56 protein-coding genes and 2 pseudogenes (1 of these 58 only partly in view) are annotated in these 55,594 nt (G+C 60.4%); 29 read left to right on the top strand and 29 right to left on the bottom strand.

Features of this window, described 5'->3' with window-relative positions:
- Positions 1-1,448, top strand: partial view of a PAS domain-containing sensor histidine kinase gene (locus ACSQ3G_RS06330; RefSeq protein WP_436109419.1) — the 3' portion only. The gene continues 739 nt to the left of window position 1, outside the view; the window shows 1,448 of its 2,187 coding nt (coding positions 740-2,187); its start codon lies beyond the left edge, outside the window; the stop codon is at positions 1,446-1,448.
- Entirely contained in the window at positions 1,445-1,852 is a 408-nt protein-coding gene (locus tag ACSQ3G_RS06325) for a response regulator (RefSeq protein WP_436109418.1), read from the top strand. The genes ACSQ3G_RS06330 and ACSQ3G_RS06325 overlap by 4 nt, the downstream gene beginning before the upstream one ends.
- A 107-nt stretch (positions 1,853-1,959) precedes the next feature.
- Here the strand turns inward: ACSQ3G_RS06325 and ACSQ3G_RS06320 are convergent, their stop codons facing one another.
- On the bottom strand, positions 1,960-3,204 hold the full coding sequence (locus tag ACSQ3G_RS06320) for a glycosyltransferase (protein WP_436109417.1): 1,245 nt from the start codon (positions 3,202-3,204) through the stop codon (positions 1,960-1,962).
- A 16-nt stretch (positions 3,205-3,220) separates the two neighbouring features.
- On the opposite strand from ACSQ3G_RS06320, the gene ACSQ3G_RS06315 reads away from it, so the two are divergent.
- Positions 3,221-3,679: a hypothetical protein gene (locus ACSQ3G_RS06315; RefSeq protein WP_436109416.1), complete on the top strand. Its 459-nt coding sequence runs from the start codon at positions 3,221-3,223 to the stop codon at positions 3,677-3,679.
- A 9-nt stretch (positions 3,680-3,688) separates the two neighbouring features.
- Here the strand turns inward: ACSQ3G_RS06315 and ACSQ3G_RS06310 are convergent, their stop codons facing one another.
- Positions 3,689-4,633, bottom strand: coding sequence for a LysR family transcriptional regulator (locus ACSQ3G_RS06310; protein WP_436109415.1), 945 nt, complete (start codon positions 4,631-4,633; stop codon positions 3,689-3,691).
- A gap of 88 nt (positions 4,634-4,721) precedes the next feature.
- Between ACSQ3G_RS06310 and ACSQ3G_RS06305 the strand changes: the two genes are divergently transcribed.
- The 7 genes from ACSQ3G_RS06305 to ACSQ3G_RS06275 all read left to right on the top strand — a co-directional run bounded on the left by ACSQ3G_RS06305 (position 4,722) and on the right by ACSQ3G_RS06275 (position 8,791).
- Positions 4,722-5,294, top strand: coding sequence for a YybH family protein (locus ACSQ3G_RS06305; RefSeq protein ID WP_436109414.1), 573 nt, complete (start codon positions 4,722-4,724; stop codon positions 5,292-5,294).
- Between the two features lie 31 nt (positions 5,295-5,325).
- A complete protein-coding gene (locus ACSQ3G_RS06300) occupies positions 5,326-5,550 on the top strand; it encodes a YgjV family protein (protein WP_436109413.1) in 225 nt (74 codons plus the stop codon).
- A gap of 314 nt (positions 5,551-5,864) precedes the next feature.
- Positions 5,865-6,143 carry a hypothetical protein gene (locus tag ACSQ3G_RS06295; protein ID WP_436109412.1) on the top strand — a complete coding sequence of 93 codons (279 nt, stop codon included), beginning with the start codon at positions 5,865-5,867 and terminating at the stop codon, positions 6,141-6,143.
- Positions 6,144-7,089: 946 nt separating this feature from the next.
- Positions 7,090-7,437, top strand: coding sequence for a hypothetical protein (locus tag ACSQ3G_RS06290; protein WP_436109411.1), 348 nt, complete (start codon positions 7,090-7,092; stop codon positions 7,435-7,437).
- Positions 7,410-7,637: a hypothetical protein gene (locus ACSQ3G_RS06285; protein ID WP_436109410.1), complete on the top strand. Its 228-nt coding sequence runs from the start codon at positions 7,410-7,412 to the stop codon at positions 7,635-7,637. Before ACSQ3G_RS06290 ends, ACSQ3G_RS06285 begins: the two co-directional genes overlap by 28 nt.
- Positions 7,634-8,110, top strand: coding sequence for a hypothetical protein (locus tag ACSQ3G_RS06280; RefSeq protein ID WP_436109409.1), 477 nt, complete (start codon positions 7,634-7,636; stop codon positions 8,108-8,110). The genes ACSQ3G_RS06285 and ACSQ3G_RS06280 overlap by 4 nt, the downstream gene beginning before the upstream one ends.
- 6 nt (positions 8,111-8,116) lie before the next feature.
- Entirely contained in the window at positions 8,117-8,791 is a 675-nt protein-coding gene (locus ACSQ3G_RS06275; RefSeq protein WP_436109408.1) for an SOS response-associated peptidase, read from the top strand.
- Positions 8,792-9,551: 760 nt separating this feature from the next.
- On the opposite strand, the gene ACSQ3G_RS06270 is transcribed toward ACSQ3G_RS06275, so the two are convergent.
- The gene (locus ACSQ3G_RS06270; protein ID WP_436109407.1) at positions 9,552-9,806 is read right to left on the bottom strand and encodes a Y4lK-related protein; all 255 of its coding nucleotides are present in this window, start codon (positions 9,804-9,806) and stop codon (positions 9,552-9,554) included.
- Positions 9,807-9,935: 129 nt separating this feature from the next.
- Here ACSQ3G_RS06270 and ACSQ3G_RS06265 point away from each other — a divergent pair, with 129 nt between their 5' ends.
- The 4 genes from ACSQ3G_RS06265 (at position 9,936) to ACSQ3G_RS06250 (ending at position 14,046) form a co-directional block, all read left to right on the top strand.
- Entirely contained in the window at positions 9,936-10,154 is a 219-nt protein-coding gene (locus ACSQ3G_RS06265) for a hypothetical protein (protein ID WP_105441258.1), read from the top strand.
- Complete coding sequence (locus tag ACSQ3G_RS06260) at positions 10,151-10,348, top strand: hypothetical protein (protein ID WP_436109406.1); 198 nt, start codon at positions 10,151-10,153, stop codon at positions 10,346-10,348. The genes ACSQ3G_RS06265 and ACSQ3G_RS06260 overlap by 4 nt, the downstream gene beginning before the upstream one ends.
- A gap of 291 nt (positions 10,349-10,639) precedes the next feature.
- Positions 10,640-12,613, top strand: coding sequence for a DNA cytosine methyltransferase (locus tag ACSQ3G_RS06255; RefSeq protein WP_436109405.1), 1,974 nt, complete (start codon positions 10,640-10,642; stop codon positions 12,611-12,613).
- Positions 12,614-12,687: 74 nt separating this feature from the next.
- Positions 12,688-14,046 carry a hypothetical protein gene (locus tag ACSQ3G_RS06250; protein ID WP_436109404.1) on the top strand — a complete coding sequence of 453 codons (1,359 nt, stop codon included), beginning with the start codon at positions 12,688-12,690 and terminating at the stop codon, positions 14,044-14,046.
- Between the two features lie 100 nt (positions 14,047-14,146).
- Here the strand turns inward: ACSQ3G_RS06250 and ACSQ3G_RS06245 are convergent.
- From ACSQ3G_RS06245 to ACSQ3G_RS06235, 3 genes and pseudogenes are all read right to left on the bottom strand, one after another.
- A pseudogene (locus ACSQ3G_RS06245) lies at positions 14,147-14,482 on the bottom strand (L-idonate 5-dehydrogenase); the annotation flags it as partial.
- 112 nt (positions 14,483-14,594) lie between these two features.
- Positions 14,595-15,455, bottom strand: a complete 861-nt coding sequence (locus ACSQ3G_RS06240) for a DUF1236 domain-containing protein (RefSeq protein WP_436109403.1) — start codon at positions 15,453-15,455, stop codon at positions 14,595-14,597.
- 73 nt (positions 15,456-15,528) lie between these two features.
- Complete coding sequence (locus ACSQ3G_RS06235) at positions 15,529-15,822, bottom strand: DUF1236 domain-containing protein (RefSeq protein WP_436109402.1); 294 nt, start codon at positions 15,820-15,822, stop codon at positions 15,529-15,531.
- 262 nt (positions 15,823-16,084) lie between these two features.
- On the opposite strand from ACSQ3G_RS06235, the gene ACSQ3G_RS06230 reads away from it, so the two are divergent.
- The 3 genes from ACSQ3G_RS06230 (at position 16,085) to ACSQ3G_RS06220 (ending at position 18,492) form a co-directional block, all read left to right on the top strand.
- On the top strand, positions 16,085-16,480 hold the full coding sequence (locus ACSQ3G_RS06230; protein WP_436109401.1) for a DUF1236 domain-containing protein: 396 nt from the start codon (positions 16,085-16,087) through the stop codon (positions 16,478-16,480).
- Between the two features lie 738 nt (positions 16,481-17,218).
- Entirely contained in the window at positions 17,219-17,389 is a 171-nt protein-coding gene (locus ACSQ3G_RS06225; protein WP_436109400.1) for a hypothetical protein, read from the top strand.
- A gap of 470 nt (positions 17,390-17,859) precedes the next feature.
- The gene (locus tag ACSQ3G_RS06220) at positions 17,860-18,492 is read left to right on the top strand and encodes a hypothetical protein (protein ID WP_436109399.1); all 633 of its coding nucleotides are present in this window, start codon (positions 17,860-17,862) and stop codon (positions 18,490-18,492) included.
- A 518-nt stretch (positions 18,493-19,010) separates the two neighbouring features.
- On the opposite strand, the gene ACSQ3G_RS06215 is transcribed toward ACSQ3G_RS06220, so the two are convergent.
- A complete protein-coding gene (locus tag ACSQ3G_RS06215; protein ID WP_436109398.1) occupies positions 19,011-19,409 on the bottom strand; it encodes a GFA family protein in 399 nt (132 codons plus the stop codon).
- A 269-nt stretch (positions 19,410-19,678) separates the two neighbouring features.
- Here ACSQ3G_RS06215 and ACSQ3G_RS06210 point away from each other — a divergent pair, with 269 nt between their 5' ends.
- Complete coding sequence (locus tag ACSQ3G_RS06210; protein ID WP_436109397.1) at positions 19,679-20,092, top strand: MerR family transcriptional regulator; 414 nt, start codon at positions 19,679-19,681, stop codon at positions 20,090-20,092.
- A gap of 283 nt (positions 20,093-20,375) precedes the next feature.
- Here ACSQ3G_RS06210 and istB read toward each other — a convergent pair whose 3' ends face one another.
- Together istB and istA are read right to left on the bottom strand one after the other, a co-directional pair.
- Positions 20,376-21,110: an IS21-like element helper ATPase IstB gene (gene istB / locus ACSQ3G_RS06205; RefSeq protein ID WP_142843351.1), complete on the bottom strand. Its 735-nt coding sequence runs from the start codon at positions 21,108-21,110 to the stop codon at positions 20,376-20,378.
- Positions 21,040-22,609, bottom strand: a pseudogene (gene istA, locus ACSQ3G_RS06200) (IS21 family transposase). Before istA ends, istB begins: the two are co-directional and overlap by 71 nt.
- A gap of 206 nt (positions 22,610-22,815) precedes the next feature.
- On the opposite strand from istA, the gene ACSQ3G_RS06195 reads away from it, so the two are divergent.
- On the top strand, positions 22,816-23,514 hold the full coding sequence (locus tag ACSQ3G_RS06195; RefSeq protein ID WP_436109396.1) for a helix-turn-helix domain-containing protein: 699 nt from the start codon (positions 22,816-22,818) through the stop codon (positions 23,512-23,514).
- A 251-nt stretch (positions 23,515-23,765) separates the two neighbouring features.
- Here the strand turns inward: ACSQ3G_RS06195 and ACSQ3G_RS06190 are convergent, their stop codons facing one another.
- Both ACSQ3G_RS06190 and ACSQ3G_RS06185 read right to left on the bottom strand, forming a co-directional pair.
- Positions 23,766-26,150: an nSTAND3 domain-containing NTPase gene (locus ACSQ3G_RS06190; protein WP_436109395.1), complete on the bottom strand. Its 2,385-nt coding sequence runs from the start codon at positions 26,148-26,150 to the stop codon at positions 23,766-23,768.
- 122 nt (positions 26,151-26,272) lie between these two features.
- Positions 26,273-28,303: an ATP-dependent nuclease gene (locus ACSQ3G_RS06185; RefSeq protein ID WP_436109394.1), complete on the bottom strand. Its 2,031-nt coding sequence runs from the start codon at positions 28,301-28,303 to the stop codon at positions 26,273-26,275.
- A 624-nt stretch (positions 28,304-28,927) separates the two neighbouring features.
- Between ACSQ3G_RS06185 and ACSQ3G_RS06180 the strand changes: the two genes are divergently transcribed.
- Complete coding sequence (locus ACSQ3G_RS06180; protein ID WP_436109393.1) at positions 28,928-29,203, top strand: BrnT family toxin; 276 nt, start codon at positions 28,928-28,930, stop codon at positions 29,201-29,203.
- On the top strand, positions 29,187-29,528 hold the full coding sequence (locus tag ACSQ3G_RS06175) for a helix-turn-helix domain-containing protein (RefSeq protein ID WP_436109392.1): 342 nt from the start codon (positions 29,187-29,189) through the stop codon (positions 29,526-29,528). Before ACSQ3G_RS06180 ends, ACSQ3G_RS06175 begins: the two co-directional genes overlap by 17 nt.
- 107 nt (positions 29,529-29,635) lie before the next feature.
- Here the strand turns inward: ACSQ3G_RS06175 and ACSQ3G_RS06170 are convergent, their stop codons facing one another.
- The 9 genes from ACSQ3G_RS06170 to ACSQ3G_RS06130 all read right to left on the bottom strand — a co-directional run bounded on the left by ACSQ3G_RS06170 (position 29,636) and on the right by ACSQ3G_RS06130 (position 39,237).
- Positions 29,636-30,322 carry a winged helix-turn-helix domain-containing protein gene (locus ACSQ3G_RS06170; protein WP_436109391.1) on the bottom strand — a complete coding sequence of 229 codons (687 nt, stop codon included), beginning with the start codon at positions 30,320-30,322 and terminating at the stop codon, positions 29,636-29,638.
- 14 nt (positions 30,323-30,336) lie between these two features.
- Positions 30,337-31,020: a phosphate regulon transcriptional regulator PhoB gene (gene phoB / locus ACSQ3G_RS06165; RefSeq protein WP_037084667.1), complete on the bottom strand. Its 684-nt coding sequence runs from the start codon at positions 31,018-31,020 to the stop codon at positions 30,337-30,339.
- Between the two features lie 21 nt (positions 31,021-31,041).
- Positions 31,042-31,755, bottom strand: a complete 714-nt coding sequence (phoU, locus tag ACSQ3G_RS06160) for a phosphate signaling complex protein PhoU (protein ID WP_105401106.1) — start codon at positions 31,753-31,755, stop codon at positions 31,042-31,044.
- Positions 31,756-31,800: 45 nt separating this feature from the next.
- Positions 31,801-32,616, bottom strand: coding sequence for a phosphate ABC transporter ATP-binding protein PstB (pstB, locus tag ACSQ3G_RS06155; RefSeq protein WP_046668027.1), 816 nt, complete (start codon positions 32,614-32,616; stop codon positions 31,801-31,803).
- A 13-nt stretch (positions 32,617-32,629) separates the two neighbouring features.
- The gene (gene pstA / locus ACSQ3G_RS06150) at positions 32,630-33,949 is read right to left on the bottom strand and encodes a phosphate ABC transporter permease PstA (protein ID WP_436109390.1); all 1,320 of its coding nucleotides are present in this window, start codon (positions 33,947-33,949) and stop codon (positions 32,630-32,632) included.
- Positions 33,946-35,430: a phosphate ABC transporter permease subunit PstC gene (gene pstC / locus ACSQ3G_RS06145; RefSeq protein ID WP_436109389.1), complete on the bottom strand. Its 1,485-nt coding sequence runs from the start codon at positions 35,428-35,430 to the stop codon at positions 33,946-33,948. Before pstC ends, pstA begins: the two co-directional genes overlap by 4 nt.
- 188 nt (positions 35,431-35,618) lie before the next feature.
- A complete protein-coding gene (locus ACSQ3G_RS06140; RefSeq protein WP_105424909.1) occupies positions 35,619-36,653 on the bottom strand; it encodes a substrate-binding domain-containing protein in 1,035 nt (344 codons plus the stop codon).
- A gap of 335 nt (positions 36,654-36,988) precedes the next feature.
- The gene (locus tag ACSQ3G_RS06135) at positions 36,989-37,567 is read right to left on the bottom strand and encodes a flavodoxin (protein ID WP_436109388.1); all 579 of its coding nucleotides are present in this window, start codon (positions 37,565-37,567) and stop codon (positions 36,989-36,991) included.
- Positions 37,568-37,581: 14 nt separating this feature from the next.
- Positions 37,582-39,237: a carboxylesterase/lipase family protein gene (locus ACSQ3G_RS06130; RefSeq protein WP_436109387.1), complete on the bottom strand. Its 1,656-nt coding sequence runs from the start codon at positions 39,235-39,237 to the stop codon at positions 37,582-37,584.
- Between the two features lie 100 nt (positions 39,238-39,337).
- On the opposite strand from ACSQ3G_RS06130, the gene ACSQ3G_RS06125 reads away from it, so the two are divergent.
- Both ACSQ3G_RS06125 and ACSQ3G_RS06120 read left to right on the top strand, forming a co-directional pair.
- Positions 39,338-40,228 carry a LysR family transcriptional regulator gene (locus tag ACSQ3G_RS06125; protein ID WP_436109386.1) on the top strand — a complete coding sequence of 297 codons (891 nt, stop codon included), beginning with the start codon at positions 39,338-39,340 and terminating at the stop codon, positions 40,226-40,228.
- A 225-nt stretch (positions 40,229-40,453) separates the two neighbouring features.
- Positions 40,454-41,080 (top strand): hypothetical protein, encoded by a 627-nt coding sequence (locus tag ACSQ3G_RS06120; RefSeq protein WP_436109385.1) that lies wholly within the window; start codon positions 40,454-40,456, stop codon positions 41,078-41,080.
- Between the two features lie 117 nt (positions 41,081-41,197).
- Here ACSQ3G_RS06120 and ACSQ3G_RS06115 read toward each other — a convergent pair whose 3' ends face one another.
- The 4 genes from ACSQ3G_RS06115 to ftsZ form a co-directional block, all read right to left on the bottom strand.
- Positions 41,198-41,827, bottom strand: coding sequence for an outer membrane protein (locus ACSQ3G_RS06115; protein ID WP_436109384.1), 630 nt, complete (start codon positions 41,825-41,827; stop codon positions 41,198-41,200).
- A 252-nt stretch (positions 41,828-42,079) separates the two neighbouring features.
- On the bottom strand, positions 42,080-42,781 hold the full coding sequence (locus ACSQ3G_RS06110) for a DUF1223 domain-containing protein (RefSeq protein WP_436109383.1): 702 nt from the start codon (positions 42,779-42,781) through the stop codon (positions 42,080-42,082).
- Between the two features lie 115 nt (positions 42,782-42,896).
- On the bottom strand, positions 42,897-43,682 hold the full coding sequence (locus tag ACSQ3G_RS06105; protein ID WP_436109382.1) for a class I SAM-dependent methyltransferase: 786 nt from the start codon (positions 43,680-43,682) through the stop codon (positions 42,897-42,899).
- 159 nt (positions 43,683-43,841) lie between these two features.
- Positions 43,842-44,867, bottom strand: coding sequence for a cell division protein FtsZ (gene ftsZ / locus ACSQ3G_RS06100; RefSeq protein WP_105401094.1), 1,026 nt, complete (start codon positions 44,865-44,867; stop codon positions 43,842-43,844).
- A 218-nt stretch (positions 44,868-45,085) separates the two neighbouring features.
- Between ftsZ and ACSQ3G_RS06095 the strand changes: the two genes are divergently transcribed.
- Together ACSQ3G_RS06095 and ACSQ3G_RS06090 are read left to right on the top strand one after the other, a co-directional pair.
- Positions 45,086-45,304: a hypothetical protein gene (locus ACSQ3G_RS06095; protein ID WP_105401093.1), complete on the top strand. Its 219-nt coding sequence runs from the start codon at positions 45,086-45,088 to the stop codon at positions 45,302-45,304.
- 79 nt (positions 45,305-45,383) lie between these two features.
- Positions 45,384-46,385 (top strand): ketopantoate reductase family protein, encoded by a 1,002-nt coding sequence (locus ACSQ3G_RS06090; RefSeq protein ID WP_436109381.1) that lies wholly within the window; start codon positions 45,384-45,386, stop codon positions 46,383-46,385.
- A gap of 96 nt (positions 46,386-46,481) precedes the next feature.
- On the opposite strand, the gene ACSQ3G_RS06085 is transcribed toward ACSQ3G_RS06090, so the two are convergent.
- The gene (locus ACSQ3G_RS06085) at positions 46,482-47,423 is read right to left on the bottom strand and encodes an alpha/beta fold hydrolase (RefSeq protein WP_436109380.1); all 942 of its coding nucleotides are present in this window, start codon (positions 47,421-47,423) and stop codon (positions 46,482-46,484) included.
- A gap of 327 nt (positions 47,424-47,750) precedes the next feature.
- Between ACSQ3G_RS06085 and ACSQ3G_RS06080 the strand changes: the two genes are divergently transcribed.
- Positions 47,751-48,065: a DUF1883 domain-containing protein gene (locus ACSQ3G_RS06080; protein WP_105401090.1), complete on the top strand. Its 315-nt coding sequence runs from the start codon at positions 47,751-47,753 to the stop codon at positions 48,063-48,065.
- 17 nt (positions 48,066-48,082) lie between these two features.
- Here ACSQ3G_RS06080 and ACSQ3G_RS06075 read toward each other — a convergent pair whose 3' ends face one another.
- Complete coding sequence (locus ACSQ3G_RS06075; RefSeq protein WP_105401089.1) at positions 48,083-49,399, bottom strand: replication-associated recombination protein A; 1,317 nt, start codon at positions 49,397-49,399, stop codon at positions 48,083-48,085.
- The gene (locus ACSQ3G_RS06070) at positions 49,396-50,796 is read right to left on the bottom strand and encodes a DegQ family serine endoprotease (protein WP_436111672.1); all 1,401 of its coding nucleotides are present in this window, start codon (positions 50,794-50,796) and stop codon (positions 49,396-49,398) included. The genes ACSQ3G_RS06075 and ACSQ3G_RS06070 overlap by 4 nt, the downstream gene beginning before the upstream one ends.
- A gap of 138 nt (positions 50,797-50,934) precedes the next feature.
- On the opposite strand from ACSQ3G_RS06070, the gene ACSQ3G_RS06065 reads away from it, so the two are divergent.
- The 3 genes from ACSQ3G_RS06065 to ACSQ3G_RS06055 all read left to right on the top strand — a co-directional run bounded on the left by ACSQ3G_RS06065 (position 50,935) and on the right by ACSQ3G_RS06055 (position 52,984).
- Entirely contained in the window at positions 50,935-51,315 is a 381-nt protein-coding gene (locus ACSQ3G_RS06065) for a YkvA family protein (RefSeq protein WP_436109379.1), read from the top strand.
- Between the two features lie 37 nt (positions 51,316-51,352).
- Positions 51,353-51,715, top strand: a complete 363-nt coding sequence (locus ACSQ3G_RS06060) for a lysozyme inhibitor LprI family protein (RefSeq protein WP_436109378.1) — start codon at positions 51,353-51,355, stop codon at positions 51,713-51,715.
- A 96-nt stretch (positions 51,716-51,811) separates the two neighbouring features.
- Entirely contained in the window at positions 51,812-52,984 is a 1,173-nt protein-coding gene (locus ACSQ3G_RS06055; RefSeq protein WP_436109377.1) for an endonuclease/exonuclease/phosphatase family protein, read from the top strand.
- Positions 52,985-53,001: 17 nt separating this feature from the next.
- Here ACSQ3G_RS06055 and ilvD read toward each other — a convergent pair whose 3' ends face one another.
- Together ilvD and ACSQ3G_RS06045 are read right to left on the bottom strand one after the other, a co-directional pair.
- On the bottom strand, positions 53,002-54,837 hold the full coding sequence (ilvD, locus tag ACSQ3G_RS06050) for a dihydroxy-acid dehydratase (RefSeq protein ID WP_436109376.1): 1,836 nt from the start codon (positions 54,835-54,837) through the stop codon (positions 53,002-53,004).
- Positions 54,838-55,001: 164 nt separating this feature from the next.
- Positions 55,002-55,412, bottom strand: a complete 411-nt coding sequence (locus tag ACSQ3G_RS06045) for a DUF4112 domain-containing protein (protein WP_436109375.1) — start codon at positions 55,410-55,412, stop codon at positions 55,002-55,004.
- Between the last annotated feature and the right edge of the window lie 182 nt (positions 55,413-55,594).

Genomic DNA, 55,594 nt, shown 5'->3' with positions numbered 1-55,594 from the left:
GCTTTCAGGATGGTGAGTTTATCAATACGCGCTGCTTCACGACCGATGTCACCGAACTCTTCGAGGCCGAGCGCGCGCGGCGTGAAAGCGACGAGCGCCTGGCGGCGACCTACGAGGCGGCAACAATAGGCATCGCCGAAGCAGACAGCGAAGGTCACCTTCTTCGCGTCAACGACGCTCTCTGCCGAATGCTGGGGCGCTCCCGCGAGGAACTGCTCAACATGACCTTCCTCGACTATACGCAGGCCGAGGATCGGCAGGAGGACGCCCTCCTCTACAACCGCCAGATCAGCGGCGAGATTGACAACTATCTTATACGCAAGCGCGCAATAAAGCCTGATGGAACTATGGTCTACCTGGATGTCCATAGTTCGTCCGTGCGGGATGCATCCGGCGGCTTTCGCTACGGCGTGCGTGTGCTGCAGGACGTCACCGTCGCCCAGCAGATGGAGAATCGCATCCGCGAGAGCGAAAGGCACATGCGCGATCTCCTGGAGGCGCTGCCCGCGGCGGTTTATACGACCGACGCCACGGGCCGAGTGACCTTTTTCAACAACGCAGCCGTGGAGATGTCCGGCCGCCCCCCTCAGATCGGCGATATGTGGTGCGTCACATGGCGTCTATACAACACCGATGGCAGTCCTTTGCCACACGACCAGTGCCCCATGGCGGTAGCTTTGAAAGAAAATCGGCCAGTTCGGGGGGCCGAGGCCGTAGCCGAACGGCCGGACGGCAGACGCATTCCGTTCATCCCCTACCCGACCCCGCTTCACGACGCCGAAGGCAACCTCATCGGCGCGATCAACATGCTTGTCGACATCAGCGAGCGAAAGCAGGCCGACAACCGGCAGAAGATCCTTATTGATGAGCTGAACCATCGGGTCAAAAATACCCTCGCCACTGTACAGTCGCTTGCGAGGCAAACGGCACGACATGCAGATGGTCTGGAAGACTTCGTTGATCGGTTCGAGGCCAGAGTGCTTGCTCTGTCTCGCGCGCATGACTTGCTGACCCGACGTCACTGGGAAAATGCGCCCTTGGAAATCCTTGCCCGCGAGGTGCTGGTGGCGGTCGCCGGCGAAGCAGTGAGCAGGATAAGCATCGACGGCTGCTCTGTTGAACTTAATTCCCGAACCGCTCTGAGCATGACCATGACTCTCAATGAGCTCGCCACGAACGCGGTGAAGTATGGTGCGCTCTCAACGGATTCTGGAAAGCTCGCCGTCACCTGGCGCTTCCAAGAAGAGGCAGGGCATCAGCTCATACTCGTCCTTCAATGGAAGGAAGAAGGAGGTCCGCCGGTGACGCCCCCGGCCCGACGCGGCATGGGGAGCCGCCTGATGGAACGTTGTATCGAGCGGGATCTCGGTGGCGAGCTTGATCTTGCCTTTGAGTCTGACGGGGTGAATTGCCGAGTATCGGTTCCCATTGAAACCGTCCAGTCATGACTGAATTTCACGGACTCAAGGTTCTTCTCGTCGAGGACGAGGGTTTCGTAGCCTTGATGATCGAAGACATGCTTCAGGAACTTGGCTGCGAAATCGTGGCTTCAGTGGCGCGGCTGCGCGAAGGATGTGAGATAGCCGCTAGCGCAGAGATCGACTTGGCAGTACTGGACATCAATCTGGCGGGACAACCGAGCTTTCCCATTGCCGAAACCCTGCGAGACCGCTCGGTGCCATTCATATTCAGCACCGGCTATGGCGAGAGCGGGGTACCAGAAGAATTCGCTGGATCGCGTGTGCTTGGCAAACCTTTTTCCCTCGAAAGCTTAAGGGATACGATTACGAGTGCTCTCGATGGCGTGGTGTTGCGGGAGGGGATCCGGAGTCGATCAGGGTGTCGAGAGTAGGCGAGGCTTCATAGATTTCCTGGACCTAATGGTGAAGTTCGGATTGGTTCCAGGGTTCGCCGCCTCCTGCGAGCTTTGGGGCACATCCCGCCATCCACACACCACACTCAACCCGATCTGAGGCTCAGCCGTTCTAGGAAGTTAGTTGCGGCCTCGACACCGTGATCCCTCCCTATGGCGGTCCCCACATCAGCCGCGCGTCCCCGCATGGCGGCTGAGTCCATAGCTGCCAGCGCGTTGGCCAGCCCGGCGGCGCTAAGCGTCCTTCGGTCGAGTGGGAGAGGTCCAGCACCAAGCGCCGCGACCCTCCTGCCCCAGAAAGGCTGGTCGCCGAAGAAAGGGATGATCTGCGTGGGCAGCCCGGCACGAAGGCTCGCCGCGGTCGTTCCTGCTCCCCCATGGTGGATGGCCGCACTCGCCCGTGGCAGCAGCCGATCGTGTGGCGCGCCGGACAAGAAGAATGCTCGGGCGCTCGCATCAACTTTACCGATCGCGCCGCCGCCCCCACCCATCAGCAGGCCGCGCTTGCCGGTCATTTCGAGGGCTTCTAGGATCATGCCCGTCATCGCCTCAGGGTCGATCCCTGGCATGCTCCCGAAGCCGAAATAGACAGGTGCGGGACCAGCTCCCAGGAAACACTCCAGAGCCTCGTCGGTTTGCCAATCGGGACTATCGAGGAACCAATATCCGGTAACCAGCACCTCCGAAGCCCAGTCCCCCGGTTTCGGGAGCACTGCGGGACTATAGGCGTAGAGTGTCCCCGCCGCCGGTTTGGGGGCAGTCTTTCCAGGAAGGCGGAGAGTCATTGCGCGCCACGCCTTCAGCTCCTTGGCGAACAGCAGCCGCGCGCCTTTGATCGCAAATGTATGACTCATTCTGTTGAATGGTCCGAGCGACGCAAACGGAAGCATAGGACTCGGAAATTCGCCAGTCGGCGTGAAGCCCGGAACGGGGGAAGCCAGGACATGTGGCACACCGAGCACCGCGGCCATGTCCGGCGAGCCGAACGATTTCGGATGATAGACCAGCACGTTGGGCTGAAAGCTGCGGACCGCCCGCCACTCCTCGTCGAGAAGGCTCGTCATTAGGGGACGCACATGCTTGAGGAGCTTGAAGCCCGCGTGGAATCCATCGCCGCCCGCAACGGCGGCCTTTCCCTCCGGTGTGTCTAGGAGCGCCAGGAATTCGCCTGGAAGGCCCACGAACGGAACTTTGTGCGCGGCGGCCATGTCGGTGAACTGGACAGGGGCGGCTAACTGGACCTCATGTCCACGCACCATGAGGCCCCTAGCCAACGCTATGTAGGGCTGGACGTCACCGCGTGTGCCGAGGGTTTCAATTGCGAAGCGCATCAATCCTGATTACATCATGCCGAAAATGATGTCCGCACGTTTCGATGCTGAGCTTAAACCCGACGGCCGGCTTCCGGCGTTCCTGGGGGAATTTCCGCTTTGCGCCCTAAATCCGCCGTTTGATAGCCCTGCACGAAATCCGAAAGCGGACATTGCGGAAGCGGGTCGCACAAGTGACATATGTCGTCTGGGTATCCACAACCTCGCCAGCGGCGCCCGTGCCCCTATCTCCCTACCGATGACCGACGTTCCTGCCCCTACTGTCGCGGCCGGCGACGAGAACCGACACCTGTTCTGCCAGATGGCGATTGAGATCCCGCTGCAGGATCTGATCCAGGCCGCAGTGAAGGCCGGATGGGACGAGCCCGAGGTGCTGACGGCTATCATAGAGGTGGCTGACAATCTTATGCTAGCGCATGGCTCGAACGCCGAGCTAGACGCGCTCCTGAAGGCTCTGAAACGGAATTTGGAATAAGGCGAAGCTTTACGCCCTACGCATCGATCCTATCGTATTTACCAGCCAATCGATCCCGGGGTCCGACAGAGCGGCTTTCGGCACCACCAGACTCATCTTGAACCTGCCGAAATCGATCGGAGCGTCTACGCACTCGATGCCGAAAGTCGTCTCGAACATCTGGACGAAGTGGCGCGGCAATGCGCAGACCAGTTCGGTGTCTGCCAGCACCGCTAGTGCCTGCATGAAGCTCGGTACGGTGAGTGCGATCTGTCGTGTAAGCGCGTGCTGCTCCAGAACTGAATCAACGAAACCGAATGGATCGGCCGAATGGGAAACCACAAGGTGCTTCATCTCGCAGTATCTGGCTAAGCTGGGGTTCAATTTGAAAGGATGCCCGGCGCGCATCGCCACCACGAAATCCTCCTCATAGAGGAGTTCATGCCGGAAACGAGCCGGAACGTCATCGTGGGGTATGATCGCGATGTCGATCGCCCGCTTTTCGAGGTCGACCAGGGCGTCTGCCCACGCTGATGCAATGGACGTTTCTCCGGGCCGGGGCAACAATTGGCGCAATCCCAGGGAGACCCTTGGAGCGTTGGAAGCGAGTTTGTGCAGAAGAGGGTGTAGAAACACCGACGACGCTCCATCAGGTGCCCCGATCGTGAAGCGGCGCGACGAGCGTTCGGGGTCGAAGGCCTCGGAGCTGATGATGATCCGACGCACCCGGTCGAGAACCTCGCGAACCGCTTCTGCAATTTCCAGAGCACGATCCGTCGGGACTACGCCTCTCGGTGTTCGCAGGAAGAGAGGGTCACCCAAAAGGACACGAAGCCTCCCTAGCCCGTGACTGACAGCGGAGGGCGAGAGGTTGAGGCGTTGAGCGGACCGTCCAACATGGCGTTCTTCCATGACGACTTCGAACAGCACGAGGAGGTTGAGGTCGGCTCTCGATAGATCAATTTGGTTCAGCATATCGCTGAAATCATATCACTGGATTCAGTACCGGACAAATGGGATTCCTTCCCCGCACCAGCAACGCAGATCACTGGAAGGAAAAATTATGTGCAACTTGCTCTCAATCTTCAGGAAAGCTTCAACCAAATCGACGGCTCCCAAAGGCGCGGCGTCGCGCTGTACGTTCGCCGCGGTCGCGTTCTCGGAGCTCTTGCTCCTCAATGAGCCCAGCTTGGCTGCCTCGTCAGAGACTGTCGCCGCTCTCATCCGGCGCACAGAGGAACAGGCTCAAGCCTTTAACTCAGGCGACATGGTGAAGTGGCATAAGATGACGCTGCTGTCGGACGACTTCACATTGATGCAGCCGTTTGGAGGCCCCCTGAGCCGCGGCTTCGACGGCAGCGCGGCGCATCTGGCCGAGCTCGCGCGTTCTTTCCGAAACGGCGACGCCAAGCTGGAGATGGTGACCAGCTATGCCTCCAATGATCTGGTCGTCCTAGCGTTTGTCGAGCGCCAGCACGGCGAAGTCTACGGTCTGCCGGATCAGGACTGGTCGCTGCGCGTCACCCAGGTCTATCGCCGCGTGGACTCGTACTGGCAGCTAGTCCACCGCCACGCCGATCCCCTCGCGAGGCCAATTGGCCTTGAGAGAGCCGCGGCGCTGGCGCGCGGCGAATAACCGGCGGCGTGACTCTAGCGGAGATCTAAAAATGAATTCGTGGATCGAGATCATCGGCTTTGCTGGCAGCTTCCTGACCGTAATAACCTACCTGACGCAGCGCATGGTTCAGCTTCGCGTATTGGCGATAGCGAGTAGCCTGTGCTTCGCGGTCTATGGCACCATGATCGGCAGCCCGCCGTTGATACTCATGGAGGCGGCTCTCCTGCCAATCAACGCGTGGCGGCTCTACCAAATCGCAACGGAGGAGGCTTAACCGCAGTGGCAGTGGGGCCTGAACTCGGCCGTCAATTGCAGGGTGGCCATGCCGCAAATCCCAGGAAAGTGTGATCCAAGAAGGAGCCCGCCGAAGCGGGCCTAGTTGAGGGACTGTCTGGAGTAGTCTGGAACGCAGCGGAGCGCGGTGAAGTGCTGATGGATCGAAGGGCCGCTGCGTCTGTTCTTCGAACTGCGACTGCACACAAACGTTCCGCCCCGTGAATCCATATCCTCTTCGCCCCCGATTTTGCGAGTTCCACCGTAACCGTAGAGGGCTATACCTATGAGGGTGCTTCTTCGAGGGGAAACTCAATGGAATTGGTTGTATTCGGATATCAGATCGTGCCAGGCCGTGACGAGCCTTTGGCCTTCGCTGCTTCCCTTGAGGAATGCCAGCGCGATGCCTTATCCGAGCGGGACGACCTTCGGCGGAATGACCCGGATATCGAACCGCTGGGGGCCATGGCGATCTATCGGCTTACGCTGGTATGGCCCGATGCCGAAGGGCTGCTTGCGGTCTTGAACGAAAAGACCTCGCTGCTCGACGCCATAGTTATCGATCGCAAGCTTGTGGGTCTGGTGGCGGACTGAAATTTGCGTCCACCACGACGCGCCTCCCTTGCTGACGCACCACCGACTCACGGCGGCGAAATTAACCGGACGAGCCGCAAGAACATTCGGTAGACTCACCCTACTAAAGTCGATAGGTTTTTGCTGTCGCTGTGGGCCTCAAATCTCATGCGCCTGTTTAAAGGGTGAGATTATGAATGAACCGGTCGTAGAGCTATTCCAGGCAGAAGATGCGTGGATCGTCAGGATATCTGAGGCCGGAGAGACTGAAGAGCGTGTCTTTCAAATCGAAAGCTATGCAGCTTCCTACGCCGCAGGACAATCAATCAGGCTCGGTATCCAACCGCCCGGGGTCGATGACTCGGTAGCCGCTTAGGATTGCTCCCGGCTGTGGTGAACGCGGACGCTGACGGGAAACAGGCATTGGGAGACGCGCTGAAATCAACTTCCGCGTTCGTTGCATAAACTAGAGCAATCCACGGAAGTTTCGATTGAGCCGAATCTATTTCTATACCTAATCGGGCACCTTTCGCGGGCGTTCGTCATCCCCGCATCCCATCAGCAAAGCATTAAAAAGAATCCCTGTTGACTCATCCCGAGATGAGAACATAATTAGAACATCCGGCCGCCCGGTGGTGGTGGCTATCCACATATTATCCACAGCTTGAGCACGCCTCGGCGTGAAGGTGTAACTATGCCTGGAATTCACGAGACGCTTCAATGATCCGATTTTCACCAGCGGAATCGGTATTGCCTGAGCCCATCAGGACGCCGATCCCGCCAATGGTCGACTTAAGCGTTCCAACGCAGCCCGCGCCAATTCTGGAGCTTGAACCCACACCAGCGGCAATGTCTCGTGCGAAATCCACGAAGCCGCGGTCGCCGAAGCGGAAGCCTGCACCGGCGGCAGAAATCGTTCCCCAGCTCGATCTGGAGGCAGCGGTTGGAGACAAGAAAGAAGACCACGATGACTGAGATCGATGACGGAACGCGGCACCTGGGAGAACCAATATGCACCGCTTGTGGTGGTGGCCTGGAGTACGGCGGTGGCAATCCGCAGCCTGAAGACATCGTCTCTTGCGACAATCCAAATTGCGGCAACTCGGCAACCTATGCTGAAGTCGCTGCGGACTGCGAAGCCTGGTACGCCGAATATATGGGCTTCTATGCTCAGCAGATGGCCTTAGGTGGCCCGACCGGCGGAGCGCTGGCCAATTGGAAACCCCGCGGCAAGTACCGCTTCATCATGAAGATCGTCGGCACCGGCAAGGAGGAGGATTTCGCGTCATGCAATCCAGTCCGGCTGAACTTCTGACCGATGAAATCGCCTGGGCCGTGGAAGCCGAACTGGCTTTTCACGACGGTGACGTAAAGGCGGCAATCGCGGCACTGCTGAAGGATAACAGGCATTTGCGAAAACAACTGGCTTTGGCGGAGTTCGCAGGAAGCCGAGGTTTCGCCCGCGGCTGGCGGCCTGCATATGATCGCAGTGAGGAAGACACGAAAGCACCATGAAGTCGTCGACGCTTTCAGACTATCGAGGGCAGAAGGTCAAAGTGATCTGCGAAGACTGCGACATCCTCAAGAGCCTCGATGGGGACTCGCTCTTCGGTCAGTATGGCGATGCCAACATGCCGGGCCTGCTTGGCGATCTGTGCAAAGCCTTGGGCTGCACCCGCTCGAAGGAAGGGTTCTATAACCGCTGCAGCCTGGTCTACTATTTCACCCACGACGAATGGATGGCGAAGAGCGGGATGGTAAGCCGCGAGGCCTACGAGATTGCTCTGGGCAAGCGTCTGGCAGATCTCCAGGAGTGGGAGATGCTCCACGGCAGATGCCGTTGCGGTCGGCGGGGGCCGCTCAACAAGAGCAGCCTCGCCCGGCGATATGGGCCCGATGCCCGCCTAAAGGAGCTTGAGAGGAAGCTTCTTTGCAAGGAATGCAAAAAATACGATAGCGTAATCGATATTTCGTCCCTGCCGAGGTGAGAGCGAATGTGCAATCTCTACAACGTCACCACGAGCCGCGAGGCGGTCCTACAGTTCACCAAGTCCTTCCGGGACAAGGCCGGCTGGAACCAGCCCTCGCTTGACGTCTATCCTGGCTACCAGGCGCCGGTCGTGCGCGTCGGAGAGGACGGACAGCGGGAAATCGCGAGCCTGACATGGGGCATGCCGTCCCCTCCGGCCTTCGTGAAGAACTACGATCCAGGCGTCACCAACATCCGCAACGTCAGTTCGCCGCACTGGAGGCGCTGGCTCGGCCCCACCAGCCGCTGTGTCGTCCCGTTCACGTCTTTCGCGGAACCCGACCCGGCCAGAAAGATCATGGGCGGCCGCGTGCCGAACGCCTGGTTCGCCGGAAGCGAGGATCGCCCGTTGATGTTCTTCGCCGGGTTCTGGACCCCGTGGCGCGGCATCCGCAAGGTGCGGGATGGAGAGCGGGAATATGAACTGTTCGGCTTCCTGACGACGGAGCCCAACGAGATCGTTTCTCCGATCCACCAGAAGGCAATGCCGACGATCCTCACAACCCCGGAAGAGCTCGACCTGTGGCTTACCGCCCCGTGGGATGAGGCCAAGCATCTGCAGCGGCCGCTACCGGGGAACATGCTGGTGATCGTGGAGCCGCCGACCAGTCCGATTGAAGAGGTCCCGACTTTGCTATGACTGACGATTGGACTTGAACGATCTAGCCGCTCCCCGTGCGGATCAATCGAAGTGGAAAGCCCGCGTCAATCCCCGGAACCGCGGGCTTTCGCAGCCGGGGCTCTTCTCTGCCCGGCCTATTCCCGAAGTTTAAGCCAATGGCGCAGAAGTGATCAATTCACTCAAAGGGCTTATTGAGGGGGGTAGGCTCAAGTCGCGACGTCAAAGAGATCTCGCATCAGTTAGCGAATAGTACAGCACTCAAGACCTTCCACCCACGCTAGAAAATGCTCGGGCTCAGCAACTGCTCCGTAGGGACAATAACCAGCATCTCCTCGATGCTTCGTGAGTTGGGTGCCCTTCCACCCAGAGCGCGGCGATATCGGAACAAAGTCAACAACCCGGAGTTATCTGCCCAGCAAGGGGATCAATCATGGGCACATATGTTCTAGTTTTCCTGATTTTCGCTGGCATCTTTGCGCTGGCAACCCTCATTGCCTATCTCACTTGTCCGCCCCTGCCAGATGACTGAGGAGCAATAGAGGTTCACGGAACCAAATTAACCTCTGTCGCATTCTAGGGATGTCGCGAGGGCAAAATCCCCCGTCCCTCATTAGATTGTTCGTCGCCCCACGAACACGCTCTCGCGACACCCTCACCTCAGATGCGCCAATCCGCCACATTCCATCAGCTTGCACTCATGGATGCCGCCCGCCATATCGATGCCGCGGCGCACTGTCGGATACTCTCCTATCCGCGTGCCCGTCGCCCGGCACAGGGATCAAGCACGGTCTGTGTCGGGCTCCTCTGGGATCTCCACCACACGTCCGAGCTCGTGAAGGTAGGCGATGATCTCACCTTTGAGATGGTCTCTTTCGCCGAATGCCGAAGAGACAAGCTCGATCCGGCGGTAGGCTTCTCTGTCCGTGGGATCGGCTGGTTCAACGACAACATATCCAGTTGTCCCAATCGCCTGGACGTTGCTCCCGGCCTCGATCATGGTAGCCACGAATGTTTTTATTTCTTCTTTGGTCATGCCGGCAGTTGAGCATATCGCGGCTCCGGCGCAACCCTCAGATCTGAGAGGCACTCGCGCAGCCGATTTGCTACTCACGATCTACTGCTGCAACTTGACTCCCGTACAGAGGGTGGCAATGCTGGTTTCATGAGTCCTGACCGCTTCAATGAATGCCTGCGCCATATCCGCTGGACGCCAATCAACCTGGCGTCGGCCTTGCAATGTGATCTTTCATGGATTGAAGCGCTGGAAACGGGCAACGAAGAGGTGCCGGCTGGTCTTGCGGCTTGGCTGGAAACTCTCGCCCAAGCACATGAAGCTCTCCCACCACCAACCACCTACCGGCGCCAAGGGTCAAGACTTTGACGACGACGGCCGGATCACGCTTCGATATCCGCAAGGACAGCGACTCGACGTGGGAGATATTCGACACTACCACCGGCCGGACCGTGTTCATCGGCGGGAAGCCGTACTGCGACCTGCCGGAAGACAGCGCAAATACGTTGGCCCACTTCATGAACTCGGCTGGGATGGTTCCTGACAAGGACACACTGCATTGAGCTCGACCACCGATTTCATTGCCGAGTTGATCCGAGCCGCGAATGAGGTCGAGAAGCTACACGCAGAAGAAGCTCGCCGCCTGCTCAACCGCGCGACTGCTCGGCAACCGTCACGCAATAGGTGAGATCGTCTATATTTCGGTCAGTGTCATCCCGCGGACCTCTTCCGCTCGAAGACCTTCGCAAGACTGGCATCTCGTTCATAGACAGCATTTTAACGAATGCTTTCCCAGGCCCTTAACAGGTGGACCGGTATCGGGAAGTGATCGATATCGAGGCAGTTGGGGCAACATGAATTCGAAAGCGGAAGCGCTGGCGGCGGCGAAGAAACGGATCATCGAACTGCAGGCGCAGATGACGAATCGAATCCTGCAGATGGCCGTCGAGGTTGAGAAACTGCTTGAGGTCACGACCGAGCGTGAGGCGCGGGAATTCCTGCGGGTGTCGTGCAATCTGCCGACGTCCGAGCTCTCGACCTATGTCCGCTATCGGAAGACGCTGAAGGGATCGGAGAATCTCCTGGCCAGACGCCGAGTCTCGTTCCCGGTTCTGAAGGCGCTCGTCGCCGCAGAGCCGGATGCCCGCGAGGAGATTCTGGAGCGCATGGACATCGGTGCGCGGATCGACGCGAAGGAGATCTCCGCGATCCGCAAGCGCCTGCACGAAGCGAAGCTGACCCCAATGCAGGTCATCGCGGAACGCCAGGGAAAGCTGGCCGCGGCCGTGGCCCGCAAGGCCAGCGACATTGTCGCCGCTCGGTTCAAGGCGGATCTCCATAGCTTCGTCAGCAGCATTGTTGATATCCGGGAAGCCGTTGAAATCGAGGCCGACGATATCCGCGCGACTGCAAGCGAGCTGCTCGAACGGTTCGAATCCTTGTTCGGCACCGACCAGCGGAGCCCCGACCAGCACCGGCCCCGGTCGCCGGCTCATGAGCTTGCTTGTGCCCATCTCGCACTCACGCATCTCGCGGCCGGAACCCTGGCGGTCGCTGTCGGAGCAGGAGAAATCGCGCCCGGTGACATTCATCCTTGGCTCCTGTCGCTCTTCGCGCTGAGCGGCAGCGCGCCCCGGGAGAGCAGAACGGAAGCAAGTGCCTTGCGCGAACTGCCGTCGGAACATGAGCGTCCGACGGTCGTCGAACTGTGCGCCGGAGCGGGCGGCATGGCGATCGGCTTAGAGCGGGCGGGCTTCGATCACGTCGCCCTCATCGAATTCGACAGGCACGCCGCGGCAACGCTGCGGCGCAATCGGCCCGACTGGACCGTTATCGAAGACGACATCCGCAAACTGGATTTCCGCCTGTACCGTCAGTTGGAAATCGACCTCGTTGCCGGAGGTCTGCCCTGCCAGCCCTATTCATCTGACGGCTACGGGCTGGGCAAGGAAGATCCTCGCGACCTGCTTCTGGAAGGTGTGCGGGTGGTCGACCAGATCAGGCCCCGGGCGTTCCTCTTCGAGAATGTCGACGGCCTGCTCCACGCCCGGCACGCTGATCACATTGCCAATGTCCTCCGACAATTCCGGCGCATCGGATATCAGGTTGAGATCCATCGCGCGAATGCGTTGGATTTCGGCATCGCCCAGGACCGCAGCCGCATCTTCATCGTAGGCATGAAGGCGGATTTGGCCGCAGCGTTCCGCATGCCTCCCACGTTCCCGGAGCGCCGGAGCAACATCGGCGACGTCCTGGTGGATCTCATGGCGGTAAATGGCTGGACCGGCGCCCACGATTGGGCGCGCGAACGCCGGGAGCAGCCGATCCGCGATAGGAGTGGCGATCTCATCGGTCATGGCGCGACGGCGTCAACAATCGTCACCCGACGCGGCAAGCCTCGTCGGAAGGAAGCCGCTCGTTGGGGAGGCAAAGGTGTCGATATCGCGGGTCTCCCGGATCAGGCACCGACCCCGGACCAGGCATCGAAGCCGGGCTTCGTTCCTGCCCTGACGGCACGGATGCGTGCCCGCCTTCAGAATTTCGAGGATGATTGGGAATTCTGCGGCGGCAAGCAGGCAGTGGCCGATCAGATCGGCAACGCGTTTCCGCCCAGAATGGCGGCCGCCGTTGGGCTGGCGTTGCACTCGGCGATAAAGGGGGTGCGGTGGGACATGGAGGCGATGCTGTGGCCACGGGCGAATCGAAGACATCAGATTATTTCGCCTCCACTTTCTCCAGTTTCCGACACCTCCTCGGGGGCGGTGGTTCCGTATGCCGAAATTGTTTCCCTTCTGGACCATGCGACCGAAAGGAGTTTCGTCAATTAGGCATTCATGATATTTGTTGAATTGGCGTGGGAGACTGAACAGCGTTCTTGAATGGCTTCTTGGAGGAGGTCGCTATGAGATCGTGTCAGGTTGCGTTCCTTTGGGGGATTTTGGTCTCGTCGGCGGGTGCCGCGGAAGACTATGCCTATCAGTTCGAGCTAATCAATGAGCTGCACACACTGGATACTGTACGCATCCTGGCCGCACCGATAGGGATGCTCCGCGGATCGGTCGGCGACAATAGACGCGGTCAATGTCCTGCAGTAATCATCGAGAATGACACTATCCTCACAGTCTGTCAGTTCAGTATGAGCAAGCCGGAGCCAATCCCCGCCGACCAGCAAGGAGGCGGATCTTTCATGTTCGGAACCGTCCGTGAGGAGACTTCGCCCTACTGGACCAAAGTGTCCTTTCAGAATGACACCTGGGGCGGCGTGAGACTTAGCCTAGATGCCCAAGTCTATGGGAAGAAGGTCTCTAAACAATATCCCAACCTATTTATGCATAAGGTCGATAAAAAGGCCTCGGCTCAATTCGGACAAGTCTATGTTGTAAAAAAGCCTCCCCGAGCTGGCGAGGAAATTTTCATCATCCGAGCGACTGAAAACAAGTTCGTGCGTCGTGACTGCAGGGTGGACCACGCTGACGATGATCGGTTCAAGGTCCAATGCGCTAACGGTGCGTTCCAACCACGATCCGATTTCATTTTTTCCAAAGATAGCGGGTCTCTGCTTGGTATTGCACCAGTTAGTGGCGGAGAAGATACCGAAATATCGCTACTTCAGTCCTATTTGGACTGGTCTACTGCTTGGAGACCGTCAAAATACTTCTATAGAATGACTGAAAGTGGCAACGCTGAAGCAGTCGTCGACAGAGCGGTTAGCGAGAAAGTGTGTGTCAACCGCACTGCTGCGGGCAGTTTTCTAACGAAGTCACTACAAGAACTCGTGGAATCTAAAGAGGCGAAGTCGATAGGCATAGCCATCTGTACCTACTATTCAGGTCAGCCAGTCGCATGCAAAAGAACAGCAGACGAGGCTGCCCGGGTATCCAATGAAATCACCCGCAATGAAGGCTCTGACACCAATGGATTCTTCCACGCTCCGGCAGGATACGAGCTTTGCAAGGCGCACTTGGTGATGGGCGATATGAGCGTAACCAGTGAGACCAGTTATTCTGGCACTATCGTCAGAGAGGCCGATCGGAGTGGACTGGACTACTATATTTCAATGCCAGTAGGAACCGGCGAACGGCATTGGATCAACGCACGTTACCAACTGGAATTTGTTATTAAGGGGCGCGCTTGGCAGCATAACTGCTGGCCTCATAAGACAGTCGCGTGGTCGTGCAAAGGCCCGACCAACTGCCCGGTCTTACACTCTCAAGCCAAGCTCAATGGGCCGGTCAAAGAAGGCATATGCTCAGCCCGATGAGCGCCTGCCTTCCCACGAAAAATCACGGCACGACAGTTGAGCTGTTGAGCCGCGTTTACGTCCACCACCTCGGCCCTTAGGGGAATTAAGCTGCGGCCTATCAGAACGTTAGTTGGACCTTCATCGACCTGGTCCTGTCGTCCGCCGCCTCGAACGCATTTACCGCCTCCTCTATCGGGAAAGAGTCGGTGAGCAGCGGCTTCAGATCGACGCGGCGTTTTCCGATGAGGTCAGCGGCAAGCCCGAATTCCTCGTGGAAGCGGAAGGTACCCTTCATCTCCATTTCCTTGGCGACCACGATGTTCTGCGGGATGGCGACGTCGCCGCCGAGACCGAGCTGGACCAGCGTCGAGCGGGGCCGGAGCACTTCCAGGCCGGCGCGTACGGCGCGTTCGTTGCCGCAACCCTCGAACTGCAGGTCGAGATAGCCCTTGTTGGTGATGGACATCCTCCCGGAGCGTGCCAGCGGTCGGAGCATGTCCCGAACAAGAGAGAGCGCCGCTGCCCTCCCCGGCCAGCGGCGCTCCCTCCAGACGTGGCGGCCGAAGTCAGACCACGAGAATGTAAACGATCTCGTATGTATCCGGCTCGACGATCACGATGCGATTGTCGGCAAGCACGAAGTAGCGGTACGAGCGATAGGCCGGGAGAATTTCGACAACCCTCGGCGGAAGCGGATGCAGTTCCACCGTTTTAGGGACTGCCACGCCGACCGACACGCTGAAGCTCGGCTTGATCGGCTCGACCTTGTTCTGCACGATGACGTTTCGAATTTCGGTCTTCTGCTCGGTCGAGATATTGATGCTGCCGGTGACCTCGTTCGAGGGCCGGTTAGCCGAGGCCGCATCAGTCTCGCTCGACTGGCGTTGCTGGGTACCGGTCGCTGTATTTGTGTTGGTGTCGGCGTTTGGTTGAGTGGTGCTGCCGGCCGCGTTCATATCCTTCTTTTCGGTCGAAGTGCCGGAGCCCTGGGCCGACTGCTTTGTCTGATCAGTGGCCGAACCGGCGGCGGCGTCCTGATTCATCTTCTTTTTCTGATCATCCGTCTGGGCCGCGTCGGTGCCGGTCTTGCTCTGGCTGTCCTTGGTGGCAGCACTCTGGCCGTCCTTCGACGCGCCGCTACCTGCTTCACCGGGCTTGCGGAGCTGTTCCGACTGGGCCTGATCCTGCGCCGGCTGCTTTGCCTCCGGGCTGTTGCTGCCTGCCGACTGGCCCGAGGCGCCAGCCTCTGGAGTGGTGGCCTTGGTGCCTTGGCTACCGGAGGCCGAGCCCTGCTTGGAGGTTCCCTCCTTGGGAAGAAGCCTCGGATCGGCAGAGCCGCCCGACGAATTCTGGGCGAGTGCGGGAAGCGAAAGTGTGGAGCCTGCAAGCAGGGCGACGAGGAGGGCTTTCCCATCAAAGAATCTCATGTTGGTTCTCCATTTTGGGTTTGCGGCGTCCACATGTCCGACGACTACAGGACGCGAAGATTTTCCAAGCTGATCAGTTGATGACGTGCACGACCTTGCGGGTGCTCGGCTCAACCAGCACGGTTTTTCCGCCGACAACGGCATAGCGGTACTTCACGTCCGGGACGTCGACCGTGTGGAGTTCGACCGTTTCAGGTAGCGATGCACCGACGCTGACGGTGACATTCGGAACATCCACGGACTTCACCTTCTGTTTGGTGACGTACTCCTTGATCACCGTTTCCTGCTCCGGGGCGATGACGACGGTCTGTGCTGAAGCGGCGAAAGATCCTGCCATGGCGGCTAGGCCTGCTGCTGCGAAAATCATGTACTTTCTCATCATGTTATCCTTCTTTTCCTTGTTCCCGCACTCGCCTCGCGAGGTGTTGGAACAACCGTGGAAGGATCATCGTGTTCCGGGGCTCGGACTTCGGTCCGAAAGCTCTGGGACCTAAGGCCCAACCCATCCGTCCAGCATTGGGCACAAAGGCCTATGGCGCCTGGACCGAAGTCCTGAGGAAGGAACGTCGTATGTGGGCCCACGTTGATGGCTCACGGCTTCGGCCGCAGCAACCAAGGAGGAAATCCCAATGAAGAAGCAACTCATCCTGGCGACGGCTATGTTCGCGCTGGCAGGCGGAACAGCCTTTGCTCAGTCGTCCACTGTCAACGGTGCGGCTGGCGGTGCAGTAACCGGCGCTATCGTGGGAGGTCCTGTCGGGGCTGCGGTCGGTGGGGTAGTCGGGGCGGTCGCAGGTACGGCAATCGATCCGCCGCCGCCGACTGTCGTCACATATGTGCGTGACTTGCCCGCACCGACGGAGCGGGTCTTCGTGAAGGAAAAGGTGGTCGTCGGCCAGCCCTTACCCTCGACTGTCGTCGTCAAGGCAGTGCCGGACAATCCGAACTACGCCTACGCGGTCGTGAACGAGCAGCGCGTGATTGTCGAGCCTTCTTCGCGGAAGGTCATCCAGGTCATCAACTAATTGGCACGGTCGGGCGTGCATACACGCCCGACCGTCTTGGATCGGTCATGATATACAATCAGCCCAGAAGCAGTCGTAGCAGCACTCCCCTCCTGATGGTCTTGATGGCCATGGTGGGAATGGTCGTCGCACTTCTCGTCCTCAACGACTCCTCCAAAAACTCCCCTGCCCGTGTCTATATTCCTGAGGACTTGGCACTGACGACGAAATCCTGAAATCCACTGACCGCCAGGAGAATCCGCTGCGGGAAAGCCTAACAACGGTACGGCGGTGGCTGTTGCCCTGCCGGAACTCCGCGATACCACATCCTGCATTCACCGGGCGGAGGAAGGTGGCCCCGCGGGATTGCCGCGGTACGGCGTCGTTCGCGCTCACCTCGTCTGTACTGACCGTCTCCGTTCGATCGCCGCTTGTCGAAGCCATTGCCACTCTCATCCTTCCATGGATCGGCAGCCGCGGTGCCTGCTCCGAGTAGGAGCGGCGTCAGAAGTGCCGCGAGAACTATCGAGACATGCTTCATGATGTTTCCTTCCAAATTGAAAAACATCGATCTAGCGCGTTGCCTCCGGATCGGCAGGGCGGACTCAGGCCTTATTGGGAGCAGGTGCGACTGCGAGAGCCTCAAACATCGGCAATGGATGTGGAGCGAAGCCTAACCGAGTGGCTGGAGAGGCTCGCCCATCATGCCGCACTGTCGCTATGCGGCGGCCGCGTCACAGGCCGCCAAGCTGGTCGAGGATGGCCGACCTCATCCGAGGCAAGCGGATCAAGGCCGAGGCGAAGGGCATGGATGATTTCGACCGTCCGCTGGTCAATCTGCCGGACGGCCGGGAGATTGGGCAAATCCTGTTGCGGGACGGTACTGCGCGCGATAGGCGGCCGGGCAACAGGAACGACTGGTGCCAATAAGAAAAGCCCCGCGGCCGGTAAGGCCACGGGGCTCAGGTCCGCCTACAGACGTTGTGACTGCAGCATAAAACTTAGGTGGTCTAGGTTGCTAGGCGCCCTGGAAAATAGTTCGCTGCCATTCGACACGGTCGATCTGCTAACCTCCAAACAAGGAAAGTTTCCAAAGTGACACCTGAAGAGTTTGAACGACGCGGCAGAGCTATCTATGGAAGGGGTTGGCAGTCAGCCCTCGCGAGGCGGGTCGGGATACATGCGCGATCAGTTCGCCGCTGGAAAGCCGGAGAGCGAGAGGTTCCAGCCTGGCTGGAATGGGCCATTGGTGTCCTTGAGCGCCACGAAGACGAACGCTAATTCACCACGCACAGAAGAAGCGGCTGGCTTGTGACCTCTTAGGCGAATGAACCAAACCGAGGAAGGTCTGTTAACGTTGTGGGTGCGGAGATAGATTGGCGAAGGCACGGAGTTTTCGAATGGTATCGCGCAGGCAGATCATCATTGGCGGGTGCTGGGCCTCTCTGTCTGGCGTCCTCTCGTCATCCCGCATCGCCATCAGCGGGGCCGCATTCGCCCTGGGCGTTCGCGAAGCATCAGCTCAGAATGGAAACGGCAACGGTGGCGGCAACGGCGGCGGCAACGGTGGCAACGGTGGCGGCGGCGGCGGCGGCGGCGGCGGCGGCGGCAACGGCGGCAACGGCGGCGGCAACGGCAACGGCGGCGGCGGCAACGGCGGTGGCGGCGGCGGCGGCGGCGGCGGCGGCGGCGGCGGTGGCGGCGGCGGCGGCGGCGGCGGCGGCGGCGGCGGTGGCGGCGGCGGTGGCGGTGGCAATGGAAATGGTGGCGGAAAGGGCAACAGCAATGCTGCGAGCAGCGCCTCGAAGGGAGCAAGTAAACCCACGACCGGTCTTTCACCGAACGAGGTGAACCCACCGACACGCGATGCTCTTACATCGGCGGGGACTGCGCTTGAGATTCGCCACCGTAACGGCATGCAGGAGGTTGTTACCAATGGTCGCTACGTCATGCGCGATAATCGGGGCCGGACAATTGTCAATCGCGCCGCAACGTCCGCGGACCTCGCAAGGATTCGGTCCCTACTAGAATAAAAATGTACGGGACGCTGGCCGCTCGATACCTCTCCGCTATTTCTGCTGCAGCTTGGCAGGAAATTGTATTCGAAATGAGAAACGAAGCCACTTCACATGGTCTGTGCCTTACCGAACAGATAGCGCTCGCCCCGATCTTGATGACATCTGGCGTTCTTTTGCTGGTCACAGTCGGACTGTTCGTGTTTCTCGCAAGCAGGCGGCCTCCGCCAGCATTTTGAGATTATGGAGAGAAGGTCGCCACTGGCGAGACCGATTGCCAGAGAAGAGAGAAGACGGGAGCTCGCCGAGGAGTTCCGCCGCTGGGAGGATATCTGGGCAAGAATGGGCGATCGATAGAGAACGATGAAGAGCGACCCATACTCGAGACGATACCAAACGATGACGCCTGGGCGCTTGCGAACGACATTGCGCTCGATGGCGTCGAGAGAAGCTATCATCGCTCGCGGCCCCAAGCTGGATCTTGCATGGCGTCAAACTTGTCTGGAGAAAGGGGCCGGTGCTCGGTTGAGAGGTGCTCAGCCGTCCCACAGATGATCTATGTAGCGTCCGACGATCGAGACCCATCGATGCCGCCGGCGCTCGTAGCTTGATCGTTCCGGCTGCGGGAAATCAGGATCCCCGAATGCGCCGACCGGAACGGCGATTAGGCCGGGAGCACTCTCGTTTTCATAGGCGACGGTGGAGCCGCATTTCGGACAGAAGCGATATCTCGCCCATCGGCCCCTATCGCTCGTGCGTTCGTATATGGAGAAGTCGCCCTCGATCTTGACGTCCGCCGTCGCAAAGCGAGCCTGAACACCGAAGGCGCTACCCGTGCGTCGCTGGCATTCCAGACAGTGACAGACGGACACTCTGACGGGATCACCTTGGCATCTGATCTTCAGCTCACCGCACCTGCATGCCGCCTGTCTCATCCTGAAGCCTCCTGTTTCGCTCCCAACGCTTGATGCCCGTTTTGGATCGCACTGGTGTTCTCAGATCTTGAATGGCTGGCGAGAGAGCTTCATCCGGATCCGATCTCGATTGAGCGGGAGCGGATCCGACATCGGGTCGGGCGAAGGCCGAGCGAATCCTTGAAGATCGGATCGAACCCATGGAATTCTAAGGCTTGATTTGCAGGACCAATTCCCTGACTCTGCCGATCGACAGCGTGCCGCGACATCACCGAAGAGCGGGGGGTTCTGTGCTCACTATCGGACAGCTTTCGAAAGCGACGGGGACGAACGTCTCCACGATCCGCTATTACGAGCAGTCGGGATTGCTTACCCGCCCCAGCAGGTCGGAAGGCAACCAGCGGCGCTATACCGCCGACGAGCAGGACCGCCTCGCCTTCATTCGAAATGCACGTGATCTCGGCCTCAGCATCGAAGCGATCCGGGATCTGATCGACCTGAGCGCGCGCCCGGACATCTCGGACACTGAAACGGACCGCATCGCGGCTGAGCAGCTCGCCGGAGTCCGCGAACGGATCGGCCGCCTGAAGAAGCTCGAAAGCGAGCTCGAGCAGATCTCGAGCCGCCAGTCATCACCAGGCCAAAAATCCGGGGTGATCCAGTCACTGGCCCGTTGCCACCACGCGGGCATTGATTCCGACTGAAGCAGTATCCCGGCGTCGATCGGGCTATGCAGGCCTCGGTGGGTCCGCACCGCAATTCCCAGGCCGCTCCCCTGTGTCAAGAAACTTCAAAAGGATCGGCGCCTGCTGTGATATTTCACGTGCCGAAACACGTTTGCGCACGCTTCTGTCAATCGGCGCGGAATGTTGACCCCTTATCGGCGTGCAATCTTCACCCCCCTGTAGGCGATCAGCGCTTGGCCTGCCCGGCGCTGGCCGGGGTTGCAGAGGGTAGGCCAAGTGCGGGTGTTTAGGCTCTTCGGCTTTAGCTTTGAGATCGGTTTTTGAAGCGCCAGGACTCGTTGCCGGTTTCCACGATCTCGCAATGGTGGGTCAGCCGGTCGAGGAGAGCTGTCGTCATCTTCGCATCGCCAAACACCGACGGCCATTCGCCGAAGGCGAGGTTCGTGGTGACGATGATCGAAGTGCGCTCGTAAAGCCTGCTGATCAAGTGGAACAGGAGCTGACCACCGGCCTGTGCGAACGGCAGATAGCCGAGTTCATCGAGGATGATGAAGTCGAGGCGTGTAAGGTAATCCGCCATCCGACCCTGCTTGCCATTGCGTGTTTCCGTTTCCAGCCGATTGACCAGATCGACGACGTTGAAGAAGCGACCGCGTGTGCTGTTGCGGATGAGCGCACGGGCAATTGCGATAGCCAGATGGCTCTTGCCGGTTCCCGTGCCGCCGACGAGAACGACATTGCGCTGGTCGGCGACGAACGTGCCGGTGGCCAGTTCACGCACCAGGGATTCATTGACGGGCGTATCGGCGAAGTCGAAGTCGTCAATATCTTTTGCCAACGGCAGCTTGGCGATGCTGAGCTGGTAGCGGATCGAGCGTGCCTGCTTCTCGGCGATCTCCGACTGCAGGAGGTCACCGACAATGCGCGGCGGTTCGTGCTGCCGTTTGATGCCATTGCCCATGACCTCATCGTAGGCACTGCGCATTCCGTAGAGCTTCAGCGTGCTCATCAGTTCGAGAACCTGCGTGCGTTCCATCAACTTGCCCTCCTGAGCCTGTCGTAACGGGCGCAGTCGGCGACCGGCTCATGGGTCAGTCGAAGCGCATCCGGGATTTGCAGGGTTGCGGCGGGAGCCTGGTCGCGGCTTCGAGCCAGAATGTTGATGATCACCGAGGCAGAGCAGACGCCGTGATCAAGCGCTTCCTGGCAAGCAGCCTCAACTGCCGTGAGACCATCAGCGGGAACACATCCGAGTATGGTGACCATCTGCCGATCACCGTCATCGACGCTCTTCAACCGTTTGCGCACCTTCTCCATCGCGGCTGGCAAAACCCATTCCCGGAAAGGAGCGCCGTTGCGCAAGGCACCGGGTTTGCGAGCGAGGACGGGGACATAGTGCCAGGGATCGTAGACGGTGTCGCCACGGCCGAAGCTGCGCCGGTGCTCAGCGACCGTCACCCCGTCCTGTTTGATGACAATCCGATCAGCATAAGCGTGGACCTCCACAGGACGGCCGACGGAGGTCGACAGGACGGAGTATTTGCTGTTGTCGAAACGGACAGTGCACGTCTTCGACACCGAGGCCGGAACGCAGTGGAAGCCATCGAATGGGCCAACATAATGCACGAGGCTGCCGCGTTCGGCCTCGAACATCTGCCAGATCGTCTGGGTCGTCTGCTCGGGATGGCTATGGGCCTTGGCATAGGCAACGCATTTGTCGAGCAGCCAGACATTCAGTTCCTCCAGGCTTTTAACCCTGAGGCGTGGTGTGAAGAAGCGCTCACGCACGAGGCCAACCTGGTTCTCGACCTGCCCCTTCTCCCAGCCGGATGCTGGCGTGCAGGCAACGGGATGGACCAGATAGTGGCTGCACATCTGCAGGAAGCGGCGATTGTATTGTCGCTCCTTGCCGACGAACACCGCCTCGACCGCAGTCTTCATGTTATCGTAGATGCCGCGCGTGCAGGTGCCACGGAAGAAGGCGAAGGCCTTGTCATGGGCATCGAACACCATCTCCTGGCTCTCGCGCATATAGGCTCGGGCGAACATCATCCGGCTGTGGCAGAGCCGGACATGCGCCACCTTCACCGTCGTCGTCACGCCCTGGATCAGGACAATCTCATGGCTCCAGTCGAACTGATAGGCCTCGCCCGGTGCATAGTAGAGCGGCACATAAGCCTCAGCCGTCACAACGCCTCGATCTTTCGACCAGCTCTTCGCAAAGCGTCGGATCGCATCGTAGCTGCCGTCGTAACCCAGTGCCCGAAGCTCTTCGTAAATCCGGATCAGCGTCAGCCGTTCCCGAGAAGGCTTACCTTCGTTGGCTGCCAGAAATCGCTCGATCTCGGCCTTCCAAGCTCCAGTCTTCGGCAACGGCTGCCGTTCTCGCTCATAGGAAAAGTCGGTCTCATCGGATCGCAAAATCTTGCGGACCGTGTTGCGGGACACATGCAGCTCCCGGACGATCTTCTTCACCGACCAGCCCTGCACATGGAAGGCTCGACGAACACGCGCAATCGTATCCACTCGCTTCAACTCCCCCTCCATCCGCCTTCAAAAGACAGATGGTCAGACGAAACAGGTGGGGGGTCAAAATTGGACGCCGGTCACCCCGCCAGAGGGGTCAATATTCCACGCCGAAACACAGCCTGGGCCACCTTGAAAGCCACCGCCCCTCCAAGGGAGAGCAGTTCATCACTCGTGCCGGGGCCGACGAGGCGATCCAAATCCTGAACGATGGCGTGATCCGCAGAGATGCCGCAAAGATTCTCGGATGCCAGGAACACGTTTTCTCACGGCTTGTCGATGAAGGCATCTTCGTCCCGATGCAGATCACTCGCCGATCCACTGCCGAACTCGACTACCTCATGTTCGACCGCTTCTCGCGGGCTGAACTCCTCGCATTCAGGCAGAAGCTCGAGGACGCTGTGACGGTCGAAGTGTCGAGCGACATGGTTTCGCTCTCGAATGTCGCCAAGATCCAGGGAGAGAAGCAGGGCACCATTCTCGACCTCGTTCTCAGAGGGAAGCTGAAGTCCGTCGCAATGAAGAAGGACGGGCATCTCGCGTCGCGCCTGATGCTGAACAAGAGCGAGGTCGACGCGGCGCTGTGGCGGCCTCACGGACTATCCTCCGAAGAGACCGCGGAAAGGCTCGGGATCAAGCGCGACACCCTGCGGTCACTGATCGACCTGAAGCAATTCAATCCCGGGAAGTTCGGGCAGCATCAGCGACAACTGTTTGACGAAGAGGAAGTCGAAGCCTTCCGCAGGCGATATGTCACTCTTGGAATGCTGACCAAGGAATCCGGCATTCCGAAGGGAGAGTTGCTGGTCCGCTTCCGTCGCAGCCGGGCGAGCCCCGCGTTTCCTGTCGAACAGGTGAATGTCATGCTCATCCCACGCGATATCGCAGACCGAATGGTCGTGGGGCGACTATAGAGGCCGCCGACCCCGGCACCTTGGTGATACTGCCAACTTTGGGTGCGGCGGTGGTCGCTAAGCGATCTAGTTGTACGTCATATCGAGGCCCCGTTCGGCACGCTGCCGGGCGGGGCTTTCAGTTTGACTGGTCGACGCAGTCGAGGCTGCGACATCAGCTCTCTTGGTAAACGCAAGGGATGTCTGCAGAGTATCCAACCGCGCGCATATGCTTGCGGCTACGTCGTGATTCCAGCCATGTCTACCTTGGGCTAGGCGCTGTCGACATCCTCGAATATCGACCGGGGTGTTGTCTCAGCGGGTTTGGTCGGTGCCAGCGCCTCGACGGTAGAGGCGGTCACGATGTGACTCCAATCGGAATTGTCGTCGGACTCGTTATCGCGCTCCTCCTTGCGTTCCTCAAGTAGCTGAATAGAACGCTTGATCTTCTTACGGGCGACATCAATCAGCTCCTCACCTTCATCATCGACCTGCAGATCCTCCAGTTTCGCGAGGGCATTGGCGATCGTCTCGAAGTGGCTCTCCGGGTCCTCATCGAGATCGGCGCCGTCGGTGATTTCAGATATCTTGTCCTCGAGTTTAGGCAGTCTCTGAATGCGAAGCGACATTCCAAGGCGGACGAGCCGCTCGGCAGGGACAAGCTCTAACATCGCTGAATTGTCGAAAAACGACAGGTCGAACTCGTCCGCTGCCGCGCTCTCGAGCGAAAGAGCAGCGCGTTCGTGCAAATCGTCATCCAGTAGCCTCGCGCGGTGAGCACGGGCGTGCGTAACTAGCTTGGGACTGTTGGCAATCACGGTGGTTGCCCATGTCTTGCGTTTCAGGATGTCGGGATCGAGCCGGATCAGCTTTTCAAAGACAGCATCGCTCGCTCGATAGGCGAGGAAAGTGAACAGAGACCAGGTTCGTTCGGCCTCGTCGGGCGTTCGCACCAGACGCTCTACCAGCATGTCGTTGAGGCTTGCCGGAATGGTCAACGCATTCGGAATGTCGTGCGATCCCTCACAGGTGAAGTTGTCCAACACGGTGTCGATGGTAGCCCCCCGAAGAAGGGCCGCCATCATGAAGGGTTTCTCACTCAGGATTTCTGTCAGCGCGTCCGAAATAGTAGGATGGGCGAAAGTCCAGATCGTCGCCGCGCCGCTGCCGGAGGCCTTGAGAAACGACCCCTTCAGATCGGCGAAGGCATCTTGAATCTGCGGCAGGCCGCATCCGGTTAACTCTGCCACTGCGGCAGCGGCTTCCGGATCGAAGCCGGTGATCCTGAATGCACCCTGATGCACATAGACGAGGATGAGCGCTGCCTGCAGGACGGGTTCAAGCGCGTTGACTGTGTCGATGAGATGTTCGCGAGGCTCGCGCATGAAGCGTACTAGGGAAGCTTCTCGCGGTGCAAGGCTCTTGGTAAAAGAGGGGTCACCCAACCGCTCGGCGATCCCCGGCAGGAATTCGTGGACGGCTGCAACCGCTTCGAGATGCGGCTTCACACTCGATTTCCAGCTCTGGCTTTGGCCCCCGTAATTGATGTGATTGTAGAGGATTTGCGCCTTTTCTTCTGCGGTCAGCACACCGACATCGACGACGGCCCGTCCATCCGCAAAGAGCGGTAGATTGCGCTGACCGAGGCGGCGGCGGGCCGCTTCGTAGATGTGTTTTCGTGAGGTTAGAAGGAAACGATTGCCGTGCCCGATTGCCGCTCGAAGCTTGGTGAAGGCAGAGGTCCAATCCTGAACATAGTCCTCGCGCACTTGGTTCGAACCAAACGCATCGTCGATCCAGAAGAAACGGCCGGGATCGCTTGGATTCCAGCCTGCCTCGAAATCCCGCGGGCTCGTCAGGGCGAGAACGGTATTATTGGGGTTCTCAGAGGCGATTGTGGAAATGATTGCACCGATCGCGGATTTGCCGCTTGAAGGGTTGCCAAGCAGGAGCACTATGCCGTGATTTCCGATCGCCCGCACCGCATCGCGGTGGGCTCGGGTCGGAACATAAGTTTTAAGCTTGGGTATCCAATTGTCGAGCAACGCGCGGCTTTGCTGGGTTAGGCGCTCGTCGATAATCGAAGTCAGATCGCCTAGCCCGTAAACCTGGGGCACCAGCGCCCGCAGCCGGGCACTGCCTCTGATGGTACGAACGACATATTGGCGCCCGAGGATGTGGGCTTTGCGAACCCCGAGCTCGCGAAGGCGCGTGCGGATTTCCCTCGCGACGCCCGCGTCAACGCTCATGTTGGTCATGAATACGTAAGTGTTTGCTTGGCCGTTCGCGACCAGTTCGCGAACGTGGTCGATTTCTGAATTGAGATCACTTGTCCTGAGCGCCTTCGCGGCATCCGACGTGTGTTTGCATTGAACCGTACCTATGTGAGCACCCGCGGGATCGTCGGAAGGGATGAGAAAGACCGCATCCTGACCGCCGTCCTGGGCCTCCCGAAAAATCTCGACAGGTCGACGGAGCGCGACCTCGCAAATTTGCGAGCAAAGATCCTGAAATGCGCGCCAGCCAATCGTATGAAGTGCCAGATCGGACCAGGGGCCGACGGCCATCCGATTGGGCGCGGGAATCAGATTTTCCGCCTCGATGTCGCCCGCACCATCCACATGCTTCAATTTCTGCCCCCAAAGGATCTCGGCCAACGTGTGGCCCAGTTCTGAATATGGCACAGATGGCATACGATACGATATTGCTGATCCATGACTGCCACCAAGACCAAGCTCACAACGCTCCGCACCTTCTTGAGCGGCGCTCTGGCAGCGGATCAGGCGGCTACGACCGAAGCTTGCGCCTGAGCCGGTTCCGGAATTTCCTCATTGCGGAAGAAACGCCACATGGTGCGGACGAGATTCTTGAGCATATCGCTTTCGCGACCATGTTCTCTGGCGCGCAGAATTGTTTGATAGACAACTTCTGGGATTTTCTGCGTATCGTTGTTGGGATGCACACCAAATGGTTCGCAGGCAGCAGCAAGGCACGCCGCGTGCACTTCGGGCGTTAGATCGTCCTTGAGCTTGTGCTCCAACGTCTTTTCGAAATGCGCGTAGCAATCGGTTATGAGATCATGGGTCGGCGCGGCGTCAAAATGATCGTCCGGCTTGGCGAGCTTACTTAAAGCAAGATCGGTTGCCGGCGTTCGTTTGGACTCGACCAATTGCTGGTCGCAATCCCATAGCATGAAGGTCGGGATACCCAGCTCACGAAAGATTACATAGGGGCGATCGAGATTGGCTTTGCCTTCAGCGGACAAGATGGCGATACCTGCAGCCTCGAAACTCACGCCGAGCATCCGCGCCGTCGCGGTCAGCGCCGCTTTATCGCTTCGACCCTCGACCAGAATGACGCCGTTGGCGAAAAAGCCTTCTGCCAACTCAGCACCAAGAATGTGGAGCCTCGGCATCAATGTCTCTGCGCTGAAGGTGCCAGCGGGTTTACCCCAGCCCTGTTCGAGCTTCTGCGCAACGATACCGAGATCGAGCGCTTGCAAGGTACATTGCTTTAACTCGCTGTCCGCACAAGGTGAGCGCCGAGTGAGCCTGATCTCATCGGCCTTCCCCATTGAAATGAACATCGGTGAGTGCGAGCCGAAGATAACTTGCGTGTAACCTTGGACACCGGGAAGCGTGCCGCTGCTCAGGCCCCGCAGCACTTCCGCGAAATGCCGCTGCTTAGTCGGATGCTGATACAGCTCAGGTTCTTCGATAGCGAGAATGAGTGTCGGTGCCTGGACCGCGGCGGCAGCCGGCGCACCATCGCCGCCACCAACGTCACCCTCTACGGGCGCGTCGTCGGCCTCCGGCACCGCCGTTCGCGCAAGATGCTGTAGCAGCGTAAAGATGAAGGCGCGCTGGAGACCATGGCCTTGTCTGTCCACCGGACCACCGAAGCCATCGTCCTTAAGGAACACATCCGCCATTGGCAACGGGACCGGCATCTCCCCGATTTCACGCCAGTTCAACGAAACTTCGGCATCCTGGTACAGACCTCGCAAGTCGGCGGTGAGCGTCCCAGCGAGTGCGCCGAGTTCGGGCATATTCTCGGCGGAAACCAGAGCTTGATAGGCTTCGGTCATCTGCGCCTTGAACGCTAGGATGTCTGGTCGCTGGAGAATCTGACTGCGCACGAGTAGTTCGAGCAACTTGCCGATGACACTCGTCTTGCTGTCCGCCGCGTCCGCCGACGCCTCGCGCACCGCAGGGATGAACACGAAACTCGTGTGCCGCTGGAGCTTGCCGCGGCTATTGTTCTGGAACCCAAAGAACTGACCATCGTCGGGTAACAGCACTAACTGGTCGGGATGGTTAGCTTCCCAATCCCGCAACGCTTGGTCGACCGCTGCTGCGCTGCCAGCATTGGGTAGGTCGGCGTACAACGGATTATTCTCCCGCAGGGCATTGTAGGCAGCGCGCTTAGGCGTCGCACCGGTATGCATCCGGATCGCCACGAAGTCCGCAATCTGCGGGACGAGGCCTTGATAGCGTCCGCTTGAGGCACCTCCGTCAAAAATACGAGTAACGACCAATTTGCCATCGCGCACCCGGTTCTCGAACGCAGCGACTTCTTGATCGCCGAGCTGATGGAAAGTTAGTTCGATTTCGATCGATTGCCCTTGATCGCGTCCGAAGAAGTCATCAGCATCACAGCTCTTCGAAGTCGAGTAGAACTTCTCGATTGCCTTCAGGATCGAAGATTTACCTGCGCCATTGCCGCCGATCAGCGCAGTATGGGCGCCAAATGAAACGTCGACGTCGCGAAGTGATCTGAAATTCTTTACGCGCGCACGCTCAAGCTGCATCGTAGCCTCCCCCGTGAGCATCACTATTCGATTTCAAATGGCGGAAATGCAAGCGCGATCCGCTCGCCCTTGTCAGTAAACCGTTGAAGCCTGGCTACCACGTATCGTGTACATCCGGGAGTATCCTAACGCGCGCGCATCTGCTTGCAGCCAAGCCGTTTGCAGCCAAGCCGTGATCGCCGACGGAACTCTCCAACCTGCATCCTTCTCGTCGCCATTCCATCGCCATCCGGACGGCAGCCTCGTGTTCGCAACCGGATCGTCACAACGCGACTTCCTTCCCTGGATTGTTCCGCCACGCGGCTTGCCAAACAGCAAGCAAAATCAGGCGTTTGCAGGTTTGGGACAAACCAAGCTGTCATTTGGGACATTCTTTGGTGGCCGCGGCGGCTTCTAAGTCGTTGGAATCCTGGAAACGGCTGGGACAAACCTATTGGCCGCGTAGAAGTGGCATAACCGCTTTTCCGCAACCTATATTGGGATAAAGTGATCCCTGCGGTGATTGAGTTCACCGCGGGGATTTGTCTGCGGAGAAGGAAATGAAATGTCGATACCAGGCTGGCCGCGACAGGAAAGGCAGCTTCGAAATAGCACATGAGAACTACTGGAAACCCGTAGTCAACCATGTTAGATTTTGAATGGGATGAACAAAAGGCGGCGCTGAACCTCGCCAAACATGGCATCAGCCTTTCCGACGCCTCCGCGGTTTTTAAAGACCCATTCGCCTTCGATACCGAAGACAGATCGATGGATTACGGTGAGATCAGACGACGCATCATCGGACTCGGCAATGGTCGCTTCCTGACTGTTATCTATACCGAGCGCAGTGAAACGATCCGGCTCATATCAGCCAGAAAAGCAACGCGGGCGGAGCGTCGGGAGTATGAAGATGCCAGATAATAAAAAACAACAATCGAACTGGGCTCGCTTTGACGCCATGAGCGACGATGAAGCGGAAGCCAATGCGCTCGGGGACCCGGACAACCCACCCATGACGGGCGAACAGATCCGCTCCGCTCCCCGCATGCCGCAGGTCAAGGTCATCCGACGCGCGCTCGGCCTGACCCAGGAAGAGTTTTCCGGCCGCTACCAGATTCCGCTCGGCACGTTGCGCGACTGGGAACAAGGTCGATCCGAACCGGACCAACCGGCAAAGGCATATCTGAAGGTGATTGCGGTCGACCCGCAAGGTACGGCGGAGGCGTTGATAAAAGGCGCTGCATAGTTTCAATAGACGCCGAATGCTGCTTCGCCAGCCTCCATGGCAATGGTCCGCCGGGTCGCAATGAGACGGTCAGGATAAAGGTTGGACTCAAGTCCAACGAGAAGGCGTCAGAAATCGCCCAATGCGTATCCGGCGCCGCGCACGGTCCGGATCACGTTGTCGGACTTGCCAAGGCTGATGACTTTGCGAAGCCGGCCTATATGGACGTCGATCGCGCGCTCATCGACGGTCGTGTCGTCGCCCCATAGGGATGCCTTGAGCTCCGAGCGGGAATAGACCTTGCCCGGTGTCCGCATCAGGAATTCAAGGAGCTTGAACTCCTTCGGCCCGAGCTTGACCTCGCGTTTCTGCCGGTGAACTCGATGGGCTTCCCGGTCGAGCGTGAGATCGCCGACCTTGAGCATGTGGTCCAGGAGGGCGGGATTGACGCGCCTCAGCAGGTTCTTCACACGGACGACGAGCTCGACCGGGGAAAATGGCTTCATCAGGCAATCGTCGGCACCTGCCGCCAGCGCGATAATGTGAAGGCCTTCGCCACCCGACGGCACGAGGAGGATGATCGGAAGGCGCGACAGGACAGGGTCGAGACGCACCTCGCGGCAGACCTCGAGACCTCGCACGCCCGGAAGATCCGAACTCATGACCAGGATATCCGGCGGAACGGCTTTCAGGCGATCTGAGATCTCGGCTCCACTTGCCAGCATCGATACGACGAAGCTGTCGGCCACGAGGGCTTTCTGCAATATCAGACGGAACGACTCGTCGTCGTCGACCAACAGGACCCGCGCGCTCATCTCGTGGCCACCAACTATGTTTCCATGGAGTATCCGGCACCGCGGACGGTGCGGATGACATCCTGCATGTTGGAGAAGTTGAGTGCCTTGCGAAGTCTTCCCACATGGACGTCGACGGTACGCTCGTCGACATAGATGTCGTGGCCCCAGACGCCGTCCAGAAGCTGCGAGCGGGAAAAGACCCGCCCTGGCGCTGCCATCAGGAATTCGAGCAGGCGGAATTCGGTCGGGCCAAGGCGCACTTCGCGGCTCTTGCGGTGAACGCGATGGGTTTCCCGATCGAGCTCGATATCGCCGCAGCGGAGAACGCTGGAGAGCACCTCGGGCCGGGCCCGGCGCAGCATGGCCTTGACGCGGGCCATCAGTTCCGGCGTCGAGAAGGGTTTTACCACATAGTCGTCGGCGCCGGTGGCGAGGCCGCGGACACGTTCGCTCTCCTCGCCGCGGGCCGTCAGCATGATGATCGGCAGGCGCTCGGTTTCCGGGCGCATGCGCAGCCGGCGGCAGAGTTCGATGCCGGAAACGCCGGGCAGCATCCAGTCCAGGATCAGAAGGTCCGGTACTCGCTCCTGAAGCCGAATTTCGGCTTCGTCGCCCCGCAAAACGGTATCGACCTCATAACCCTCGGCTTCCAGATTGTAACGAAGAAGCACGCTCAGCGCTTCTTCGTCTTCTACGACAGCGATTTTCGGCAGCATTCTTGGCCTGCTCCGTCAGTTCTATTCAGTGATCGCGCCGAGCGTGTTCGACGAGTCGTCCTTCGGACGATCGCCTTCCGGCTGGGCGCCCGTCGTCATGTAGTAGATGGTCTCGGCGATATTGGTGGCGTGGTCGCCGATACGCTCGATGTTCTTGGCGCAGAACAGAAGATGCGTGCAGGTGGTGATGTTGCGCGGATCCTCCATCATGTAGGTGAGGAGCTCGCGGAACAGCGAGGTGTACATCGCGTCGATTTCCTCGTCGCGGCTACGGATCGCCTCGGCCTTTTCCGCCGAACGCGTCGCATAGACGTCGAGGACGTCCTTGAGCTGCACGAGGGCGAGATCGGAGAGATGTTCGAGGCCGCGGGCGAGCTTGCGCGGAACGCCGGTGCCCTGAACCGCGATAACGCGCTTGGCGGTGTTCTTGCCAAGGTCGCCGACGCGCTCGAGATCGGAGGCGATGCGCAGCGAACCGACGATCTCGCGAAGGTCGGCCGCAACCGGCTGGCGGCGGGCGATCGTGATGATCGCCTTGTCGCCGATCTCGCGCTCGGCGTGATCGAGGATCACGTCGTCGGAGATGACCTTCTGCGCGAGTGCGGCGTCGGAATTGACCAGCGCCCGCACGGCGTCCGAGCACATCTGCTCGGCGAGGCCGCCCATTTCGGAGATGCGGCGGCTCAGGTATTTCAGTTCGTCGTCATAAGCCGACAGGATATGGGTCGATGCCATCTTCTAGTCCTCAAAATTGATTTTCAGGCGGCACAATCGGCTGGATCAGCCGAAGCGGCCCATGATGTAATCCTGGGTGCGCTGATCGTCGGGATTGGTGAACATCTTGTCGGTGTCGTTCTCCTCGACGAGCTGGCCGAGATGGAACATGGCGGTGCGCTGCGACACGCGGGCAGCCTGCTGCATCGAGTGCGTCACGATCACGATCGTGTAGTTGGCACGCAGTTCATGGATGAGTTCTTCGACTTTGGCGGTGGCGATCGGGTCGAGAGCCGAGCAGGGTTCGTCCATGAGGATGACTTCCGGCGACACGGCGATCGCACGGGCGATGCACAGACGCTGCTGCTGGCCGCCGGAGAGGCCGGTGCCGGATTCGTGCAGGCGATCCTTGACTTCGCCCCAGAGGCCGGCGCGCTGCAGGCTCGCCTCGACGATCTGGTCCATGTCGGCCTTGTTCTTGGAAAGGCCGTGGATGCGCGGACCGTAGGAAATGTTCTCGTAGATGGTCTTCGGGAACGGGTTCGGCTTCTGGAACACCATGCCGACGCGGGCGCGAAGTTCCACGACGTCGATGTTATTGTCGTAGATATCGTCCGTGTCGAGGGTGATCTTGCCGGTGACGCGGCAATTCTCGATCGTGTCGTTCATGCGGTTGAGGCAGCGCAGGAAGGTGGACTTGCCGCAGCCGGAAGGACCGATGAGAGCCGTCACAGTGTTTTCGCGGACGTTGAGGTTCACGTCGAAAAGCGCACGCTTTTCGCCGTAGTAAACCGAAACGTCCTTGCCGATCATCTTGTGGGAAGCATCGCTCATCTTTTGGTCCAGCGCCTTTTCTACTGCCGATTCTGACATCATATTCATTGTCATACTCCTTCTACCAGCGCCGCTCGAAGCGACGCCGCAAGAGAATTGCGCCAACATTCATTAGGATGAGGAACAGGAGCAGGATGATGATTGCTCCCGAGGTACGCTCGACGAACGCGCGCTCCGCTTCGTTCGCCCACATGTAGATCTGGACCGGCAGCGCCGTCGACGGGTCGAGCGGCGTGGTCGGATAGTTGGCGACGAAGGCCACCATGCCGATCAGGAGCAGCGGCGCGGTTTCGCCGAGTGCGTGGGCCAGGCCGATGATGGTGCCGGTCAGGATGCCCGGCATGGCAAGCGGCAGGACATGGTGGAAGATCGTCTGCATCTTCGATGCGCCGAGCCCGAGGGCGGCCGCCCGGATCGATGGCGGCACGGCCTTCAGTGCCGCGCGGGTCGCGATGATGATCGTCGGCAGCGTCATGAGGGTGAGCACCAGACCGCCGACGAAGGAGGCGGAACGCGGCAGACCCATGAAGTTGACGAAGACCGCCAGACCGAGAAGACCGTAGACGATCGAGGGAACGGCCGCGAGATTGTTGATATTCACCTCGATCAGGTCGGTGAACTTGTTCTTCGGGGCGAACTCCTCGAGATAGATCGAGGCGGCGACGCCGATCGGCAGCGCCAGGACAAGCACGATCAGCATCATGTAGAACGAGCCGATGAGCGCGACGCCGACGCCGGCCGCTTCCGGACGGCTCGATGCGCCGTTGACAAAAATGCCGCCGTTGAAATGCTTGGCAAGCGCTCCGCTGTCGGAGAGCTGCGTCATCCAGCCGAGCTGCTGGTCGTTGATCTTGCGGTTCTCCTGGCCGACGTTGAGGTCGATCTGGCCCTTGTAGGCCGAGTCGATATCGCCGGAAGCGAGCAGTCTTACCGTCTGCGTCGTGCCGATGATCGCCGGATTGGCGACCACCAGGTCACGCAGCTGAACGCGGACACCATCCGACAGCATCTGGTTGACTGCGCGGGCTGCGACGCGGTCGTCCACGCTGACGTTGAGCAGCTTGGCGAGCGCGTTGCGGGCGACGACCGGATAGTTTGCCGTCATCAGCTTCTGCGGGTTGGTGGCCCGTTCGTTCTGCGGGTCGATGATCTGCTGCGAAAACTCGACCGGCATGGTGATCATGGTCTGCTGGAACGCGGTGTAACCCTTGGAGACTACCGACCACAGGAGAAGCATCAGGAAGATGATGCCGAAGGAAAGCGCGGCGATGCCATAGGCGCGGAAGCGACGCTCGGCAGCGTAACGGCGCTTGATGCCGATATCGCGACGGACGGACTTGGCCTTGGGGATGCCGGCGGCGGGAGAAACCACATCGGTCATTCGTACTGCTCCCGGTATTTGCGCACGATATAGAGCGCGTAGATGTTGAGGCAAAGCGTGATTGCGAACAGCGTGATGCCCAGCGCGAAGGCAACCAGGGTCTGCGGCGAGGTGAACTCAAGGTCACCCGTCAGCTGGTTGACGATCTTCACGGTCACGGTCGTCATCGGCTCGAACGGATTGATCTGCAGGCGGGCGGCGACACCGGCCGCAAGCACGACGATCATGGTTTCGCCGACGGCGCGCGAGGCGGTCATCAGGAGCGCGCCGACGATGCCCGGCAGAGCGGCCGGCAGGACGACCTTCTTGATGGTTTCCGAACGGGTGGCGCCGAGACCGAGCGAACCGTCACGCAGGGCGCGAGGCACTGCCGTGATGATGTCGTCCGACAGCGAGGAGACGTAGGGGATCAGCATGATGCCCATGACGAAACCGGCCGTCAGAACGCTCTGTGCCTGGATGAAGTTGGCATAATCGCCGGTGACGAGGCCGTTCAGCTGCGAAGAAATGTCGCGAAGGAACGGACCGACTGTCGTCAATGCGAAGAAGCCGTAGACGATGGTCGGAATGCCGGCGAGCACTTCGAGCAGCGGCTTGGCGACCGAGCGGACCTTCGGCGAGGCGTATTCCGACATGTAGATTGCCGAAAAGAGGCCGATCGGAACCGCGAAGAGCATCGCGACGAAACCGATATAGAGCGTGCCGAGCAGCAGCGGAATGAGGCCGAACTGACCTTCGGAGCCACCCGAACCCGCAGCCGCAAAACGCGGATCCCATACCGTGCCGAAGAAGAATTCCCAGGCGGGAATGGCGGTGAAGAAGTGGGCGGCTTCCGTCAGCATCGATGCGACGATGCCGACCGTGGTCAGAATGGCGATCGAAGAAGCGACGACGAGGCTGCCGAGGATCACTTTTTCCACCCGGTTGCGGGCACGGAAGCGCGGTGCGATCTGGCGGTAAGCAAAGAGGGCGCCGCCGATGGAAGCCCCCAGAACGAGGATCGTCATGAGGACACGGCTGACGAAGGTCATCCTGTTCAGTTCGGCAGCGGCCTTGACCATGAAGGGCTGCGGATCACCCGCAAGCGGAACGCCCTTGGCGCCAAGCGCAGCACGAAGCTCCACCGGATTATTTTCGATGCGGGCGATCTCATCGCCGGTCAGCGCATTCATGCCGCGGGCAATCGAGGTGATCATGCCGTAGCTCAGGCCCTGCTCGGCCTGCGATTGAGTTTTCACCTCTTCGGGAAACGCACCGCGCACCGAGGAGCTGATATACATGGGGCTGGCGACCAGCCAGACAAAAAGAATGACGACGGCCGGCAAGATCGCCCAGACGGCGACAAAAGAACCGTAATATCCAGGCCGCGAATGAAGTTTGGAGGAAATACCTCCGACCAGTGCCATTGCATACCGGGCACCGGCGACGTAACCGGCTATGCCGATTATCGCCAAAATCAACAATATTAGTGATGTGTTCATCATAATCCCCCGGCGTACCGCCTTCGGCGGCAACCCATCACCGCCCAGCTCCGTTCATCGGAACCAATCGCATCGCCGTCGCGCCTCGCGCAACACCATCGCCACAAAACCGACGATTCCCCACCAAGGCAAAAGCCCTCGGTCGGAGAGAAAACGGCGCCGCTTCAAAAGCGGCGCCGGTCTTTCAATTACATGGTCTTGCCAGCGGCAAAGTCCTTGCGGAGCTGCACGCGCTGCGCTTCCGGAGCGGCAACGAGGCCGTACTCGACGAGCGGCGAGTCAGGACCGATCATGTCATCAGAGGTGAAGAACTCGACGTATTCCTTGAGGCCCGGAACAACACCCAGGTGAGCCTTCTTGACGTAGAAGAACAGCGGGCGGGAGACGGGATAGGTACCGTCAGCAATCACAGCCGCGGTCGGCTTGATGCCGTTGACGGTGGCGACTTTCAGCTTATCGGCATTGTTTTCGTAGAAGGCGAGGCCGAATACACCGACGCCAGTCTTGTTGGCGGCGATACGAGCGAGCGTCTCGGTATAGTCGCCGTCGATGTCCACAGCAACGCCGTCCTTGCGAACAGCGACGCACTTGGCGGTCGCCTGCTTGGCGTCCGGAACGAGCTTCTTGATGGCTTCCGCGGCACCAACTTCCTTGCAGCCTTCTGACAATACCTTCTCTTCGAAGACTTCGCGCGTACCGTGCTTCGTACCCGGAATATAGGCAGCGATCGGGCCCTTCGGCAGAGTCGGGTTGATCTCCGACCAGTTCTTGTAAGGGTTGGCGACGAGCTTTCCGTCAACAACCACTTCAGCGGCAAGAGCCTTGTAGAAGTCCTTCGGCTCGATCTTCATGTCGCCGTTGCTGCTGGCGGCCGCGAAGACGATACCATCGTAACCGATGCGAATTTCCTGGACGTCAGTCACGCCGGCTGCCTTGCAGGCTTCCAGTTCGCTCTTGTTGATCGGACGCGAAGAATTAGCAATGTCGATCGTGGCTTCGCCGACGCCCTTGCAGAATTCCTTGAGGCCCGCGCCCGAGCCGCCCGACTCGACGATCGGGGTCTTGAACTTCGGGAAGGCTTCGCCGAAAGCTTCTGCAACGATCTTCGCATAGGGAAGAACGGTGGAGGAACCGGCAACCTGAACCTGATCGCGAGCCGTTGCGACGCCTGCGGTGGCCAGCAAAATTGCGGCTACAGCGCAGCTTCCTAGATACTTCTTCATGGATTTCTCCCTTGGAATTCGGATTGACGCTTGGGCGTCGGCTACCCTCTATCTGTTGCTCATTACAGTTTTGTGACAGATTTATTTCATTTGTGAAAAGGACGCGCCCCAGCATTTGCACAGGTTTGCAGCCTCCGTGCCTGCTTCGGCAGAAGGGACAGAATATCGGTTATGACACCGAATTGGCGAGGGTGGACACTTCCACCGCCGCAGTTCGTCGAACGCATCAGGATATCTGATCCGGTATCGGTGACATCCTCGTTCGACGTCGTGCAGGAGCCCGACGGATCGTTGCCATGGAATACAGGGAGTTTCTATCTGGCCAGCGGAACGCCTCAGTCGCTCCGCGGCATGGTGTCCAGCCAGGTCGAGACCGTATCCAGCGTCCGCTTCTCCTGATCGGCTTCCAGGGAAAAACCGGGGCGGACGTTTGCCCTGGGGGCATGGGCCTCGACAACGCCGATGCTGTTGCCCGCGCCGTAACCACCGTGGGTCATGAACGGAACGACCTGCCTGCCCGCCAGGTCGTGGGCCAGCAGGAATGAGCGGATCACCGGCGGCGCGGTCATTCCCCAGATGGGGAAGCCCAGGAAGATCGTGTCGTAGGATTGTATGTCGGCAACAAAATGCATGAGGGGCGGCAGATAGGAGGATCTGGTCTCTGCCGCAGCCTGGGCGACCGTTGCCTGGTAATCCTCCGGATAGGGCGTGGCCGCCATGATTTCAAAGAGCGTGGCATCGCGGGCGCGCCGGATCTGTTTCGCGATCACCCGTGTGTTCCCGGTTCGGGAGAAATAGGCCACCAGCACGCGGGGTTGCGGGGCTGCGAATACCGGCGCCCGGGGCATGACGACACCTGCGGTCGTCAGCGATATCGCCTTCAAGAGCGTGCGTTTCGGGATCTTATGGCTCACGCCCGCCTCCTCTGTCAGGATTCGTATTTGTAGAGCGCCGCGCGATTGAAGGGATCGATCTTCAGCGTCGAGACCTCCCGGAGGGCGTCACCCCGCCAGTCCGTGGCCGCCTCACACTTGGCATCGATCAGCATCGTCGTCCTCGCGGCGGTGTCGTACGGCTTCCATTTCGGCATACGGTCGTTGTTCGGGTTTCCGGTCCGCGCGAAGCTCGCGAAGGCCGACATCAGGTTCATGGAGGTCTCCATTGCCTCGTCGCCCGATCCGGTCATCTCCCCGGCCTCGTTGACGGTGCCGAACGCAAACGGGATATCGACGGCATGCGGCGAGCCGAGCACGCCGTTCTCCCACGGGATGGGCCAGTTGAAACTGTACATGTAGACGGGAGCCTGCCCGGAGGCGCCCGACTTGGTTTCGGCGGCCCCGGTCAGCGGAAGGCGGAACTGCACGTCGGAGGCGACGGCGACCAGGATGTCCGACGGGGTCATCTCGCGTGACGCCTTGCGGTACGCCGCCATGATCGCATCGACCTTCCGGTCGTCGATCTTGAACACCGTGCGCATCCTCGTCCGCATCTGGTCGTCGGTGAGCTTGAAGTTCCGCATGTCGCTCTGGAAGAACAGGCTGGCCTCCGTCTTGGTGCTCCCCATCATCAGCGGCACCCTGGCATGCATTGCGAGGCCCTCCGCCGTCATCGGACGGGTGACGATGTGCTTTCCGTCGATGACCGGGCGGGCGCCTTCGAACGAGGCAGCCACGGCACGGTTGCGTGCATCGAGCACGGCCTGCATCGGGATCTGCTGCGCCGCCGCGAGGTTTTTCGGATCGACGCCGAGCTCCTTGATGAACGCGTTGGCATAAGGCTCCATGGCCGCCGCCGGATCGACGTTGAGGCCGGCCGCGCCGCTCATGCTGATGGCGCGATGGAACAACCCTTGGCCCTTCGGCATCGTCAGCAGGGTCATGATCTTCGATCCGCCGCCGGACTGTCCGAAGACGGTTACGCTGCCGGGGTCTCCGCCGAATGCAGCGATGTTGTCGCGGACCCATGCCAGTGCCGCAACGATGTCGAGATTGCCGGCATTGGCTGCGTCGCCGAAACGCTCGGCATCGAGGTGGGACAGGTTGGTGTAGCCGAACGCGTTGAGGCGGTGGTTGATCGTGACGACCACGACGTCGCCGTAGCGGGCGAGATTACTTCCGTCCAGACCGGCACCGCCTCCCCCGCCGTTGATGTATCCGCCGCCATGGATGTAGAACATCACCGGGCGATTGGCATTCCTGTCCAGGTCGGGCGTGAACACGTTGAGGACGCAGCAGTCCTCGCCAAGCGGCTCGTTCTGGTTATACCAGCCGAACAAAGGCCCGCTCATTCCGGTGTTGAACTGCGGGCTGAGGGAGCCGTATTTCGTGGCATCGCGCTCGCCTGCCCAGTCCTGCACCGGTTGCGGAGCCTTGAAGCGATTGGCACCGGCCGTGCTTGCGGCATAGGGGATCCCCTTGAAGCTGAAGGCTCCCTTTGCAAGGGAGCCACGCAGGACGCCATTCCTGATCCCGACGGTCGTGGATTGGGCCGCCATCGACATGGTGCCTCTGAAAAAGACCGGCGCGGCCACGCCGACTGCCAGCGTGGAAAGGAACCCGCGTCTGCTCTGCTGCCCGGCCTTCATCGTTTTCTCCATGTCCTCGATCTCGCAAGGAAACCTAGTCCGACTTGCTTCCATCGAAAAGATGGTGGAATGCTCTAGGGCCTATTAGGAAAACTTATCGATGGCGAAGCTTTATAACGACCTTGCCGTGTTCGTCGCCGTGGCCCGAGAGGGCAGCTTCACGAAGGCCGCGGCAAGATTGAACGTCTCGCAGTCGGCTCTGAGCCAGACGATCAAGAACCTTGAAGAACGTCTTGGGTTGCGGCTTCTTGCACGGACATCCCGAAACATCTCGGCCACGGAAGCGGGCGAGCGCCTTCTGGCGTCGCTCAGGCCCAGGTTCGAGGAGATCGATGCGGAGCTTGATTCATTGATGCATCTCCGGGAGCGCCCTGCCGGAAGGATTGCCATCACGTCGAGCCAGCATGCGGCCGAGACAATCCTGTGGCCGGTGCTCGAGACGTTTCTCCGCGAATACCCGGAGGTGAAGATCGAAGTGATCGTCGATGCGGCCATGGTCGATCTCGTGGCCGAGCGGTTTGATGCCGGGGTTCGTCTGGGGGAACAGGTCGAGAAAGATATGATCGCGATGCGCATCGGGCCTGACCTGAGAATGGCGGTGGTCGGCTCACCATCCTATTTCGAAAAGCAGGGACTGCCCGTAACTCCCGAGGATCTGACGCGTCACAACTGCATCAACATCCGGATGCCGACCTCCAAGGCCATCAACGCGTGGGAGCTTGAGAAGGCTGGAAAAGTCGTGAACGTCAGGGTCGATGGACAGGCGGTGTTCAACAGCGGTTCACTCAGGATCAACGCGGCCCTCACTGGCCTTGGCATCGCCTATATGCTGGAGGACTACGCCCAGCCATATATCGAGGACGGACGCCTGGTCCGTGTTCTTGACGATTGGTGCCCGCCCTTCGCTGGCTATCATCTGTATTACCCGAGCCGGCGGCAGCATTCCCCCGCATTCGTGCTCCTGCTGAACGCGCTTCGTTACCGCGCCTAGGTTACAGTCAAAGCGACGACGCGCGGCCGGGCAGGTCATGTGGACCGCAGGCCCAATGAGACCAATGTCCCCGCCCCCCACCGGACCTTGGTCCCGAAGGCGGGCTCATTGGTCCTAATCCCATGGATTTATATCGGCTGCTGCTCCAGAATGTACGGCATCTGAAAAGCCGCAAAGCGCAAAGCTTATGTGGCTTTGGCAATGCATATCAGGAGATGGGTGAACATGAACAAGGTCCTCAAGAACGGCATCGTCGTCCTTGCGCTCGCCGCAGTGTCCGTCGGTGGAGGCGTAACCGGATTTCCGGACCTCGCCTTGGCCAAGGATGGCAATGGCGGCGGTAACGGCGGCGGTAATGGTGGCGGCGGTGGAAACGGCGGCGGCAAGGGCGGTGGTCGCGACGATGTCTCGAACCATGGCAATTCCGGCAAGAGCCGGTCGACCTCGGCCAGTCTCGGCTCCGGCAAGGAGCGGACGAAGAAGGATGCCGACCGCAAGGTCTCGAAGGCAACGCCAACGGAAAAAGTCAAACCCCAGGCCGCAAAAGTGGCAGGCCTCAGTTCCTTGAAGCGCAATTACCACGCCTATCTCAACACCAACGATCCGCGGATGACCTCGCTCTCGGCCTATGTGAAGGCCTATGCGCAATACGAACAGACGAACGGCATCGATCCTGCCGCGACCGACCCCGAGCTCGGCGAGGCAGCGCTTCGCGATGCGCTCGAAGATTTCGCGGGCGCACCGGTGAGCGACGAGGCCTTCGGATGGGCGCAGGACGAGCTTGGCGTGGGGCCGGCGGTCGGCAAGATCGACCAGGTCCGCGACCAGCTCGACACGGACGCAGATCTCTGAGAGCCGCCCTCTAAACCGACAGCGCCGTATGCCTCCCGGCATACGGCGCTTTAAAGATTGTCGAACTGCGACAATAACCTCTTCAGATCCGATGGATCCGGAGAGTTTTTTGCGGGACTAGAACTTGTAGTTCACGCCAGCCTTGAGCGTCTGGTCGCGCACGTCGGTCCTGGAGGAGACGCCGCCGGAAGTGCTGCGGACGTCGTTGGTCATGGTGTAATTGTATTCGACCCGGGCCGACAGGTTGTCGGTGAGCTTCTGCTCGACGCCCGCGCCCAAGATCCAACCCGGCTTCCAGCCGTCCGGACCGGACGTGCCGTTCTTGCCGCCGAAGCTGGTGAGCGCAGCACCCGCGGTGCCGTAGACGAGCGTCTGGTTGAAGCCAACGCCGGCCTTGGCCTTGGCGGCCACGCGGCCCTTTTCAGTGATCTTGCCGCCCGGTACGCGGCTTTCCACGTTGCCCAGATGCGAGGCTTCGATTTCCGCGCCGACGACGCCGGAATCGAGGTCTATATTGTAGCCGCCGTGAGCGCCCAGAACGAGGCCCTTGTCGCCATCGAACGGGTTCAGCTTGCGGGATGCCATGCCAAGATCGGCACCGACATAGGCGCCACCCCAGCCCGCCTTCGGCGCGCCAGCAGGTTCGTTATAAGCCGGCGGTTCGGAATAGGGCGCGAGGTCGGCAGCCCAGAGGGGCGTGGCGAAAGATGCGGCGAAGATCGCCAGGGCGAAGGACTTCTTGTTCATGGTCTTGGCTTTACTCCGTACAGCACCTGCGTCGCGAACACATGCAGGCGGTTACTCAAAAGGTTACGCACCGCGCGGCAGTCACGGTCATCCCAACCAAGCCCCTCAGGCCCGGACCGCCGGCAAGTATCCATTCATTTTTCACGAATTCATAAACACTTCCTTAACCCGCCGACGACTGCCGCGAAGGATCCGATCAACAAGTGTAACAGTATCGGGAGCGCCTGATGAAATCGCCCCATTCGCTCTTCATCAATCCGTCGCCGCCGCGAGAATTTGGCCGCCATTGCGCTCCTGAACTAGCAGAGCACGTTTCTCGTTGGGCTTTGCCGGCGGGATCATCCGGCTTTGTGGCTTGCCATTCCACAGGCCGAGATGCGTCAGTTCGCGCACCACATGTGCATGGGGCAATGTCTCGCCGGCATTTTCGCCGCGTGCCACCGGAACTTCGACAAGGCCCGCATCATAGCGGACCAGCCAGATATCGGCAGGCGACGCCGGTTTGCCACCGCCGTCGATCGTTGCCGTATCGCCCTTCAGGCGCACCGCAGGTCCGGCAAGTGGCCTTTCTGCTGCAATCAGGCTGCGGACTTCACCGAGATCTTGGCCGACCGTCGAGGTGCGGCCATTGATGACCATCTGAGGCGTGAACGGGCCCGACTGGCCGAGTGCCGGTTCGTAGGTCACCTGGCGCTGGGTGAACTCCTTCCTGCCGAAAATGTCCTTCCAGCCGAGGTAGTCCCAATAGGTCACGGCGAAGCTGAGCGCCAGGATGTTGGGATCGCTGCTCAGCTTGACCAGATTGGCATTGGCGGGCGGGCAGGACGAACAGCCCTGGCTCGTAAACAGTTCGACCACGACCGGATTTCTCGCGCCGGCCAGGGCGGGTGCTGCACCGATCAGGCCAAGCGACGCGGCGGCGATCGCGATACGAAACGAATTCAGGTTTTTCACGCGGATGCTCCTTGCAGCATTGCCATCGCACCTTCATTCGCGGCGGTCCGCGCCTCGGTTACAGGCTCACGCTTTAGTGACCTCTCCCGGACAGCCTGGCCGCCCCTTTTCGCGTCTACGGCTTGACGGCGCGGATGTGCAGGAAGATCGGCGCGACGCGGGTGTCGGCGACGACCGGTTCGGCCTGCGCCACCTCTTCGGATGCCATCGGCTCGCCGAAAGCCTCGATCACCAGCCCGGCGCCGACGATCATCGACACCCAAGTGGTCAGCGTCCGGTGGAAACGCGGCACCGCAAACGGCGTCAGCTTCGCCCGCTCCTCGGCCGGAATGTCCGAAAACAGCCAGCGTTCGATGCGCCCGTCCGTCTCGTCGAAATAGTCGGCCACCTGGATGGCGACCGCCTCGCCCGTCTCGTCACGGATGTTCTTGCGCGTCGGCGGCACGAAACAGGGATGCAGGATCGAGAACTGCAGGAAACCGCCGGGCTTCAGCACACGGTAAATGCCCTTCAGAACCCCTCGCTGATCGGCCATGTCCATCATCGACATGAAGGCGGTGACGAAATCGAAGCTTTCGTCCGGGAAATCGATCCCCTGCCCGTCGCCGAGCACATAGGCAATGCCGAGCGGATCGGCAGCTTCCGTCTCGCGGGCGTAACGGATGAAGGTCGGGGCGATGTCCAGCCCGGTCATCTCGGCCCCGCGCCGCGCGACCTCGCGGGTATTGGTGCCCTCGCCGCAGCCGAGATCGAGGCCTTTCAATCCGGCGACCGGCGTCAGCATGTCGAGAAAGGCCGGGGTGTTCAGCGCGTCCCGGTATTTGTCGTAACCCGCCCGCGAATAGATCGTCCAGGTCTCGGCATTGCTCTCCCAATGGGCGCCGACATCCGTCGCATCCATGCTCGTCCTCCTCTCAATCGTCGAATGGGCCGCGAGCTATATCCGCGACGGATGACAATGAAAAGACGTCGGAACCCGGAAAGCAGAAGCCTTCCGGCAGCAAAAACCGCCGGAAGGCTTCTGTTGGAACGGATCTCCTGGCCCGGAGGCCGGGGGCGGTTACTGCAGCGTGCGCTGGAAAGTCTGCATGTCCGCCGGAGTGCCGGGAGCGACACCGGCTTCGCCGCCATCGAGGCCGGTCGCGACGACCGAGACGCGGAACTTTCCATCGAGACTGCGGTCGAAGATCGCGCCGACGACGATATCGGCGTCGTCCATTACTTCGTCGCGGATGCGGCTTGCGGCTTCGTCCACTTCGAACAGTGTCATGTCGGAGCCGCCGGAGATCGAGATCAGCACGCCCTTGGCGCCCTTCATCGAGATGTCGTCGAGCAGCGGGTTGGCGATCGCAGCTTCCGCGGCGAGCAGCGCACGGCCGTCGCCGGAGGCTTCGCCGGTGCCCATCATTGCCCGGCCCATGCCCTTCATCACCGACTTCACGTCGGCGAAATCGAGGTTGATGAGGCCTTCCTTGACGATCAGGTCAGTAATGCAGCCGACGCCGGCAAACAGCACCTTGTCGGCAGTCATGAACGCGTCGGCAAACGTGGTCTTGGCATCGGCGATGCGGAACAGGTTCTGGTTCGGAATGACGATGACGGTATCGGCAGCCCGGCGCAGTTCCTCGATGCCGGCATCGGCCGTCTTCATGCGGCGGTTGCCTTCGAAGGTGAAGGGCTTGGTGACGACGCCGACGGTAAGGATGCCGGCATTGCGGGCAGCATGGGCGATGACCGGTGCAGCACCGGTGCCTGTGCCGCCGCCCATGCCGGCCGTTACGAAGCACATGTGCGAGCCCGAGAGATGGTCCATGATCTCGTCGATCGATTCTTCCGCTGCAGCGCGGCCGATCTCCGGCAGCGAGCCGGCACCGAGGCCTTCGGTCACATGGGCACCGAGCTGGATGCGCCGCGACGCCTTGGAGGTTGCCAGAACCTGCGCGTCGGTATTGGCGGCGATGAAATCGACGCCTTCCAGTTCCTCGGCGATCATGTTGTTGATGGCGTTGCCGCCGCCGCCACCGACGCCGATCACGGTGATCTTCGGCCGCATTTCGGTGATCTGGTATTTTTTGGCGTCCGTCATCACAATCTCCTTGGCATCGGCACCCGCCGGCCGGGCGGCCTCGTGGCACCCGAATCACTTGTATTTTAGCTCGGCAACAAGGCAGAGGCTTGGCGAAAGAACAAGCTTGGTGTTGCAGAAAGCGGCCGGATGAAATTTTCCACAGATTGCGTGGAACCTTTTCCGGTCATAGCAATTGTGAACAGTCGATCACAAAAGAGAGAGGAGCACCACGTACCATGCCTACGTCCGCCGCACGTGCGTCCATAGCCCCGCCCGATGAACATATCCTCACCGTTCAGGAGGCCCTCGAACCGCTCTTTCTTGCCCTCGAGGAGGAGGCGGAGATCAAGATGATCGCGGCCGCCGTCAAGGCCGGCTGGTCCGTGGAAGATGCAGTCACCGCGATCGACGAGCTTCGCCGGACAGAACTCGTTTCCGCCAACTGGGCCCATTGACCCATCACAAAAACTCGTTCGCCTGACCGCCGGAGATGCCCTAGATCTACCGCACTGCATTTCAGCGTCGGTGAGGATCATGACCATCAGGAATATCTGCATTTATGGTGCGGGCGCTCTCGGGGGCACGTTCGCGACGAAGATCGCGAGCGGGCTCGGCTCGGAGGCCAATGTCTCGATCGTGGCGCGCGGCGCACATCTCGCCGCCATTCGCGACAAGGGCCTCACCGTCGAGCAGGGCGGCGATACCGCGCCGCTCCATGCGCGTGTCACCGCCACCAGCGACCCGTCGGAACTGCCGAAACAGGACCTGATCGTTACCGGTCTCAAGGGACACCAGCTTGGCGATGCGGCCGAGGGCCTTGCGAGCCTTCTCAGGCAAGGCACCCGGGTCATCATGATCCTCAACGGCATTCCCTGGTGGTATTTCCATCGGGATTCCGGAAGCGGGCATGCGGAAAGACAGCTCCCGGAACTCGATCCTGAGGGCAAGCTCTGGCGGCTGGTCGGGCCGGAACGGGTTATCGGCTGTGTCGCCTATCAGGGCGCGGAAGTGACCGAACCCGGCACAGTCCGCCTCAATGGCGACGGCCGCTTTTTCCTCGGCGAACCATCCGGCGAGCTTTCGCCGGACCTGGTGTCGATCTCCGGGCTTCTCGGCCGTGCTGGCCTCAACATCATCCCGACGCAGCGGATCCGCGACGAGATCTGGACCAAACTGATGGGCAACGCCGCATATAACCCGATCAGCGCGCTGACCCGCGGCCGGATGAACAGCATCATGGAAAATGCAGCGCTGGTCGCGCAGGTCGGCAAGGTGATGGCGGAGACCAGGGCCGTCGGCGAGGCGCTTGGCGCGGTCTTCAGCCGAAGCCTCGAAGAACAGCTTGGCCGGTCGGGCGGTTTCGGCCCGGTCAGGACCTCGATGCTGCAGGACCTGCTTGCCGGAAAGGCGCTGGAGATCGTTCCGCTGACCGGCATGGTGGTGGCGCTTGGCAAGCTCGCCGGCGTGCCGACCCCGACCTGCGAAACAGTGCTGGCGCTGACGCTGCAGCTCGACCGCGAAAACCTCAGAAACTGATTCAAGTGTTTCTGAACGGGAATCCGCAGATGCCGGCAAGTGCTTGAAATCAAAGCTATGCCGACCCTTCGTCCGGCATAGCTTTTGTTGCGGTTTTCACTTCTTCACCTGCTCCGCCCAGTTCGGCGCATTGCTCTTGCCGTCCAGGAAAGGCAGCACGGTCGGCGCCAGGGCCGGCGATGCGAATGCCTCGTAATGGGTGAGATCGGGCAGGATCGCCAGCCGGTTCTTCGGCATGTTCTCCCGCATCCAGCCGGCATCCTTCAGGCCGCCACCGAGCTTCTGATAAAACTCGACGATATGCTCCGGGCGCACCATGTCGCTGTCGCCGAAGACTAGCATGACAGGCATGGTCAACTTGGCGACAGCATCGGAGAAATCGTAGTCCCGGCGCATCAGGTCGCCCATGGCATCGAGGAGCCGCGGGAATTCGGAGACATCCGGAGCCACGGCCTTGTAGGAGATGAACATCGGCGTGTCCTTCATCATCTCGGCCATGGCACCGGTGACGGACTCCTGCTGCGGGATCATTTCTGGAAAGAAGCCGCGTTTGGCAAACGGTGCCGAGGCGATGACCAGCCGCCGCACCTTTTCCGGCGCCTGAGCGGCCATCTGCAGCGCGATGCCGCCACCCATGGAATAGCCGAGTACATCGACCTGGCGGTAGCCGAGGTCGGAGACGATCTCGCCCATGTCGGCGCCCATGGCTTCCAGGCTGATCGGACGCTTGCCGAGCGGGGTGCGGCCATGGCCCTGGAGGTCGACGGCGATGACCTGGCGATGCTCGGTCAGCGCCGGCATGATCGGCGCGAACATGTCGACCGAGCCGAGACCGCCATGGAGCAGCAGGAGCGGTTCGCCTTCCCCGCGGATCTCGTAATAATAGCTGATGCCGCCGGCCTCGACACGACCCTTCTTCGATGGCTCGGCGGCGGTCGCCTGCGGTGCGGCCGGTTTCGGCTCCTGCGCTTCGGCGAATGCCGGAACGAGCGATACGGCAAGGGCTGCGATTGCGGTGGCGATTATCCTGATCGACATGACGTCCTCCTCGGGGATCGGTGGTGATGCCCCAAGGACGGAGAGGAAGAGCCCGAGCCGACAATCCACCCCAAAAATTGTTCGCGCAAAGAAAATCCCGCCGCGAGGAGACGGCGGGACAGGCAGATTGGAGGTCAAAATATTATTCTTGTACGGCGGCTGCAGGGGATGAAAGCCGCCTGATTATCTTCGGCGCGGCATAGGGACTGTGCCGGCTGAAGATGGTCTTCAGAAACTAAACACACAGGTAGCCGCTAGGTTCCACCATTCGTTAACGACATTTTGTTAAGATTGATGAACTTCTATGCTGGCATCAATGAGGCAGGAATGGCCGTACCGAATTTCCGCTTTACCCACTACGATCTGAAACCGCAGCGCGCGGGGACGACGATCGAGGTGACGTTGAATGCGGTCAACAACGTGCGCCTGATGAACGCCGCCAACTTCCAGCGCTTTACCGAGCTTCTCGATTTCAAATATATCGGCGGCATCGCCAAACGGTCCCCCATCCGCCTGGTGATCCCGGAGGCTGGCCACTGGCACGTCATCGTCGACATGGAAGGCCATCACGGGCTGGCGGAATCTTCCGTCAGGCTGATCGGCGCACCGGCCAATGTCGTGGCCCAGAAACAGGCCTCCTGACCGGTTTCAGAAAAGGGTCACTTCGGGTTTCGTTCCTTGCGGAGCTTGGCCCACCAATCGAGCCGCTTGCGGATGTCACGCTCGAAGCCGCGCTCCGGCGGGTCGTAGAACGTCTGCCGGCCCATCTTTTCCGGAAAATAATCCTGACCTGAAAACGCGTCCGGCTCATCGTGGTCGTAGCGGTAACCGTCGCCATACCCCTCGCCCTTCATCAGCTTGGTCGGGGCATTGAGGATGTGCTTGGGCGGCAGGAGCGAACCGTTTTCCTTGGCGGCGCGGGTGGCGGCCTTGAAGGCGGTGTAGACCGCGTTGGATTTCGGCGCGGTCGCCAGATAGACGCAGGCCTGCGCGAATGCCAGCTCGCCTTCAGGCGAACCGAGATAGTCATAGGCATCCTTGGCCGCATTGCAGACGACCAGCGCCTGCGGATCGGCAAGGCCGATATCCTCGACCGCCATGCGCACCAGCCGGCGGCCGAGATAAAGCGGGTCCTCGCCGGCATCGAACATGCGCGCCAGATAATAGAGCGCGGCATCCGGATCCGAGCCGCGCACCGACTTGTGGAGCGCCGAGATCAGATTGTAATGGCCGTCCTGCGCCTTGTCGTAGACCGGGGCGCGGCGCTGGACGATCTGGGTGAGGCCCGTCGTATCGAAGACCTCCCCTTCCCGCGCAGCCCGCCAGACCTCCTCGGCGAGCGTCAGTACCGCGCGGCCGTCGCCATCGGCCATGCGGATCAGACTGGCGCGTGCATCCTCATCAAGCGGCAACGGCCTCCCCTCGGCCTGTTCGGCGCGGGCCAGAAGCTCGCTGAGACTCTCTTCGTCATGGCTGCGGAAGGTCAGCACCCGGGCCCGCGACAGAAGAGCGGCGTTGAGTTCGAAGCTCGGGTTTTCGGTGGTGGCACCGACCAGGATGACGGTGCCATCCTCCATGACGGGCAGGAAACTGTCCTGCTGGGCGCGGTTGAAGCGGTGTATCTCATCGACGAAGAGCAGCGTCTGGCGCCCGTCCATGCGGCGCAGGCGTGCGGTCTCGAAGACTTTCTTCAAGTCGGCGACGCCGGAAAAGATCGCCGAAATCTGTTCGAAGGCGAGTCCCGCCTCGCCGGAAAGCAGCCGCGCCACCGTGGTCTTGCCTGTGCCGGGCGGACCCCAGAAAATCATCGAGCCGAGCGAGCCGCTATCGATCATCCGCCGCAGCGCACCGTCCTCGCCCGTCAGGTGCGGCTGCCCGGTGACTTCGGCAAGCGACTTCGGCCGCAGGCGATCGGCAAGCGGCCGCCGGTTGGCGACCTCTTCCGGAACCTTGGGCGCGAAGAGATCACCGCTCATCGGAAGAACTGCCTGATACGCTGGCCGCCACGCTCGATCTCGACCCGCCAGAAGCCTGGATCGTCGTCGAGCATGGTTTCCATGCCCTTGGTGCTGGTGACGGCGGTGCCGTTCAGGGAGATCAGGATGTCCTTCGGCTCGAAACCGAGGCGGGCGGCGGGAGAGTTGCGCGTCACGTCGGTCACGACCACGCCGGTCTTTTCAGCCGGGATGCGCAGTTCGGTCGCGAGCTTCGGCGACAGGTTGGCCACGCGAAGGCCGGCAAACGGATTGCGCCCCTCGATCAGCCGCTCGTCGCGGGGCGTTGTTTCCGGGGCGGTGTTGAGCGCCAGGTTCACCTGCCGCTGGCCGTCGGCGGTCTGGATGGTCAGCACCGCCTGCCTGCCGAGACCGGCGGTGGTCAGCCGGTAACCGAGAGCATCGGGATGCTCGACCGAGATGCCGTTGACGGCGGTCACCACTTCGCCGGGCTTCAGGCCGGCCTTGTCCGCCGGTCCGCCTTCGACAACGCGTGTCACCAGTGCGCCGCGGGCGGTCTTGAGGCCGAGCGCTTCGGCCACATCCGAATTGACGGCATCGAAGCTCGCGCCGACGAAGGGGCGTTCGAAGCTCGTCTTGCCTGAGGCAGCCGTGGCGAGGAAAACTTTCACGAGATTGGCGGGGATCGCGAACCCGATGCCATTAGAGCCGCCGCCGCGCGAAAAGATCGCGGTGTTGATGCCGATCAGCTCGCCGTTCATGTTCATCAGCGCGCCGCCGGAATTGCCCGGGTTGATGGAGGCGTCGGTCTGGATGAAGAAGCCGAAATCGCCGGTGGTGACCTGGTTACGGGCAAGTGCGGAGACGATGCCGCTCGTCACCGTCTGGCCGACGCCGAACGGGTTGCCGATCGCAAGCACCAGATCGCCTACTTCGGTGCGATCGGAATCACCGATGGCGAGAACCGGAAAAGGCTCCTTCGACTTGATGCGCAGCACGGCCAGGTCGATGCTCGCGTCCTTCAGCACCACGTCACAGGGGAATTCGCGGCCGTCGGCGAGCGCGATCTTGATATCGTCGGCACCTTCGATCACGTGGTTGTTGGTAACGACGAGCCCATCTGCCGCAAGGATGACGCCGGAGCCGAGCGACGACTGCTTTTCCGAACGGTTCGGCATTCGCTGGCCGAAGAACTGCTCGAAGAAGGGGTCCCCCGCAAACGGATTGAGGCGCTGCACGACCCGTTCGGCATAGACGTTGACGACGGCGCCGGCCGTCTGCTTGACCAGTGGCGAGAAGGAGAGCTGCATTTCCTGACGGCTCTGCGGCACCACCTTTTCCTGGGCGAGTGCCGCAACAGGCATCAGAAGAACAAGAGCGAGAAGGCCGGTCGACACGCGTTTCGGCATGGTCAGCATGTAAGTCCTCATTTGAGAAAAATCCGGATCGATTTGTAGCGCGCCACGCTAGAAAGGAAAGGTGGCGGAACAACGGAGATTGTGGCGAAAACCGTCAAGCTTTCTTCCCTATATAGGGTCGAGATCGGGAGAAGAACATTGAACTGGCTGGCAGGCATGAAAGGTTGGGCGAAACGGCTGAAACGCGACGTTCTGGCGCTGTGGCTCGCCGCGCGCGACCGCCGCGTGCCATGGCATGCCAAGCTGGTCGCCGGCGCGATCGCGGCCTACGCGCTGTCGCCGATCGACCTCATTCCCGATTTCATTCCCGTTCTCGGTTATCTCGACGATCTGCTGATCGTGCCGCTCGGCATCGTGCTTGCCATCAGGCTGGTCCCCGCGCCGCTGATGAGCGAGTTCCGCGCCACGGCCGAGCGTTGGGCCGAACGCCCCACCAGCCGCACCGGCCTCGCCTTCATCCTTTTCATCTGGTTCTCCTGCCTCGTCTTCGCTCTCTGGAGCCTCTGGGAACTGAGCTGACCTCCAGGCGTTGCGACTGGAGATCAGGAGTGCAGCCATGAGACGTTTTACCATCGCCATCGCCTTGACGAGCCTTCTTGTCGGCCTGACGCTCTCAGGCTCGCCCCGAACTGCAACTGCTGCGAGTTTCGACTGCGAGCGGGCAAACCTTGCGGCCGACGAGAAGGTGATCTGCGACACACGCACGCTCAACGATGCCGACGTGAAGATGGTCACCACCTTCGACATCCTCACCAGCCTGATGGCGATGGGAAACCGTGGCAAACTGCAGGACGAACAGAGCGCCTGGCTGAAGAGGCGGCAGGCCTGCGGCGAGGATGTCGAATGCCTCCGGGCGGCCTATGGCGAGAGGCTAAAGCAGTTGGATGAGGCCTACAAGAATTTGAACCGGCCGCTTTGAGGGCATCCCGGGCGGATCGTTGATTTTACGAAACCGACACACCCGAAGGATGCATCCGTGCTATTGTTCGCCCGCCTATAGACGCGGGGGACCATCATGAAGGCTTTCAAGATCACATCGTGGAATGTCGAGTGGCTGATCGATTCTTTCAGTGTAGTGACTGGAAAGGCGAAGGAAAAATCGAAAACGTTCTCCGGCCGTCGCCCGTCAATGGTCGACGCGCAGGCAAAGCTGCAGGCCCTCCGCAGCGAGATATTGGCGATCGACGCGGACGTGCTTTTCCTGATCGAAGCGATCCGAGGCGCCGATGCGATGTCGGAATTCTGCAGGACCTATCTTCCTGAATACCAGCTCATCGTCCATCCTGCCGGAGACGATAGGGCGTACGGCATTCTGGGCGAGCAGTGGATGTGGTTTCTCGTCAAGCCGGAATTGGCTGCGGCGTCAGAAGCCCACCTGCTCGATCTTACGGTCTGGAAATCCTATACCGCCGCGGCAGCCTTCCGCCCGCAGGCCGACGGCAAATGGGTGTTTTCCGCACCCCAGCTGGTCAAGTCCAGCCAGACGGTCGGAAGCAATATCCGCCAGCAACATTCTCATTATCGCCACCCGCAGGTGCTGGTGATGACCTGGGAAGGGCGTCGGGTCGAGATCATCGGAGCGCATTTCAAGAGCAAGCATATCGGCATGGAAGTGCCGGGGCGAGCTGCCGGTCAAACGGACAAGAGATATTACGCGCGAGCCGACGTCAACTGGTTCATGGCCAATGCCCATCTTGCCCGCATCAAGCTGACGACTGAGGCGACGGATGTCCGTTACTATATCGACAAGCGCTTCGAGCAGGAGGAGTCGCCGATCATCTTCGTCATCGGCGATCTCAACGATGGCCCGGGCAAGGAGCTTATCGAGCGGGAATATCTGCTGCACGACCTGATCGGCGTCCTGCAGGGCGACATCTTCTTCGCGCGGAAATTTCTCAACCATGCACTTTTCGATTACCCGCAGAATTTACGCTGGACGTCACAATTTCAAGACAAGCTGGATCCGGCCCGCTCGCCCAATATACTGCTAGACCATATCACGTTCACGGAAGCGCTGAGCCGCCTCGGCCTCGGGTCGCTTATCGTACGTGCAAAGGCGGGGCTGGTGGAACATGAGATCCATGAGCGGATTAACGCGCTTCTGAGCGAAAAGGCGAAGACGAGCGACCATGCGCCCGTCAGCCTCATCGTCTCAAAACGCGATGCGACTCCAGCCGCGAACAAGTGAATCGGGCAACGAGACCCTTATTCCGGCAAGATCCGCACAGCGCCCTTGTCGGCACTCGCAGCAAATGCGGCGTAGGCCTTCAGGGCGGTGGTGACGTTGCGCTTGCGGGGCTGCGACGGCTTCCAGCCGGAGGCGTCCTGCTCTCTGCGGCGCTCGGCGAGTTCGGCGTCCGAAACGGCGAGGTTGATCGTGCGGTTCGGGATGTCGATCTCGATCTTGTCCCCTTCCCGCACCAGGCCGATCGTGCCGCCATTGGCCGCTTCCGGCGAGGCGTGGCCGATCGACAGGCCCGAGGTGCCGCCGGAGAAACGGCCGTCGGTGATCAGCGCGCAGGCCTTCCCGAGGCCCTTCGACTTCAGGTAGCTGGTCGGATAGAGCATCTCCTGCATGCCAGGGCCGCCCTTGGGGCCTTCGTAGATGATGACCACGACGTCGCCCGCGACGATCTCGTTGGACAGGATCGCCTTGACGGCCGCATCCTGGCTTTCGAAGACGCGGGCCGGACCGGTGAACTTCAGGATCGAGTCGTCGACGCCGGCCGTCTTCACGATACAGCCGTCGACAGCGATATTGCCCTTGAGGACCGCAAGGCCGCCGTCCTTCGAGAACGGATGCTCGACGGAGCGGATGACGCCCGCCTCACGGTCGGTGTCGAGTTCGTCCCAGCGGGCTTCCTGGCTGAATGCCACCTGGGTCGGGATGCCGCCAGGTGCTGCGCGGAAGAAGTTGCGCACCATCTCGCTGTTGGTGCGGGTGATATCCCAACGGTCAATCGCATCGCCGAGCGTTTCGGCATGGACGGTGAAACACTCGCGGTTGAGCAACCCGCCCTTGTCCAGCTCGCCGAGGATAGACATGATGCCACCGGCGCGGTGGACATCTTCCATGTGCACGTCGGCCTTGGCCGGCGCGACCTTGGAGAGGCAAGGAACCCGGCGCGAGAGCTGGTCGATGTCGTCAAGGTTGAAATCGACCTCGCCTTCGTAAGCCGCGGCAAGGATGTGCAGCACGGTGTTGGTCGAGCCGCCCATGGCAATGTCGAGCGTCATGGCGTTCTCGAAAGCCTGCTTGGTGGCGATCGAGCGCGGCAGGACCGAATAGTCTTCCTGCTCGTAGTGGCGGCGAGCGATATCGACGATCAAATGACCGGCCTCGACGAACAGGCGCTTACGGTCGGCATGGGTTGCCAGAACCGAGCCATTGCCGGGCAGAGACAGGCCGAGCGCTTCGGTGAGGCAGTTCATCGAATTGGCTGTGAACATGCCCGAGCACGAGCCGCAAGTCGGACAGGCCGAGCGCTCGATGACCTTGACGTCCTCGTCGCTCATCTTGTCGTCGGCGGCCGCAACCATGGCGTCGATCAGGTCGAGCGAATGGGTCTTGCCCTTGAGCACCACCTTGCCGGCCTCCATCGGGCCGCCGGAAACGAACACGGCCGGGATGTTGAGGCGCATCGCGGCATTCAGCATGCCGGGGGTGATCTTGTCGCAATTGGAGATGCAGACCATGGCGTCGGCGCAGTGGGCGTTGACCATGTATTCGACCGAGTCGGCGATGATTTCGCGCGAAGGCAGCGAATAGAGCATGCCGTCGTGGCCCATGGCGATGCCGTCATCGACGGCTATCGTATTGAATTCCTTGGCGACGCCGCCGGCCGCTTCGATCGCGCGGGCGACGAGCTGGCCCAAATCCTTCAGGTGCACATGGCCGGGCACGAACTGGGTGAAGGAGTTCACCACCGCGATGATCGGCTTGCCGAAGTCGCTGTCCTTCATGCCGGTCGCACGCCAAAGCCCGCGCGCGCCTGCCATGTTGCGGCCATGGGTCGTGGTTCTCGAGCGGTAAGCTGGCATGGTGTTGTCCTCGATCTCTTCTTGCGGGCCGGCACAGTCTACCGCTTTCGGGAGACGCGTGCAAAAGCCCGTGGTTTTGCGGCTTTCCTAGCGCAAAGCGCCCGGAGTGTCACTATCATGACAGGCCAAAGCGGTACGGTTGGAGCCGGCTGTCCGACGACGCCTCACCTCTTCCGCAGTTCATCCGGATGGATGTCGAAATGGTCGAGGATCATCTTGACGTTACGACGGTGCGATTTGAAGAAGAGGTCGAAGACATCGCCGGCCAGCGGCACGCTGCCGAGCACGGAATCGGCGGCGACATTGCCGAGCATCCGGGTGAGCTTTGCGGGCGGCAGGCCGAGCTTTCGGGCTTCGTTGACGATGTAGAGGCCGACGAGCGCGCCGCCCGCATCCCCCACCAGCGGGATTAGGCCGAAGACGGAGTCGGCGCCGAAACGGATGCGGGTGCCGGGAATGCCGATTGCCGTGTCCATCAGCCGCGCGATGCCCGAAAGGCGGCGCAGGCGCCGCAATCTCTCAGTGCGATTGACGAGGGTCTCGTGGCTTCCGGCCTCCCATGTGCGTGCCGTCATCTGCAATCTCCTCCTGTCGGGCGAATGGCCCTGCGATGAGAACTGAAGAACCAGAAATGGGGTTCCATCGATCGCATTTCCATCCGCAAACCTCCGGTTTTTCACGCAAACGTGGTCCGAACCAATCTTCGCGCCGCTGTGAAACCTTTTGGTTCCGCGTTACGTATAGGAGCAAGAAGGCA

Source organism: Neorhizobium tomejilense, from assembly GCF_964254135.1.
GTDB lineage: Bacteria > Pseudomonadota > Alphaproteobacteria > Rhizobiales > Rhizobiaceae > Neorhizobium > Neorhizobium tomejilense.
This window is presented reverse-complemented; position numbering and strand designations above follow the sequence as displayed.

Coding starts and splice junctions, on each gene's coding strand:
- ACSQ3G_RS06280 (WP_436109409.1), top strand. CDS start 7,634: ATGAAGTCGTCGACGCTTTCAGACTATCGAGGGCAGAAGGTCAAAGTG.
- ACSQ3G_RS06305 (WP_436109414.1), top strand. CDS start 4,722: ATGTGCAACTTGCTCTCAATCTTCAGGAAAGCTTCAACCAAATCGACG.
- ACSQ3G_RS06215 (WP_436109398.1), bottom strand. CDS start 19,409: ATGAGACAGGCGGCATGCAGGTGCGGTGAGCTGAAGATCAGATGCCAA.
- ACSQ3G_RS06255 (WP_436109405.1), top strand. CDS start 10,640: ATGAATTCGAAAGCGGAAGCGCTGGCGGCGGCGAAGAAACGGATCATC.
- ftsZ (WP_105401094.1), bottom strand. CDS start 44,867: ATGACGGACGCCAAAAAATACCAGATCACCGAAATGCGGCCGAAGATC.
- ACSQ3G_RS06170 (WP_436109391.1), bottom strand. CDS start 30,322: ATGAGCGCGCGGGTCCTGTTGGTCGACGACGACGAGTCGTTCCGTCTG.
- pstB (WP_046668027.1), bottom strand. CDS start 32,616: ATGAATATGATGTCAGAATCGGCAGTAGAAAAGGCGCTGGACCAAAAG.
- istB (WP_142843351.1), bottom strand. CDS start 21,110: ATGGAACGCACGCAGGTTCTCGAACTGATGAGCACGCTGAAGCTCTAC.
- ACSQ3G_RS06225 (WP_436109400.1), top strand. CDS start 17,219: ATGGCCGACCTCATCCGAGGCAAGCGGATCAAGGCCGAGGCGAAGGGC.
- ACSQ3G_RS06115 (WP_436109384.1), bottom strand. CDS start 41,827: ATGAACAAGAAGTCCTTCGCCCTGGCGATCTTCGCCGCATCTTTCGCC.
- ACSQ3G_RS06070 (WP_436111672.1), bottom strand. CDS start 50,796: ATGCTGACCATGCCGAAACGCGTGTCGACCGGCCTTCTCGCTCTTGTT.
- ilvD (WP_436109376.1), bottom strand. CDS start 54,837: ATGCCAGCTTACCGCTCGAGAACCACGACCCATGGCCGCAACATGGCA.
- ACSQ3G_RS06085 (WP_436109380.1), bottom strand. CDS start 47,423: ATGTCGATCAGGATAATCGCCACCGCAATCGCAGCCCTTGCCGTATCG.
- ACSQ3G_RS06125 (WP_436109386.1), top strand. CDS start 39,338: ATGGCGAAGCTTTATAACGACCTTGCCGTGTTCGTCGCCGTGGCCCGA.
- ACSQ3G_RS06185 (WP_436109394.1), bottom strand. CDS start 28,303: ATGCAGCTTGAGCGTGCGCGCGTAAAGAATTTCAGATCACTTCGCGAC.
- ACSQ3G_RS06300 (WP_436109413.1), top strand. CDS start 5,326: ATGAATTCGTGGATCGAGATCATCGGCTTTGCTGGCAGCTTCCTGACC.
- ACSQ3G_RS06055 (WP_436109377.1), top strand. CDS start 51,812: ATGAAGGCTTTCAAGATCACATCGTGGAATGTCGAGTGGCTGATCGAT.
- ACSQ3G_RS06105 (WP_436109382.1), bottom strand. CDS start 43,682: ATGGATGCGACGGATGTCGGCGCCCATTGGGAGAGCAATGCCGAGACC.
- pstC (WP_436109389.1), bottom strand. CDS start 35,430: ATGAACACATCACTAATATTGTTGATTTTGGCGATAATCGGCATAGCC.
- ACSQ3G_RS06290 (WP_436109411.1), top strand. CDS start 7,090: ATGACTGAGATCGATGACGGAACGCGGCACCTGGGAGAACCAATATGC.
- ACSQ3G_RS06130 (WP_436109387.1), bottom strand. CDS start 39,237: ATGAAGGCCGGGCAGCAGAGCAGACGCGGGTTCCTTTCCACGCTGGCA.
- ACSQ3G_RS06315 (WP_436109416.1), top strand. CDS start 3,221: ATGCCGAAAATGATGTCCGCACGTTTCGATGCTGAGCTTAAACCCGAC.
- ACSQ3G_RS06250 (WP_436109404.1), top strand. CDS start 12,688: ATGAGATCGTGTCAGGTTGCGTTCCTTTGGGGGATTTTGGTCTCGTCG.
- phoU (WP_105401106.1), bottom strand. CDS start 31,755: ATGGCATCGACCCATATCCTGTCGGCTTATGACGACGAACTGAAATAC.
- ACSQ3G_RS06220 (WP_436109399.1), top strand. CDS start 17,860: ATGGTATCGCGCAGGCAGATCATCATTGGCGGGTGCTGGGCCTCTCTG.
- ACSQ3G_RS06285 (WP_436109410.1), top strand. CDS start 7,410: ATGCAATCCAGTCCGGCTGAACTTCTGACCGATGAAATCGCCTGGGCC.
- ACSQ3G_RS06080 (WP_105401090.1), top strand. CDS start 47,751: ATGGCCGTACCGAATTTCCGCTTTACCCACTACGATCTGAAACCGCAG.
- ACSQ3G_RS06325 (WP_436109418.1), top strand. CDS start 1,445: ATGACTGAATTTCACGGACTCAAGGTTCTTCTCGTCGAGGACGAGGGT.
- ACSQ3G_RS06230 (WP_436109401.1), top strand. CDS start 16,085: ATGAAGAAGCAACTCATCCTGGCGACGGCTATGTTCGCGCTGGCAGGC.
- ACSQ3G_RS06275 (WP_436109408.1), top strand. CDS start 8,117: ATGTGCAATCTCTACAACGTCACCACGAGCCGCGAGGCGGTCCTACAG.
- phoB (WP_037084667.1), bottom strand. CDS start 31,020: ATGCTGCCGAAAATCGCTGTCGTAGAAGACGAAGAAGCGCTGAGCGTG.
- ACSQ3G_RS06265 (WP_105441258.1), top strand. CDS start 9,936: ATGAGTCCTGACCGCTTCAATGAATGCCTGCGCCATATCCGCTGGACG.
- ACSQ3G_RS06235 (WP_436109402.1), bottom strand. CDS start 15,822: ATGATTTTCGCAGCAGCAGGCCTAGCCGCCATGGCAGGATCTTTCGCC.
- ACSQ3G_RS06090 (WP_436109381.1), top strand. CDS start 45,384: ATGACCATCAGGAATATCTGCATTTATGGTGCGGGCGCTCTCGGGGGC.
- ACSQ3G_RS06310 (WP_436109415.1), bottom strand. CDS start 4,633: ATGCTGAACCAAATTGATCTATCGAGAGCCGACCTCAACCTCCTCGTG.
- ACSQ3G_RS06140 (WP_105424909.1), bottom strand. CDS start 36,653: ATGAAGAAGTATCTAGGAAGCTGCGCTGTAGCCGCAATTTTGCTGGCC.
- ACSQ3G_RS06120 (WP_436109385.1), top strand. CDS start 40,454: ATGAACAAGGTCCTCAAGAACGGCATCGTCGTCCTTGCGCTCGCCGCA.
- ACSQ3G_RS06240 (WP_436109403.1), bottom strand. CDS start 15,455: ATGAGATTCTTTGATGGGAAAGCCCTCCTCGTCGCCCTGCTTGCAGGC.
- pstA (WP_436109390.1), bottom strand. CDS start 33,949: ATGACCGATGTGGTTTCTCCCGCCGCCGGCATCCCCAAGGCCAAGTCC.
- ACSQ3G_RS06075 (WP_105401089.1), bottom strand. CDS start 49,399: ATGAGCGGTGATCTCTTCGCGCCCAAGGTTCCGGAAGAGGTCGCCAAC.
- ACSQ3G_RS06180 (WP_436109393.1), top strand. CDS start 28,928: ATGTTAGATTTTGAATGGGATGAACAAAAGGCGGCGCTGAACCTCGCC.
- ACSQ3G_RS06095 (WP_105401093.1), top strand. CDS start 45,086: ATGCCTACGTCCGCCGCACGTGCGTCCATAGCCCCGCCCGATGAACAT.
- ACSQ3G_RS06045 (WP_436109375.1), bottom strand. CDS start 55,412: ATGACGGCACGCACATGGGAGGCCGGAAGCCACGAGACCCTCGTCAAT.
- ACSQ3G_RS06320 (WP_436109417.1), bottom strand. CDS start 3,204: ATGCGCTTCGCAATTGAAACCCTCGGCACACGCGGTGACGTCCAGCCC.
- ACSQ3G_RS06295 (WP_436109412.1), top strand. CDS start 5,865: ATGGAATTGGTTGTATTCGGATATCAGATCGTGCCAGGCCGTGACGAG.
- ACSQ3G_RS06060 (WP_436109378.1), top strand. CDS start 51,353: ATGAGACGTTTTACCATCGCCATCGCCTTGACGAGCCTTCTTGTCGGC.
- ACSQ3G_RS06175 (WP_436109392.1), top strand. CDS start 29,187: ATGAAGATGCCAGATAATAAAAAACAACAATCGAACTGGGCTCGCTTT.
- ACSQ3G_RS06270 (WP_436109407.1), bottom strand. CDS start 9,806: ATGACCAAAGAAGAAATAAAAACATTCGTGGCTACCATGATCGAGGCC.